Raw genomic sequence first — 57,671 nt, 5'->3', positions numbered from 1 at the left:
CTCCAGTTCAGGCCTTCGAAAGAGTTATCGAAGTTCTTAAAAATACATGAAAGAAATAATTGCTATGCATGGCTGGGCTGGTGATAGTCGACAATGGTCAAATTGGGAAAAGATATTTAAAAATTGTGATTGGGAATGGCAAGCTTCTGAACGCGGATATAAAGATATAAGTCCTCATGCACAACAATGGAATCACAACTCAACGCAAGTCGAACCTAAAAGAGTTGCCATATGTCACTCTCTTGGTTCACATTTGATAGCTAAAGAAGTTTTATACTCAGCTACTCATGTTGTATTAATCAATAGTTTTAGTCGTTTTATTCCAAGTGACAAAGAGAATCGCCCTATAAGGCTGGCCCTCAATAGGATGATGAATTCACTTAATACGCCTAATGAAGCAAATATGTTAAGAAAGTTTCATACAAAAGCTTATAAGCCTAATCACATTGATGTTAAGTCATCCGAATCAAATTTACTTCACATATCAGGCTCAGGAAGGTTGAGACTAAAAAATGATTTAAAACTTCTCATGAATTCTGATTCTCTACCAATTGGCTTAAACAATTCTGCCAAAGTACTTATTATTCACAGTGAACAAGACTATATTTTAGCTAATCAAACGAAAGAAAAACTAATAGAAGATTTAACAAACCACTTAGAGGCCTTACCCAAAATAATCAACCTTCAAGACGAGGGGCATTACATCACAAAAATTAAAAATATCAAAAAAGTTAAACACTGGCTAGAATTTGATCATGCAAAAAACATGGTCTAGCCAAGTTAATAAAAACTTTAATGAAGCTGCATTAAGTTATAACGAATCAGCATCAATTCAAAAAAGTACTGCTTTAAAACTTGCAAAAATATGTTCTCATCATTCAATTAAACATGGACTATGGGTTGACCTTGGTTCTGGCACTGGACTACTCGCTAAATCATTAGAAGATCTACATCCAAACCAATATGTAGTGAGATTGGATAATTCTAAAAAGATGATTGATCAACATTCAGAAAAGAGTGTCAAACAACTTTGGGATTTAAATAATGGGTTACCTAAGTGGTCTAAAAAACCAAATTTATTAGCTTCAAGTTTTGTTTTACATTGGCTTGATCATCCACAAAAGAAACTTAAGGACTGGTTCAATTCTCTAAGTTTAGATGGATGGATTGCTTTAGCAATCCCAATCAAGGGAAGTTTTCCAGAATGGTATGAAGCTGCAGAAAAGGCAAATTTAACATGTACAGCTCTTGATTTACCATTATACGACTCACTAATTAAAGTCGTTCCGAAACAAAGTATTTTATATAATAAAATTGAAGTTATTAAACAAACAGCGAAGAAGGCGACTTCTTTATTAAAGCCGATGATCAAGGTCGGAGCACAAAGTACTCAGAAAGAACAATTAAGTGTTTCAGATTGGCGACATCTATTGTCTTTTTGGCCAATTTCCAATAAGGATAAACAAGTAAGTCTTAGTTGGTCAATTCAGTTTTTATTAATAAAGCGATGAGTGCTTTCTCAAAAAGAATTATTATTTGTGGTACAGATACAGATGTAGGTAAAACGATAGTTAGTAGTTTTTTCGTCCAAGGTCTTAAAGGTACGTACTGGAAACCCATTCAAAGTGGGACAGAGGAAGGTACAGATACCAAAACTGTTTGCAATCTCTTAAGTCTTGAACCTAGCCGCTATCTTTCTGAAATATATAAATTCAAGGCTCCTGTCTCTCCACATTGGGCTGCCGAAAAAGAGTCTAGTTTTATTGAAGCAAGCAATTTAAAATTACCTGACTTAGATAAATTAATAATCATCGAGACTGCAGGTGGTTTAATGGTTCCTTTAAATCGGAATTGGCTACAAATAGACCAATTAAAGGCTTGGGGAGCTCCAATAATTCTTGTAGCCAGGACCGGGCTTGGTACTCTCAATCACACCTTATTAAGTCTAGAAGCCTTGAAACATAGAAATTTAGATGTATTAGGAATAGTATTAAATGGCCCTCCACATAAAGATAATCCGAAGACTCTAGAGCAATTTGGAGATACTAAAATTATTGCAAGTCTTCCTATCTTTGACGAAGTCAACGCAAAAGTACTTTCACAAGAATGGAATAAACAGCAATTAGATCAAAAGCTTAAAGAATACATTCAAAATTAAAATTTTATTTTTTTCTTAATCAAAAGATTTTTTCGACTTCAATCAAGTTAAATGAAACAAGAGGGAAAACTAAATTTGATGAATGAGAAAGAAAATTCAAATCAAACTATTCAGAATCCTCATATATGGCCACCATTCACACAACTTACATCCTCTAAGCCTCAATTATTAGTTGAAAAAGCCAAAGGTGCCCTTTTACTTCCTAAAGACAGAGCTCCAATAATCGATGGCATAAGTAGTTGGTGGGTCACTCTTCATGGGCATGCAAATGAATATATAGCCAAGGCTATCGCAACTCAAGCAGAACAATTAGAACAAATTATCTTTGCAGATTTCACTCATCCTCAAGCTGAACTATTAGCTGATCGACTAAGTAAATTAACAGGTTTAGAAAAGTTATTCTTTTCAGATAATGGCTCTACAGCAGTAGAAGTAGCTTTAAAAATGGCTCGTCAATGGTGGAAAAATAAAGGTGATAATAGATCTCAAATCATTGCATTCGAAGGGGCCTATCATGGAGATACGTTTGGAGCAATGGCAGTAGGCGAACGAAATATATTTAGCGAGCCTTTTGATCAAATGCTATTTCCTGTTAGTAGAGTCCCTTGGCCCGAGACATGGTGGGGCGATGAAGATTTTGAAAGACGAGAAAAGGAAATTTTAGAAAGTCTTGATCACCTACTAAAGAAACCAACCATTGCGGTAATTCTTGAGCCATTAGTGCAAGGGGCTGGTGGGATGAGAATGGTTCGTTCAGAATTTTTAGTAGAAGTCGAAAAAAGAATTCGCCATGCTAATTCTTTACTGATTACAGATGAAGTCTTAACTGGCTTTGGAAGATGTGGAGAGCTATTCGCTTTTCAAAGAGCAGGATTAAAGCCAGACCTTATATCACTCTCAAAAGGGTTAACCGGTGGATTCCTTCCGATGGGAGTTACTCTGTCCAGTAAAAGAATTTCCGAAGGCTTCCTTGGGGAAGATCCTAAGCAAACTTTCTGGCACGGTCATAGTTTCACCGCTAACCCCTTAGGCTGCGCAGCTGCCAATGCCAGCTTAGATCTTTTAGAAAACTCTCCTCAAAAATATTTGGATTTTGAGTCACGTCACCTTCCTCATCTACAAAAAATAGTTAAAGATCCAAGAATTGATTGCCCAAGAATCACAGGAACTATTGCTGCTTTTAATATTAAAGTGAAAGGTAAAAAAGGTTATTTAAATTCGGTTGGAAAAATCATGAAAGCAAGTGCATTGAGAGTTGGTGTTTTCATCAGGCCATTAGGAGATGTAGTTTATCTAATGCCACCACTATGTATCACAGATGAGGAACTAGAAAAATGCTATTTTGGAATCCAAGAGGGCTTAAATTCTTTATCCTAGAATTTTTTCTTACTAACATTCTTACCATTTAGCTATATAATGATTTCTGAAATTAAACTTACATCAACCAACTTGGAGTAAAGTTCAAGTTTCCGCCTCTTGAAAAAGCAATAAACACTCCTAAAGCCAGACTCAAGAAAATAGAGACAATTAAAAGAAGAAGTGAAAATAGTTCTCCTCCTGATAATGGTCGCCTTACTCCTATCGATTTAGAAAATTGTACAGGTTGTATATTCTTTAAATAAGGTTCTTTTTTCTGACTTATAAGATTATTCTCTTTTTCTATAAATAAGTCGTAGTTTGCCCTTAAGACAGGATCACTTAATAAATCATAAGCCTCACAAACATTTTGAAATTGCCTTGTCGCTTCATCACTTGGCAAAGATGTCGTATCCGGATGAAGTTGCTTACTTAATTGACGAAAAGCTTTTCTAAGTTCTGCGTTATTGGCAGAGGTAGACACACCAAGCAGTTCGTAACAATTAGAGGAAGGAGTCAACGAGAGAAAATATGATCTAATAATGTATAGATTTTATCTAAATATCTCAGAACTGACTATTTCAAAAAACAATTACAAATGTCTACTGATAAAAACAACAAAAAAGCAAATCAACTCATGATATGGAATGAGCTTAAATGGACGCCAAGTGAAAAACAATTAGCTCAATTTATCCATTTGCAAGATTTACTTAAAGAATGGAATAAGAAAACCAACCTTACTCGTTTAGTTGATGGAGATGATTTCTGGACTGCACAAGTATGTGACAGCTTGTTGCCACTGTATGAAGAGCTTCAATACCCTGAACTTTCTCATAACTACATAGATATTGGTTCTGGCTGTGGATTTCCTGGTATAGCCATAGCTATAGCAATGCCAAATTCAAATATTACTCTTTTAGATTCTTCAAGTAAAAAAACGATTTTTTTAAAAGAAGTTTCTAAAGAAATTGGATTAAATTCTCGTATAACAGTCGTAAATGAAAGAGCAGAGACAGCAGGAAGGGATCCAATCCTTCGAAGTAATTTTGACTATGCCATTGCAAGAGCAGTTGCTTCTGCAAATGTGGTAGCAGAATATCTCGTGCCTTTTTTAAATTCGAAAGGTCAAGCGCTCATATTTAAGGGAGGATGGAGTGAAACGGAGCATCAAATACTAAAAAAAGCCTTAACTGAACTAAATGCAGAGATCGAACGAACAGATAAATTCGTACTCCCGAATAATCGCGGTATTAGGAATATTATTAGGATTAATTCTATTAATAAATGTCCTAATCAATATCCAAGATCAATTGGTAAACCCAAAAAACAGCCTTTAGGTTACTAAATCCCCCATAATCTATCTCTTCTTTCTCCCCCTAATCTGTCTTTCAAATTCCTAAGTATAAAAGGTATTTCAGAGCTCCACGGGCTATTAATCAAAACTTTTTTCAAGTCATCCTCGCTCACTTCACAATCCAAGCAATCTGCGTTTGAGCCTGGGAACCAATGTCCTCCTCTGCCTAAAAGACCATAACGATCTTTAGCAAAGCTTTCCATATCCCAAGCCTCTAATAAATTATTTAACCATAGCAGAATAGGTATATTAATCTCTCCTGGAGTTTGTTCCCAACCAGGTAAACCTATCTTCCAAGTAGTCAACCATGACTCTCCAAGAGATTCATTTAAGGCATGCATTAGACGCTTATCTATAGTATCAATTAACTCATGCATGTTATCCATTTTAGAAATTGCACTTAAATGAATATCCAGATCTTCAGGTTTTGAAGCTCCGACACTTAATGTATGAATTCTTTTATCACTCAAACAAAACAAATCATTAAATTCTATTGGATGCAAGGGACTACATAAATTTAAAAGTGTCAATGATGGTGTATGTAAATGACCTCCCTTATCAGTAGGACTAATAATAAAAACCCCCATATCCTTGGCATTCGCTGCTTGTAAAGCTCTTTCATTTTCCTGACGAATAAAATACCAATGCAAATTCACATAATCAAAAAGTCCTGTTTCAATTGTTTTAATTATCAGGTCAACATTTGCATGAGTTGAGAATCCAACATGACCAACGAGACCATCTTTTTGCCAACGACGAACAATCTCTAGACATCCATTAGGACGAATAGTCATATCTAAGTGTTCAGGAAGATTGATACCATGAATAGCTAATAAATCAATTTTCTTGGAACCTAATCTACTCATACTTAACTCAAGTTCTTGCTCAAAAATCGAAGGATCATTATTTGGTGGAATTTTCGTTTGCAATATTCTTTTTGGATCATCAATTTGGTCGAAGGCCCAGCCTATCTGGCGTTCTGAAGTTCCGTAATGACGAGCAGTTTCAATATGATGCATACCTTGTTGAGACGCATGCTTGATAGTTTTTCGCAAGATGTCTTGTTGTTGATTATTAATCTCTCTAGGATCTAAATCCTTCCAGCTTTGTTGAAAGCGCATCCCTCCAAGAGATAAGACTGGCATCTGAATCTCTGTTCGCCCGAATCTTCTGGTAGGAATTGAATTGTTTTTACTATCTTTAATTCTTTCCACTTCAAAATTTAAAAATCAAGTAACTGGTGGTAAACCTAAATTCCTAAAATGATGATTTTTTATAACTTCTTCTAATTTAACCAAGTCTTCGAAAGAAACCCAATCTATGCAATCAACAGGGCAGGTATCTATAGCCTCTTGAATTAATTCCTCACTATCTCCATCTTGTCTAAATGCCCTAGCTCTGCCTTGCTCAGGCTCCATTGCAAAAGTGTTCGTAGCAACTGAGCTGCAATAAGTACAGCCAATACATTTCCTCTCATCAACCCATACAGCTTTTTCTTTTAATTTCCCTCCTAAAACTGGATCTCTACCATTTAGCTTGAAATCTTCATTATTAGCTGCTTCATATGCAACATTTGGATCATAAATATCATTTGAGGGCTGATATTCAATAGACCTAGTTTCAAAAGCAGCTCTAGGATCGAATGTCAATTGTAGTTAGTAGAGTTAGTAAATTTAAGAATCCCAACGAGTAACAACTAATTCTATTGATCCATCTAGATTTTCCTTTTGTTCAGAAATTTGAAATCCTTCTTGAGCAGTTGAATCAAGAACAGTATTTAAGGCATAACGTTGAGTGACTTGAGCTAAAAACCTCTCAATTGGTATTGATTGCTTCCAGAGATCAAGGTCAGTTACAAGTTCATATGATTTTGAGCCTTCATTCCAACGAAATCCTATATCTGCTCCCTTACTCATCTCTACAGTCATTTGAGCTTTTACAGTTTGACCTCTATAACCTCTAACTAGATTTTCACCTTCGTTGGGGGTATAGCCTAAGTCTATTAGAGCCTGTTTAAGGAACTCCTTCTTGCGAAGTTGAGTTTTAACTGTGCTGAAATGTGACATCAGTGGATTTCTGCAGGAATAGTCTGTTTTTGAATGTTTTCGCGAAGAAAGGTATCAGAGGTTGGTTCTCTCCTTTCAACGGTGCCTAGGGCATCCTCAAGCTTCTCAGTTAAATCAATACATGCCTCACCAACAAGACCTTCAACGGTTTCTTCAACACGTCCATCTTGTCGGATTTTAAAGCGCAATGTGCGTTGTGGCATGAAATTGAAGCCCCTAAGTCACGCATGATATAGAAAAAAACTCTAGAAACGCGAATTATTAATTACAACGAATTGTTTTTGTACCAAAAATTAAACCAATTGACCATCATCAATTAATGATTTTAATTTTTTTTGTGCCTCTGGATTATCCAATTGCTCCAAAGCTGTCCTTGCTTCATACCTGACAGAAGGCTCTCTATCGTTTAATAAAACAGAAATAAAAGTCTCTACTATTTGAATTTGGATTTCAGCACTCAAAAGTCCATAAAGGCGGCCGAGGGACCAAATACAGTTACTTCGAACTAATGATTCACCATCTACTTGCAAACTTTCAAGTAATTGATTCGCAGCTGAGGGAGAGCTCTCTGCTGAATTAAGTCCAACCTCTGCTAGAGAACTTGATGCCCACAATCTCACAGCAGCGACATCTTGTTTTAATGCATTAATCAGAGGCTCTAGAACTGGGGCTTCAGGGTAATTTCCGAGACTCCATGCAGTAGCTTTTCGCACATAAGCGTTACTATCAAACTTCAACAAATGCAATAGAAGATCTATCGCTTTTGGACAAGGATTTCTACCTAAAGCATAAACAGCACTCATCCTGACTACGGGAGAAGGTTCGTCAAGCAAAGGCAATAAGAATGGAAGAGCTCTAGGGTCTCTATGTTCGCAAAAGACTCTTAATCCCTGAAGTCTCTCATTATTTCCTGATTGAAGCCACTTCAACGCAAGATCACATTCTTTTGATGAATTCCCTCGATCTACATCAATTTTATCTAATTCAATTTCATCTAAAGGATCTCCTGCTAATTGAGCAGCTAATTCTCTAGCTAAAAGATCAGGGTCAATGGCTAAATCAGCCAACCCTTTTTCACTTAATTTTTGATTTTCATCATTCATAGCTCTGACAGAAGAAGAGCAAACTAATTAATTGGTGCTGGTGCAAGCATATCCCCGGGAAGCCATATCCGAGCGCTGACAGCGAACAAAGCAACAGCAAAAAGAGCAACAATTAAAATAGGGAAAAGAGTTGTTCGTAAAAAACCCAAAGTTACAAACTAATTATGATTCTATTTTGCTCTAAATTTTGACCATTTGGCTATCGAGGGTCAACTTTTTAAGTTATTAGTTTTGTTTTCTTCATTAAAAACACACAACTAACAGCAATTGAAAGCGCAATCCAAGCGCTCCTCTCTTGATGTAATAAGAAAGCCCCAATACTTAGCAAACCACCATAGAGAATTCCTGATCCTAATAAAAAGCGAGATCCAAGCACTAAAGAACTGTCAACTGGAGTGATATTCAGACTTTTCCTTATTTTTTTCCAACCAGGGCCTGGAGGTTTGACCTGCATCACAAATTTATTGAGTGTCTCCTCAGACTCTGGCTGAGTAAAAAATAAAGTAAGCAACCAAATCACAGCTGTAAATGAAGTATTAAATAGGAGTCGTTTACCAAAATCTTCAATTGTAAAATAGGGAGAAACTGATGTGATTAAACCTATAAAAAAACCACTCAACATTGCGGAAAGTTCCGCTAGAGCATTAACTCGCCACCAAAACCACCGAAGCACAAGGACAGCACCTGGTCCTGTACCTATTGCAATAACAAGTCTAAACATTGAACCAATACTGTGACTAAATAGAGCCGTGACGACTCCAATTAGCAGTAACAAAATACTTGCAACCTGGCCCATAAAAATCATTTCTCTAGGGCCAGCTGATGGCCTCACAAATCTTTTATAGAGATCATGGGCAAGATAACTTGCCCCCCAATTAATTGAGGTACTTACGGTACTCATAAATGCAGCAACCAATGAAACCACGACCAATCCAAGTCCAACAGGTGGCAAATATTTGACAGCGAGATTTGGATAACTTAATTCCCAGTCAGTTTGTTGGGGCAAGAGAACTAAACCAGCCAAACCAACTAAAATCCAAAGCCAACTGCGAATAAGATAATTAACAATTAAAAAAACTATTCCTGCCAAAGTTGCTTGTTGTTCATCTTTAGTAGCCAATAAACGCTGAATAAATTCCCCACCACCATCACTACGTCTAAAACTCCACCATTGCAAAGATATAAAAGCGAAAAAAGTAGTAATACTTATTCCTGAACTATCCAACCAATTGAAACCATCTTTATTTAATGTCCATGGGAATAAAGAAAGGAGCTCAGGTCGATCTAATGCCTCTAAGTTTGTTAACAAATCCGTCATACCACCTGAAGCATCAAGTGCTACAAAGCAAACAGCAAACGCACCTAAAAGAGCTAATAAAAGTTGTACAAAATCATTAACCACTACTGCCCAAAGGCCACCTAGTACAGTGTAAATAAGCAAAAACAAAGCAACCAAAACCATTAAAAGTATCGTGTCAGTAAAAGGTCCAAACACAATATGTCCATCCACGACACCTAATGATTCAGCCACTTTACGCATTGCCAAGAATGCATAACCAATTCCAATACAATTGATTGGGACAGAAAGCAAGAAAGCCTTGATACCTCTTAAATAAGCTGCTGGTTTACCCCCATAACGTAATTCAGTAAAAGCCGCATCAGTCAATACTCCACTACGCCTCCAAAGCGGAGCGAATACAACTGTCATAGCAACATGTGCAAGTCCAAAACTCCACCACTCCCAATTCCCTGCTAAACCTCTCACCCCAATAATGCCAGCCACATATAGAGGTGTATCAATCGAGAACGTTGTTGCCGCCATGGACATACCTGCAAGCAAACCACTTAGGCTTCTCCCAGCGACAAAATAGTCTGATTCATTATGATTTTTTAGTGAAATATAAATTCCTAAGACCAAGGAAAATAATAAATAAAGAAATAAAATAAACCAATCAATAAATGCCATAGAAGCTTAAAAGTAATTGATTTTTACTTGCTATTTGATTTTTATTTTATTAATTGTTTGCCTTCTTAATTGTCCACATGCCGCATCTTTATCTCTACCTCTACTTGCACGAACACTTACAGCAACTCCTTTTTTTTCTAATAGCTCTCTAAAACTATTAACTCTAGATTGGCTTGGTCGTTTAAAATTTTCTTCAGCGATGGGATTATAAGCTATCAAATTAATATGGCTTTGAAAGCCTCTCATCAGATCAGCTAACTGCTCTGCATGAATATCTTTATCATTCAATCCTCCAAGAAGAATATACTCAAAGCTTACTCTTCGACCAGTGAGTTCTATATATGTTCTACAGTCTTTGAGTAATGAATTGATGGGATAAGAACTCGCCGAAGGAATAATTAATTCACGCAACGTCTGATTAGGCGCATGTAGACTGACTGCAAGGGTAAACTTAACTCTTCCCAATCGCTCATGGGCTATTTTTGCTAAATATGGAAGAGTATCCGGTATTCCAACAGTGCTAACAGTTATTTTCCTTTGACCAATACCAATATCATTCGTAAGACATTCAATAGAGTCTAAAACATTGCTTATATTTAGAAGTGGCTCGCCCATCCCCATAAAGACGACATGAGTAGGCCTCCTATTCATTGTTTCTCTAACACTAATTACCTGATCAACTATTTCATTCACATTAAGAGATCTATTGAGTCCCCCCTTACCAGTCGCACAAAACTTACACCCCATAGGACATCCAATTTGACTTGAAACGCAAACAGTCAGTCTTTTTTCTGTTGGTATTCCTACTGTTTCTATAATTTCACCATCAAAAGTACCCATTAATAGTTTTAACGTCTCATCCTCTGCTACAACTTTACTAATTTCATCAAGTCTTCCAACCTTTATTCCTTTGTTTTCCAATAAATCTCGCCATTTCTTTGGAAGAACAGTTATTGAATCTAGCTTTTTTGCACCTCTTTGATAAATCCATTCATGAATTTGCCTACCACGAAAAGCTTTTTCACCTTCCTGACGAGCAAATTCTTCAAGATCTTCCGAACTTAAGCCAAGCAAGGATGAATTACTTGATGGTTGAGGAAGTTTTGTCACCAATTCATTAATCCATGTCCTAATTTAAATTCCAAAAGCACTAAAGCAATAAAACCAATCATTGCCCATCTACCATTAACACGCTCTGTATGTGTGTGAAAGCCATAGCGGGGTAATTTACGCTTGGGAACTACAGGAGGATCAATCATCGATGGAATTTATTAGTTGAAGAATTAAATACTAGAAAATTTAAAAGAGTATTGCAGATAAATCGATTTATTCATCTGAGAGTAAACCTTCTTCTTGCAAGCCCTCCAAGGCAGCAGGATCTGGCATTTGGTCTTCTGGCAATTCATCGTCACCTGTTGGGCGAGCAAAAGCTGCAAAATTACTCGTTGTAGGATCAATTCCATGTCTACTTCTCGTTGCCTCTAAATCCTCTTCGCTAGGATCATCTAAAACAGACGTGTTCTTAGCTACTGGGGCAGAGGGCATATCAACAGTGTAGTCAGGTCTAAGATTTTGGATCCTTCGATAACCTGCTGGATCTTCTGCCAGAATATCTGGGTGAGGACCTGCTTCCGCATTTAACTCCTCCACAAAGCCACTAAAACCTGTTCCGGCAGGTATCAGGCGACCTATAATTACATTTTCTTTAAGCCCTCGAAGCCAATCAGACTTGCCTTCAATAGCCGCTTCGGTAAGGACTCGAGTTGTTTCTTGGAATGAAGCAGCTGATATGAAGCTATCAGTATTAAGTGATGCCTTTGTAATACCAAGTAAAACTGGAGTGAATTCTGAGGGGGCGCCTCCCGTGATTGAGATAGCCTGATTAGTATCTTCAACCTGCCTAAGTTCAATCAATTCTCCAGGTAAGAATGTTGTATCTCCTGCATCTTCTATTCTTACTTTACTCGTCATCTGACGAACAATCACCTCAATATGTTTATCGTCTATAGCTACTCCCTGAGATTTATAAACATTTTGCACTTCACTTACCATTCTATGCTGGAGTTTAGCGATTGCCTCCTGGGCTGCATCCATTAAAGGTTTCTTATCACGCAAGTCTGCAAAGAAACACTCCAAAAGCTCATGAGGATTCACTGGACCATCAGTTAAGAATTCACCAGCTACAACTTGTTGGCTATTTCTAACCATTACATTACGTCCTAAAAGAATTGGATATTCAGAAATTACATCATTATCTTCAATGACAGTTACAACTACAGACTCCTCGTCATCTCCATCCTTAATATCTACTGTTCCAGACTTTTTACACAAAATAGCTGAATCCCTAGGCCTACGAGCTTCAAGTAATTCTTCAATTCTTGGCAAACCCTGAACAATATCTCCTGTTTTTTGTCTTTCAAAAACCAACAAAGCCAAGCCATCACCTCTTTGAACTAAATCCCCATCACGAACATGAAGGACTGAATCCGGTGAAACCATATAAGGTCTACCAAGACGCAATTTAACTTTCTTTCCATCAATATTTTCTATTTCTCCACAAGCACCTATTGCCTGATCTTTTGAGACGAAATCTCCATCTACTACTCTTTGTCCGACTTTCACAAGAGTAGTTCCTTTGGAATCAATATTTATTGTGTCTTCTTCCCTTTCAACGATAAGACGACGAACCGGATCACCATCAAGGGCATCAGGGAGTTGAACAATTCCTTCTTGCTTACATAAAATCTGAGTTGTCGCTACAACATCTCCGGCTGAAACAATTTGAGCATTTTCTATCTGTAATTCAGTATGTGTTGATCCATGACTTGAATCAGATGTGGTATCTCTTCTTACTAAAATACTTTCAAGGATAACCAATTTAAGTCTATCAATACTCTTTGAATTCAAGTCTTGTACAACTTCTACGTCTACTGTCATCTGTGGAGTCGTCTCATATGTCTCAAGAATCAGTTGTGTTTTAAGTAACTCAATGCCTTCAACAGATTTAATGAGCTCACCATCCTTAAAGGCAAGACGCTGAGAGGCTTTTATACCTAGTGATGGGCCTTTGGGTTGCTTAACATGCTCTAATTCAGGTAGTTGTGCTTGGTCAGGAATAGTAAATTCCTCAACGGGTCTCAATAGAAGACCTTTACCTTCCGGAGTTTCAACTGACTGAACCATTACCATCGAATCAGTCTTAATACCTTTTGCGATAGTTTCACCGGGATTAACTATTTGCCCATCACCTTCAAACCTATCAAGTGCTTTACTCTCTTTGCATAGTTTAAAAGTACCACTCCTAACTATAATTTCTCGAAGAATATCATTTTTCTGAGTAACAGTAACTATTCCAGCAGTTTGACTGAAAATATCTTTGACGACTTCTGTCCCTGCCTCTATCCATTGACGATCTTTAATCATCAACAATGAAATATCCTTATTAATTTCATGAGTTTCTTGAGGGATCCACAAAAGAGTTCCACCTTTACTAACTTCAAAACCATTTTTGGCAGAACGAGCTTTCTTAATTGTCAAGCCAGGGGCATATTTAACAAGTCCTCCTGTTTCAGTTTTAAACCGATCATCTGACAACTCAGCTATTACCTCGTTATTTCCAATTTTACTTCCGGGAACAGTATTCAATCTATAACGAGTACCATCTTTTGCTTCAAGATGCCATATTTCACCTGAATGAGTCGACTCTTCTAGTAATTTAAAATCCTTTAAAGTCATCGACGTTGTTACTATTTGAACTTCTCTAGAATCACCAATTGAGTCTCTAAGTCTTACTTCACCTCCATACTCACTTGCCTGGCTCGCTTCAGCTAAAACTTGTCCCTCTTTTACTGAAACATTTCCAGAGACAACTGGCTTAGCATTTGGAGGTAAATTATAAACATCTCCTGCTAACACCCAAAGCCGACCAAGCCGTTGGGCTTTAAGAGTTATATTTCCTTGTCTATCAGTAACCTCTCTGGGTTGGATAATTGTTTCATACCTAACTTGTCCCGCTAAATCACATACAACATCTTTAGTAGCCTTCTCAACACTTTTTTGTACAGCTCCACTAGCAATCTGAGCAACAGTCACATCTGTATCGATATTTTGATCATTGTCTACAAAAAGTAGCGAACCAATAGGTATATCAATTGCTTGAGGTTTACCACCATCAGTAGGAATGATACTAAGGTTAAAGTCAACTTCTGCTTGCTGAGCCTCAACGCCATGTGGTGTCCTGTAGCCTCTCACTCGTGCTTTTGAACCAAATTCTACTTTTCCTGAAATGGTTGAGCGGACAACACCAGTCTCCGCTGTTGAAACTCCACCAGTATGAAAAGTCCTCATTGTTAATTGTGTGCCTGGCTCGCCAATTGATTGAGCAGCAACAATACCTACTGCTTCGCCTAAGTCAACTAGTTGATTATGCGCTAGCGCCCAACCATAACATTTACGACAAACTGATCTGGTCGCCTCACATGTAAGAGGAGATCGAACCCTTACCCCTTCAATATGTGATTGTTCAAATTTCTTAGATAGTTGAGGATCAATTGGAATATCTCTTTCAGCTAAGATTTCCTGATCTGAGTTAACTAATTGTTCTGATGTCAAGCGACCAACAAGCCTATTCCCAAATTTTCCATCCTCTGCACTTATTAAAATTGACCTTGTCGTACCACAATCCTCTTCTCTAACAATTACATCTTGAGCGACATCAACCAAGCGTCTAGTTAAATAACCAGAGTCAGCAGTTCTTAGAGCTGTATCAACAAGACCTTTACGAGCTCCATAAGAGGAGATGACATATTCAGTTACTGTTAGACCCTCTCTAAAATTGGTTCGTATTGGTAAGTCAATAATTTCACCTTGAGGATTAGCCATTAATCCTCTCATCCCAACAAGCTGACGAACCTGAGACATGTTTCCTCTGGCTCCAGAGTTGGCCATCATCCATACTGAATTCAGTGGATCATTTTGATTGAAATTCTTTTTAACTGCATCCACTAATCTTTCATTAGTTTCTGTCCAAGTGTCTATAACTTTTGTATGCCTCTCAACCTCAGTAATTTCGCCTAATCTATAGCATTCCTCTGTAGCAGTTATCTGTTCTTCAGCCTGCCCAAGTAAATCTTGTTTGGCCTCTGGGACCTTTAAATCATCAACAGAAATTGACACTGCTGCCTGGGTAGCATATCTGAAACCAAGGTCTTTAAGGTTGTCTGCCATAGCAGCAGTTGCCGCTGTTCCATGATGCTTAAATGCCCATGCAACTAAATTTTTCAAACCTTTTTTATCAACTACTTTATTTCTAAAAGGTGGAGGAGTTTTAGAAAGTTTCGGAACAGCTTTTATCGCTGCTGCTTTCTTTGCTTTAGAACCTCTTTTTGCTTTTGATTTAGTAGAGGATTTGCGAGTTTTAGGAGAGGAAGAAGTCATGAAAAAATCTATTCAAAAAAGGTTGGATTTGTTATTAGGGTTATGAGGAGGTGGCTGCCACAGCATCAATAATTGTATGGTTCATTATGACTCGACCGACAGTAGTCAAGATATAACGGCTAATTAAACTTCCCTCTTCATCTAATCGATCTCGTCGATATGTCCATTCCTCAATACGTGTGCCATCTTTTAAAGTCTCCGACTTACGCGGTTTCTGCAGCTCATCGTCATCCTCGATTTCACCAGAGAATCGAACCCAAACCCAATCATGTAAATCTATCCTTTTGTCTTCGAGAGCTTGTAAAACATCTTCAAGTGATGCGTATGTATGTGAATGATCTCCGAACTTAGGCTGATTTGCTTGAGGCTGAATTGCGGTTAAGTAATAAGAACCCAAAACCATATCTTGAGATGGGGTAACTATTGGATCCCCAGTTGCTGGAGAAAGAATGTTATTACTTGCGAGCATTAACATTCTTGCTTCTGTTTGAGCCTCAATCGCTAAAGGCACATGAACAGCCATTTGATCTCCATCAAAATCAGCGTTAAAAGCTGGACAGACCAATGGATGTAGCTGTATAGCTCGTCCAGCAACTAATTTAGGCTCAAAAGCTTGAATACCCAATCGGTGCAAAGTAGGGGCACGATTGAGAAGTATAGGATGACCATCTATGACTTCCTGCAATACCTGCATTACTTCATCATCAGCTTTCTGTATCAATTTCTTTGCCGCCTTGATGTTATTAACAATGTTCTGACGAATCAATCTGTGAATTACAAAAGGTTGGAAAAGCTCTATTGCCATTTCCTTTGGCAGTCCACATTGATGCATTTTCAATTTTGGACCAACAACTATGACTGAACGACCTGAATAATCAACTCTTTTTCCAAGCAAATTCTGTCTAAATCTACCTTGTTTACCCTCAATAATATCGCTTAATGATTTCAAGGCACGATTATTTGCACCAACAACAGTTCTTCCTCTTCTACCGTTATCAATAAGTGCATCTACAGCCTCTTGAAGCATCCTTTTTTCATTTCTAACTATTATCTCTGGGGCTAATATTTCCTGAAGACGAGCAAGACGGTTGTTCCTATTGATTACTCTTCTATATAAGTCATTTAAATCTGAAGTAGCGAATCTACCCCCATCTAATTGGACCATAGGTCTCAAATCAGGAGGTATAACAGGTATCGCATCTAAAACCATCCACTCTGGGCTTGCACTAGTAGCAATAAAATTATCTATTACCCTTAGTCTTTTGATAAGCTTAGCCCTTTTTTGACCTTTGCTTGTTGCAATTTCTTCTCTCAATTGCTCGGCAACTTCTTTTAAATTTAAATCTTCAAGTAATTGCTTCAAGGCCTCTGCACCTATTCCAACAATTGGTTCATTCTCTATAGTTGAATCCTCAGCATAAATTTCGTCTTCAATCTCAAGCCATTCATCTTCTGTTAATAGCTGCTTGTACTTAAGATCTTTACTATCACCAATATCTAAAACAACATAACAGTTAAAATAAACAATTTGCTCAACATCTCTCAGCGGCATGTCTAATAGGATCGCGACATAGCTAGGAATACCTTTTAGATACCAAACATGGGATACGGGAGCTGCCAATTTAATAAATCCCATTCTATGCCTTCTTACCCGACTTTCTGTTACTTCAACTCCGCATCTTTCGCAAACGATTCCACGATGTCTAACTCTCTTATATTTCCCGCAGTGACATTCCCAATCCTTAGATGGACCAAAAATCTTTTCACAAAATAATCCATCCATCTCCGGCTTTAGTGTTCGATAATTTATTGTTTCTGGCTTGGTCACTTCCCCTACTACCTGGCCATTGGGCAAAGTCCTTTGCCCCCATTCCATTACTCTTTCAGGAGAAGCTAATTTAATTTTGACGTAATCAAAATGATTTTCCGTACGTAGATTGCTATTAGTCATGGGAATTTAGGATGTTGAGATGATTTGTTTCGATTGAGTTAATTACTCCTCATATTCTTTACCTAATGATTCATAGGTAGGTCTACTTGGCGTGCTTCTACGAGGATTTACATCTTGCATAAGATCTACCTCTTTCCCATCATCTGTATAAACTCCAATGTCTAATCCCAATGACTGAAGTTCTCTCATTAAAACTTTGAAAGATTCTGGAGTCCCAGGGCGAGGTATGGGCTTACCTTTTACGATAGAGTTAAGAGCTTCATTACGGCCTTGCATATCATCAGACTTGACAGTTAACAGTTCTTGCAAAGTATATGCAGCTCCATATGCCTCGAGTGCCCATACTTCCATTTCTCCTAATCTCTGTCCACCTTGCTGTGCCTTTCCACCAAGAGGTTGTTGAGTAACCAAAGAATATGGACCTGTAGATCGAGCATGAATCTTATCGTCTACTAAATGAACAAGTTTAAGGAAATGGGCGTAGCCAACAGCGACCGGTTGATCAAAAGGTTCACCAGTTCGACCATCTGTAAGAAGTAACTTACCAGGGTCCTTAGGGTTGTATACCCATGATTTACCTGGCTGCTTTGCTGCCTTTTCCAAGTAAGCTTGAACAGTCTGGTTAGACATCTCTGGTCCATACATCTCATCAAAAGGGACAATCTTAACTCGACAATCCAAGTGAGAGGCGGCCCAACCCATAAGGAGCTCAAAGACTTGTCCTACATTCATTCGACTTGGTACGCCTAGCGGGTTAAGGCATATATCTACAGGCGTGCCATCAGGAAGATAAGGCATATCTTCTCTTGGCATTATTCTGCTAATAATCCCTTTGTTACCATGCCTACCTGCCATTTTATCTCCAACTTGAATCTTTCTACGTTGCGCGACATAAACCCTGACAACCATATTTGCTCCAGGTGGTAGTTCATCTCCTTGTTCTCGTGTATAGATTCTGACATCAACAACTCGTCCTCTCTCAGTCGAAGGGACTCGAAGAGAGTTATCTCTTACATCTCTTGCTTTTTCACCGAAAATAGCTCTTAAAAGTTTTTCCTCAGGCGGTTGATCTGATTCTCCTTTAGGGGTCACCTTCCCAACAAGGATGTCTCCACTCTCAACGAAAGCTCCTATTCGAATAATCCCCATTTCATCCAAATTCCCAAGACTTTCTTCTGATACATTTGGGATTTCTCTTGTTATTTCTTCAGGACCTAACTTAGTTTGACGAGCTTCTATTTCATATTTTTCTATATGGACGGAAGTATAAAGATCATCTTTAACTAACCTTTCGCTCACTAGAATTGCATCTTCATAGTTGTAACCCTCCCATGGCATATATGCAATTAATACATTTTGACCAAGAGCTATTTCGCCTCCCTCACAGGCTGAACCATCAGCCAAGACTTGCCCCACAATTACTGGGTCACCATTGAAAACTACAGGCCTATGATTTAAACAAGTATCCTGATTAGATCTCTGATATTTTTGCAAGTAATGTGTATGGTCATTACCTTCCTCATCAGTAACAACAATTGCATTAGCATCAACATAAGTAACTGTTCCATTTACTTTTGAAATTGGAACCATCCCAGAGTCTCTAGCAACTTGAGTCTCTAAACCAGTTCCAACCAATGGTCTTTCTGGACGCAAAAGAGGAACTGCTTGTCTTTGCATATTTGAACCCATCAAAGCTCTGTTAGCATCATCGTGTTCCAAAAATGGAATTAAAGATGCAGCCACAGAAATAACCTGAACTGGTGATAGCTGGACATAATCAACTTGTTCAGGAGAAACCGTTTCAAAATCTTGTCGATATCTAACTGGGACAAGTTCCGCCAATATTTTTCCTTCTTCGTCCGTTGCTACATCACCAGGGGCAACCCTACACTCATCTTCTAAATCTGCAGACAGATAAATAGGATCTCCTTCTTTAATTAATCTTCCATTATCCACCTTCCAAAATGGTGTCTCAATAAAACCATATTCATTAACTCTAGCGTGAGTTGCTAATGAATTAATTAGACCTGCATTAGGCCCTTCAGGAGTTTCGATAGGACAAAGTCTTCCATAATGAGAAGGATGAATATCCCTCACAGCGAAACCAGCTCTTTCACGAGTTAAACCTCCTGGTCCCAAAGCAGATATACGTCTTTTATGAGTTAATTCAGCCAATGGATTGGTTTGATCCATGAATTGACTTAATTGACTTGAACCAAAAAATTCTTTTATTGCTGCAACTAGAGGCTTTGGATTTACGAGTTGTGCTGGAGTAAGTGAGTCTGTTTCCCCTACTGTCATTCTCTCCTTAATTATCCTTTCAAGTCTATTCAAGCCAACTCGAACTTGGTTTTGTAAAAGTTCACCGACTGACCTTACTCTCCTATTTCCTAAATGATCAATATCATCAAGAGTTGCTCCGCCAACATCTAATTCTAAATTAATTAAATAATCTAAAGTAGAAAGAACATCTTCATTCGTAAGTGTTCTTACATTATCAGGAATAGTTAGACGTAATTTCTTATTTATTTTATATCTACCAACTCTTCCTAAGTCGTATCGCTTTGGATCAAAAAATCGAGTTTGAAGAAGCTGCTGCCCACCACTAACTGATGGAGGCTCACCTGGTCTTAACTTTTTATAAAGCTCCAGTAATGCTTGATCTTCTGAACTTATACCCTCTTCATTTGCTGCATCAATTGACTTTTTATAAAACTCTGGATGTCGTAATTTATCTATTACATCATTATCTGACAAACCCATTGCCCTCATAAGGACATGAGCATTAATTTTTCTTGTTTTATCTACACGAACATGTAACAAATCATTTTTATCAGTTTCAAACTTTAACCATGCACCACGATTAGGAATGACGCTTGCATTATAAGTTCTTCTACCATTTTTATCTTGCTCATCTTTGAAATAAACTCCTGGGCTGCGAACAATTTGATTGACTATTACTCTTTCAGCACCATTTATTATAAAAGTTCCACGCTCAGTCATTAAAGGGAGTTCACCTATAAAAACTTCTTGTTCTTTTATCTCTCCAGTTTCTTTATTAACCAAGCGACAAGTGACATACATTTGAGAAGCGAAAGTTGCATCTCTTCTTTTTGCTTCTTCTACATCATGCCTGGGACGTTTAAGCTTATATTCTGCACCTATAAAATGCAGCTCAAGCTTACCGGTATAGTCAGTTATAGGAGAAAAATTATCTAATTCTTCTATCAAGCCTTTATCCAAAAACCACTTAAAACTTGATCTTTGCACCTCAACCAAATCAGGCAGATATGTAGCTGCTTTGGCTACCTGAATTGCGCTTCTGCTCATTCGAGAACCTGCGTTTATATTTAGAGGACGGGGTTTGATGTCTTGTCCTTTGGTCAGAAAATGATCTTTACTAAGAAAAACAAAAAAACAATCTAGTTGAAGACTGAGATCTGAAAATGAATTTACTTAATCAACGAACAAACTGACTCAAAAGTTAGAACCCTCAATGGGGTTGAGCGCAGATACCACGCTATGCAAGACAATAAATAACTCTACACTTAAATAAGATAATTAACTAGGGTAAATGAGCATATTTAAGGCAACGCAAACAATTCACGTGCATTTTGAGTAGTTTTTTCTGCGATTTCAGAAAAGCTTTCATCTCTAAGCTCTGATATTTTTTCAACCACATACTTTACGAAAGATGGTTCATTCCTTTTCCCTCTATTAGGAACAGGCGACAGGAAAGGGCTATCAGTTTCAACTATGAATCTACTTGGCGGAACTTCTTTCGCACATTCATGGATATCAATAGCATTTTTAAACGTTACATTTCCGCTAAAGCTTATGTAAAAGCCAAGAGCAAGGAACTCTCTCATCTCTTGAACTTTTCCACTCCAGCAATGCATAACACCTTTTGGGCAGCAACCATCTTTGGAGAGCTTCGAAAAAACTTCTAACATTTCTTTTGCGGCATCTCTGCAATGAACGATCACAGGTAAATTCAATTCAAAAGCTAATTTCAATTGCGGCATTAAGATTGATAACTGCTCACTCAAGTTCTCTGCCTTAAATAGATCAAGTCCTAATTCTCCTATCGCGACAACTCTACTGTCATCAAGAGCTGCGTTTTTTAAAACATTTAGAGTCTTATCATCCCAATGATGTGCATCCAACGGATGAACTCCAACCGAATATCTTATTTCTTCAAACTGATCAGCCATTGACTTAATAGCTGGGATTTCAGAAGGTTCTACACAAGCGTGTATTAAAGCTTTAACCCCTTGGGATCTCCATCTTTGTGCAACTTGTTTTCTATCTTCATTAAAGTTAGAAAATACAATATGGCAGTGGCTATCAATGATTGAACTTTTGGACTCGTTCAAGATGAAAAATAGAATGTACTTTTATTAAAGTCTAGATTATTAATTCTCAAACAACTTCCTTCATAACCTTCTTGAGAGCCACGCTTAGTCTAGATTTCTGATTAGCACCAGTATTTCGATGCATAACACCTTTTTTAACGGCTTTATCAATTTTGCTAAATGCTAGATTAAATGTTTTTTGAAGATCTGATTTAGATTCTTCGCTTGGTTCTTTTTCAAATATTCCACAAGCTACAAAGCATCGCTTCATTAAAGTGCGAACTGTAGATTTGTAATTTTTGTTTTCAAGGCGGTTGCGTTCCGCAATTTGAATTCGCTTTTTAGCTGAGTTGTTATTTGCCACGGAGGCTTAGTGTTTTAGTCTTATGTTAATCCACACTACCTCAAGACCATGAAGAAGATCTACATAAATCAAAATTAAGGCATAAGATAATCAAATTGAACCAATAGCCAAAAGTTCATGACGCAAATAATTAATAAAGATGAGGTTCAAGAAACCCCGTCAAAAAAATTGACCATAAAAACGACTCATAATATTGATCAGGCTCAGATTGAGCTCAAGAGAATCACTAATAGAACATCTGGAACCGTTCAAGATAAAGCTATAAAGGTAGTTGAAGATATTCTTGAAAACGTAAGCAAAAGGGGCGACGATGCGCTTAAAGAATACACTTCTCGCTTTGATGGATTTCTAGCGGAAAATTTTCAAGTTCCATCAGATTCAATACTGAAAGCTTGGGCAGAGACTTCAAAAGAGCTACAAGATTCACTTTTATTGGCAAAAAAAAGAATTGAACAATTTCACAGTCTTCAAGTACCAAAAAATATCACTTATACCGGACCGCATGGTGAATCACTAGGACGAAGATGGAGCCCTGTTGAGAAAGCAGGTATCTATGTTCCTGGTGGAAGAGCCGCATATCCAAGCACCGTATTAATGAATGCTATTCCTGCTTATGTTGCTGGAGTCAATCAAACTATTATGGTTTCTCCGGCCAACGCTCAAGGGGAGTTAAACAAAACTGTACTAGCTGCAGCACACATTACAGGTATCAATAAAGTTTTTCGTATTGGAGGCGCTCAAGCCATTGGCGCGCTTGCTACTGGAACCCAATCAATTCCAAAAGTAGATGTAATTACTGGCCCAGGAAATATTTATGTAACTTTGGCAAAGAAGAAAGTCTATGGGAAGGTAGGAATTGATTCTTTGGCTGGTCCAAGCGAGATCCTTATAATCGCTGATGAATCAGCAAAGTTGAGACATGTTGCTTCAGATATGTTGGCCCAAGCGGAACATGATCCTTTAGCTTCAGCAATACTAATAACTACTAATAGAAAATTAGCGGAAAAATTACAGTCAGAAATTGAACGTCAATTAAGTGATCATCCAAGATTAGAAATATGCCGAGAATCAATCACTAAATGGGGCTTAATAGTCCTATGTGATGATTTAGAAACTTGTGCAAAATTAAGTGATTCTTTTGCCCCAGAACATCTTGAATTACTTGTAGAGAACCCAAAAGAACTATCAAAAAACATCAAGAATGCTGGGGCGATATTTATGGGACCATGGAGCCCAGAGGCTATTGGAGATTATCTTGGGGGGCCTAATCACACTCTCCCAACTTCAGGTACTGCAAGATTTGCTGGCGCTCTTGGAGTTGAAACTTTTATGAAAAATACTTCACTTATAGATTTCTCAAAAGAAGCCTTTAATGAGAATAAAAATGCAGTTGTGCATTTAGCAAATAGTGAGGGGTTACACAGTCACGCAGAATCAATACGAATGAGAGATTCTAAATCTTTTTAAGTGATTCAACGCCCACTTCGTCATTTTCTACTTTTCCAACTAAAACTTCATCTGTCAGGTTTACAAAAAGTCCATTTTCAAGCACACCTGGAATGTTGTTGATTTGACTCTCCAAGAGTTCGGGTTGTTCAATACCATTACTAAAAGTTAAATCAAGTATCAAGTTCCCCTGATCAGTAACTATGGGTCCAGCTTTTTTCTGAGCCATTCTTAGATTCCCTTCTCCTCCAAGATTTTTTAAAGTTTTTTGTACTTGTTTCCAAGCAGAAGGAAGAACCTCTACTGGCAGTTTGAAATCAAGATTCAATTTCGTAACAAGTTTTGTTGAGTCAACAACAACTACGAATTTTTTAGCCAAAGCTGCTACAAGTTTTTCTTGCACATGACAAGCCCCTCCCCCTTTAATGAGTTGAAATTTGGGATCAACTTCATCTGCACCATCAATTGCAAGATCAATTTCTGAAACTGAGGAAAGAGATTTAAGTGGTATTCCCAATTCAGTAGCAAGAACTTCACCTTGAAAAGATGTAGTTACTCCAACAACATCTTTAATTTCTCCTGATTTCAGTTTCAGAGCAAGAGCTTCAATCATCAAAGCTGCCGTAGAACCAGAGCCAAGGCCAAGAATCATCCCATTTTGAATTTGATCTACAGCAGCTTGCGCAACTGCTTGTTTCATTTGATTTTGAAGATCCATTTAGTCGTACCTTTTCGAGTGACAGTAGCAAGATTTTTAGCTTATTCCTGGCAAAGCAGCTGGCTTAATAGAAAGATTAATCTCTTTATTATTTCTAAGTACTTCCAATTCAAATGGCTTACCTATTTGAGCATTCTCAACTTGAATAAGTAAAGACTTAGGATCTTTAATTGCATTCCCCTCTGCATTAATCACAAGATCACCACGTCTTAAACCTCCCTCCTCGGCTGGGCTTTGAGGGATAACAGATTGAACAAGGGCTCCTGATCGTTCAGGCAAAAAAATCAATGAATTTGGATCTTGATTATGCTCTTTGGCTATTCTTTCGTTCAGTAAAACCAACTGAGCCCCTAGGTAAGGGTGAACGACCTCACCATTAGTAAGCAATTGATTTGTAACTTTTGAAGCAAGATTGATTGGGATTGCAAATCCAAGACCAGCACCTGGGCCTGATCTAACCAAAGTATTTATCCCTATAATTTCTCCATTTGCATTTATCAATGGTCCTCCAGAATTCCCAGGATTAATTGCTGCATCAGTTTGAATTAAATCCAATCTCTTATCAGAAAAGCCAAGAGTGTTAATGTCTCTATGAAGACTACTTACTATGCCTAGCGTGACAGTGCTTTCAAGGCCATAAGGAGTTCCAAGAGCAATTGCCCAATCCCCGACTTGAATATCCTCTGAATCACCCAATTTTGCACTTTCTAGACCAGGAAATTCTTGAATTTTCACCAAAGCTAAGTCAGTAATTTGATCAGTTCCTAATACTTTTCCATCAATTTGATTTCCATTTTGAAGAGTGATTATTACACTATCAACTTTTTCAACTACATGAGCGTTGGTGAGGACTAATCCAGAACTATCGATTATCACCCCAGAACCTTGTCCCCTCTCTTTCTTTGGGGAAGCACCCAAATCGCCTAGAAGATCTTTTAGTAAAGGATCTATCAAATCTGATTCAAATTCGTCCGTTTGAATTTTCCTTTCAATATCAATTCTCACTACCGATGGTGAAACCTTACTGGCTACGTTAGCAACAAAACTATGTGCTTCTTTTACTTTAGAATCTTCTAAAGCAAATAGAGATACTGGCCTAAACAAAAAGCAAAAAAGAATTAAGGAAAGAAAAAATATGTTGCTAAGTCTCCTTATAATTTCTAATTTTTTAAGTCCCAGCATAATTAGTCAAAACTTACTCAAATAATAAATTAGATCAATGCAAAATAAGAAGAACTTGATTTTAGAGGTAACCGAAACCTTGATCTAGTAATATTTAATTGCCTGACGGTACCTCTTTAAATAGAGGCGGGTCAAAACTTAAACCGCTCGGGCTTCCCAGCCCGACTTCGACACTGCCTTTTGTCTAATCAAACCGTTACAGAATTGAAAGTTCTTGCAACAAAGTCAGCAACTATTTATGGCTTTGATGTAACCGATCTTAGAATGTTCACACATCTAAATCCCTTGTCAATTCAAGTAAATATCCGACACAAAAATCCTGAAAAGAAAGTCACAATTGATGACTGTTCCAGTCTTAATCAATATATTGATGAAGCTATTCAAGGCTCTTCAATCCTTGATCAGCCTTTCACTCTAGAAATCAGTAGCGAGGGAATTGGTGAAATCTTAACTGAGGAAAAAGATTTTCAAGTTTTTAAAGGCTTTCCAATTGAAGTTACTTATCAGGATTTAAAAAAAATTGAACAACAAACAAATGGTTTGCTTCTAAAAAGGACAAATAATGATCTACAAATAAATCAAAAAGGGAAAACTCACCGAATCCCAGTCGAAGACATTATTCAAGTCCGACTTACAACACCTTCTGGTTAAAATCTAGATATCAACTATCTAACCCAATCATTCTCATCTTTATATCCCATCATCGATGGCTCTTGTTCTACTCCCAGGTTTAAATAACTTAATTGAAGACATTAGTGAGGAAAAAAAACTTCCATCACAAGTTGTCGAAGCTGCTTTAAGAGAAGCACTTCTAAAAGGTTATGAAAGATATCGAAGAACTCTATACTTGGGTATCAGTGAAGATCCTTTTGAAGAAGAATATTTCAGCAACTTTGATGTTGGGTTGGATTTAGAAGAAGAAGGCTATAGGGTTTTAGCAAGTAAAATAATAGTTGAAGAGGTTGAGAGTGACGATCATCAAATAGCAATATCTGAGGTTATGCAAGTTGCTGATGATGCTCAAGTTGGAGATACCGTTGTCCTAGATGTCACTCCAGAGAAAGAAGATTTTGGAAGAATGGCTGCAGCCACAACCAAGCAAGTATTAGCTCAAAAATTAAGAGATCAGCAAAGAAGAATGATTCAAGAGGAATTTGCTGACTTAGAAGATCCTGTGCTAACGGCCCGAGTCATAAGATTTGAAAGGCAATCAGTAATTATGGCAGTAAGTTCAGGTTTAGGAAGGCCAGAGGTGGAAGCAGAGCTACCAAGAAGAGATCAATTGCCAAATGATAATTATCGAGCAAATGCAACATTTAAAGTATTCCTAAAAGAAGTTAGTGAAATCCCGAGGAGAGGGCCACAACTTTTTGTAAGCAGGTCAAATGCTGGCCTGGTTGTCTATTTATTTGAGAATGAAGTTCCTGAAATTCAAGAAGGCTCAGTACGAATTGTCGCTGTTGCTCGTGAAGCGAATCCACCTTCAAGAGCAGTAGGTCCTAGAACAAAAGTGGCTGTTGACAGTATTGAAAGAGAGGTGGACCCAGTTGGAGCATGTATTGGGGCCAGAGGGGCCAGAATTCAACAAGTAGTGAATGAACTTCGAGGAGAGAAAATAGATGTAATTCGTTGGTCTTCCGACCCTGTTCAATACATCTGTAATTCATTAAGTCCTGCGAGAGTTGAAGTGGTAAGACTTGTAGATCCAGAAGGTCAGCACGCCCATGTTCTAGTTCCTCCAGATCAACTTAGCCTGGCCATTGGTAGAGAAGGACAAAATGTAAGGCTTGCGGCAAGGCTTACAGGATGGAAAATAGATATCAAAAATTCACAGGAATATGATCAGGCCACTGAAGATTCTGAGGTTGCAGAACTAATATCTCAAAGAGAAGAAGAAGAGTCTTTACAGAGAGAAGCTGAGCAGAGATTAGAGGCAGAACAGGCAGCTAGAGCTGAAGAAGATGCACGATTAAGAGAGCTTTACCCCCTTCCTGAAGACGAAGAAGACTTTCCAGATGATGAATTATCAGAAATCCATACTGATAACACTGAAACTGTAACCGAAGAAAGTGATATTGAAGAAACAATCGAAGAGGCGATGACTGATGAAGATAAAATAATTACACAAGAGGAAGGAACCCGGTGAGTCAAAGCCCCATTCTGCGTAGGTGTGTAGCTTGCAAAAAAGTTCTTGATCGCAAGTGTTTTTTAAAAGTTACAAGAGATTTTCAGAATGGAGTAGTTCTCTCAGGCGGAATGGGAAGATCAGCCTATCTCTGTCCTACTGAGTCATGTTTTGAAGAAGCTTTGAAGCGTAAAAGATTACAAAAAGCTTTGAGATGTGATATTCACTCAAGCGTTTTCAATATGCTCCAAAAGCAACTTAATACCAGCATTGATTCAAATACTGAGGCATGATGTTCATAAAGAGAACTCAGGCAACTCAAAACCCAAATCTAAAGTTCAAGCACAACATTAATGACCAGCAGCGGCAAAATCAGAATTTATGAATTGTCCAAGGACTTAAACCTTGACAATAAAGATGTGCTAGACGCGGCTCGAAAACTTGCCATAGCAGCAAAGAGCCACAGCAGCTCGATAAGCAGTCTTGAGGCAAATCAAATCAAAGATTTTCTTAAAAAAAGCAATAGTGTAAAAACGACCAGTAAACCCAGCAAAAAATTAGATAAACAAATTCTTTCCGTTAAAAAAAATCCTGTCAAAACTCAAAAGGATCAGAAGACTGAACTTAAGCAAAATTCCCCCGATCAATCAGAGTTTTCACCAGCAAAGCTAAATATACCTTTAAAGCCAAGTAAAACATTGGTTGAAAACAAAGGATCCTCTCAAGCTAACAACCAAAAAACTTTAAAAAATAAACTTCCTGCACAGCAACAAATAGCTGCACCCTCTAAACCAAACAAGCCATCACCTCCAAAGCCAAGAGAAGAAGTAAAACCAACTATTTCTAAGTCCTTAACGCCAACGGATCGAGCGATTCCAGGTTCCGAGCAAAAAAAAGGTAACACATTCATTCATCAACCAAAGAGTTCTGAATCAGCTAAAAAGCCAATTATTCAACCACCACAAACTAATCGTCAGGAACCAAATAGACCATTAGCACCACCAAGCAGACCCAAAATAAATATTGAAGCTAAAAAACAGCTACAACCTAATAATCAAAAGCCAAAAACAAGAATTAATCCAGGTGATATTTCTCCTCAGAAAGTTGGACCAGGGAATATCCAAAGAATTAAAAGTCAAAACAAACAGAATTCACCTGCGAGATCCCCTCAGCCTCCAACCAAAGGAAATACTCTTGAACTTGTAGGAGCCCCAATACGAAGAGAAAAACCTACAAATAGACCTCGGACGAACGAAGCAAGCAAGAAACCATTAATGCCATCCAAACCTGGTGCACCAAAACCGCCAGTCTCTGCAAATCGTCAAGGATTATCAAATCGACCTGAACCTATTAACAGAATGGGAGGACCAAGTCGCCCTAGTCCTCAAAACAGGCAAGGACCTAATCGAGGTGGAGTAGCTAATCGACCTCCTCAAGGTCAAAAGCGTCCAGGGGGTAATAATCGATCTGGAGCTCCAGTTCGTGCTGGATCTTCAAATCGAGATCGAGCTGGAGCCCCAGTTCGTGCTGGATCTTCAAATCGAGGCGGAATACAAAATAGGCCTGGAGTTCCTATCAGGTCTATCAGTGGGCCAAACCGTTCTAATAATCGTCCAGGGGTTCCATCTGGCATGAGAAAACCAGTTGCACCTAGTGAATTGATGCAACTGCAAAAACCACAAGCCAGACCAAATACTCCACAAAGAAAAACTGATTCCGCAACTAGTCCTAGGCCAAAAAGAGAAAACTCAACTGGCGCAAGGCCACCAATAAACAGGCCAACACCAGCAGCTCCTAAAAAGCCAGCTCATAGGCCTGGTGGCTCCGCTGCAGCTCCAAGAAGAACAGGCAGACCTGACTGGGATGACAGTGCGAAGCTTGATGCTTTAAGAAATAAATCTCCTCAAAAGCAGCGTCAAAAAGTCCACATCATTGGAGAAAATGATGACGCACTAACTGCAGAAAGAGGTGGATTTGCAGGGGAACAACAAGCAGTTGTTCTCTCAGCAAGCTTGGCTAGGCCATCAAAGCCTAAATCAGGTAAGAGAAACAATGGGAAGCCTTTAACTGCTCTGAAAAAACGTAAAAAAGAAACAACTCGCCAAAGACAAAGAAGACGTGCGATGGAATTAAGAGCCGCTAGAGAAGCAAAACTTGTAAGACCTGAAATGATTGTTGTTCCAGAAGACAATCTCACAGTTCAAGAGCTTGCTGACATGTTGAGCGTTGAAAGTTCCGAAATCATTAAATCATTATTTTTCAAAGGAATTACTGCAACTGTCACTCAATCATTAGATCTAGCGACAATCGAAACAGTTGCGGAGGAATTCGGCGTACCTGTTCTTCAAGATGATGTTGAAGAGGCTGCGAAAAAGACAGTTGAAATGATTGAGGAGGGAGATTTAAAACACTTAATCAGAAGGCCTCCTGTCGTTACGGTGATGGGGCATGTGGACCATGGGAAAACCTCCTTACTTGACGCGATAAGAAAAGCGAGAGTTGCAGCAGGAGAGGCTGGAGGCATAACACAACATATTGGTGCTTATCAAATTGAGACTGAACATGATGGATCAACTAAGAAACTAACTTTTCTTGACACTCCTGGACATGAAGCCTTCACAGCGATGAGAGCTAGAGGCACAAGGGTTACAGATGTAGCGATTTTAGTTGTAGCTGCAGATGACGGCGTTAGGCCTCAAACCCTTGAAGCTATAAGTCATGCAAGAGCAGCAAAAGTTCCCATTGTCGTAGCAATTAATAAAATCGATAAAGAAGGATCTTCTCCCGACCGCGTAAAACAAGAGTTATCAGAACAGGATTTATTATCAGAAGAGTGGGGAGGAGACGTAGTGATGGTTCCCGTTAGCGCCATTAAAGGGGAAAACATAGATAAACTTTTAGAAATGGTTTTACTAGTAACTGAAGTAGAAGATTTACAGGCAAACCCAGATAGATTGGCAAAAGGTACAGTTATTGAGGCACACCTAGATAAAGCGAAAGGCCCAGTTGCAACTTTACTAGTTCAAAACGGCACCCTTAAGTCAGGAGATGTAGTCGCAGCTGGTCCAGTGCTTGGGAAAGTAAGGGCAATGGTAGATGAAAATGGATCAAGAATTAAAGAGGCAGGTCCATCTTGTCCAGTAGAAGCACTTGGATTCAGTGAAGTACCAACAGCTGGTGATGAGTTTGAAGTTTACCCAGACGAAAAGGCCGCAAGAGCAGTGGTTGGAGAACGTGCCACAGATGCTAGGGCAGCAAGACTTGCTCAGCAAATGGCTTCCAGACGAGTATCACTTTCTTCTATGTCTGGACAAGCAAGTGAGGGTGAACTTAAAGAATTAAATATAATTCTTAAAGCTGATGTTCAAGGAAGCTTAGAAGCGATACTTGGTTCTTTAGAACAGCTCCCTAAAGACGAAGTCCAAGTAAGAGTATTGCTATCAGCTCCAGGTGAAATTACTGAAACTGATGTTGACTTAGCAGCAGCCTCTGGCGCGGTCATAGTTGGATTCAATACTTCAATGGCATCGGGTGCCAAACGCGCAGCTGATGCGAATGGTGTTGACGTAAGAGATTACGAGGTTATTTATAAGCTTTTAGAAGATATCCAATTAGCCATGGAGGGTCTTCTAGAACCAGAAATGATAGAAGAAGCCTTAGGGGTTGCTGAGGTAAGAGCAATATTCTCTATTGGCAAAAGTGCCGTTGCTGGTTGCTATGTAACAACTGGAAAAATACAACGGAATTGCCGGGCTAGAGTCAAACGAGGAAAGCAAATCGTTTTTGAAGGCGATCTAGATTCACTAAAGAGAAATAAAGATGACGTAAAAGACGTATCAACTGGATTTGAATGCGGAATAGGTTGTGATCGCTTTGCAAACTGGGAAGAAGGAGATCAAATAGAAGCCTTCAAGCTTGTAACTCAAAGGAGAAAGCTGACTAATTAGTTAACCTTATTAGTCAGAGCTAATACCTGAATAAATATAATTAATAAAAGCTAGAAAACTAATTTGCTTCCTCTTTACTCCTGTCCTTAAACAACAAAAATCCTAGAATAATTAATGCTGAGAGTTGGATTGCAAGATCATTGATAGATACGGTATCTCCCGCAATGATATTTGTAAGCATAATAAACAAACCTAGGGCCGCTGATCCAAAGAGTGCGATCCAAACAGCTCTTCTCAAGCCCCGATAAGGATTTTTAGTCTCCTTCAATAGTCGAGCCCTTAAATTAGGGTCCAGATTGGATTCAGGCTTATTAGAGTTACTCAAAAAAAAATTAAATTAAAGATGATAAATTTATTCTAATGCCGGTGTAGCTCAGGGGTAGAGCAACTGATTCGTAACCAGTAGGTCGGTGGTTCAATTCCACTCATCGGCATAAGCCAAAATTAGATCTAGATTTATTTTTTGAAGTGTTCTTTAAGTTAAGGAAAAATATAAACAAATAAACTTAAGAATTCATTTACAGGTTAGAAAATATCTAAGAATTACTTAACTTAATAGAAGAAAAATTAAAGTCAGGACTGATGATCTAGATAGTGGAACAACAATAATTACTATTGCTCACTAATTACAAGACAAGGCACTGGGTTGCTGTTTAACAAGCTCAAAGAATTCTTGTTTCAGACTAGGATCATGTCTAAAATCGCCTCTTACTACTGAATTAATCATGCTTGTATTGGGCTCTTTAACTCCTCGCCAACACATACAAAAATGTTTAGCTTTAACAAGAATTGCTAAACCTTTTGGTTCGCATAAGCTTTCGATTTCATCAGCAAGAATCATGACAGCTTCTTCTTGGATATGAGGCCTAGAAAATACCCAATCAGCTACACGAGCAAACTTTGATATTCCAATAACTTTATCTCCAGGCTTAATTCCAATCCAGCAGTCACCGATAATTGGGACTAGATGATGCGAACAAGCAGAGCGAACACTTATTGGCCCAAGAGTATATATTTCATCTAGATTCTTAGCATTTGGGAAATCTGTAACTTTAGGTTGTTTCTTATATCTACCTTTGAAAACTTCGTTTATGTACATTCTTGAAACTCTTGCTGCAGTGTCTTGAGAGTTATGATCATTATCTACATCAATTAATAATGACTTAAGTAATTCTTTTACTCTCATAGCGACTTCTTTTTCAAGACTTTCAAGTTCGCCTGGAAAAATATATTCGGAAATATTATCGTTTGCGTGAAATCTTGCACCCTCAGATTGCAAACGATGACGAATAATTTCTGAAGTTAGTTGAAAAGATATTTTTTCTTTAACACCTTGCTCTGTCGTATTAGAAGTCATAATTTGTATATGAAAAATTAAAAAGCAGTCTTCACTTAAAACAATAACCAAAAGACCCTAACACAATGGGTGCTCATAAGGTGGAAACAAAGAGTGGGTCACCACTGAAAAAATAAGCAAGTTAATCTCTCAGACTCTTTGATGATATTAACTTCTAACAAGAAAGAACTATAAACAATTGCTAGCTATGAATTGTTCCTTTTATAAAAGTTTTCTCGATTAATGTATTGAGTATTTCCTAGATCACATATCCAAGAAGAAGCTGTCATGACTCTTGCAAATAAAATTGATATCAAAACTTGAAAGAAGTTTTTACTAAAGCTCCATTAATGTCCTCTTTGTCATCTTTCTCGATAACAAAGATAGCTGGAGTAACTGTGACACTATCGTTCACTTTAAGATCGTAAAAAGCTTCCCAAGCTAAAGGATCGTCATAACCACTGTCATCTCTGTGTGTTTCAGCTGTTCCAATACCGAATCCAAGCTTATTTCCGTCAATAAACGCATCATTCCATAAGAATCCAACAGACCAAGTATTTCCTTCCTCAACTTTATTCATAGAAGTATCAGGACTATCATCGTTTTCAGGATTCTTCCATCCTATTCCTCCACTCAAGCTGTAATCGTCTCCAAATTTATAGCTACCACTAACCCCGAAAGAGGAGTAGTCGTTAATATCAGGGGAATTGTCAGTCCTCCCGTTGTCAGACTGTGTGAATGCAGCTGCAAGAGTAAATTTCTCATCAACCCAGGCCAACTGAGTTGTTATGTGGTCTTTTCCTTCATCAGTTAAAAACCCAATAGAAGAATTTGATGCGTCTTCTGAAACGAAAAGTGCAGAAGCAACTAATTTGTCATGGAACCAAGTAATTCCAGCACCAGCCCCCATTTTTTTGGAATAAGTATCATTCGCTCCCGCCTGGTTTAGTACAAATAGAACTCCATCTCCTGGATAAGCACTTGGCCACGCTCCAAGCAAATCATCTTGACGAAGCTTGAGGCCAAAAGTTACTTGAATATCATCTCCAACAGGGAACTGATAATAAGCCTTATGAAGTTCTAACGAATCACTACTACTGAAAGCAGTATCTAATCTTGCCTCACCCATCATTCCGAAGGGTTCCATCATGCCAAAATTGCCAATGCGAACAGCAGTTTTAAGCATGTCTTGACCTGTGAAACTGGTCATAAACATTAACTTTGTATCGTAATGAAAAACTGTTCCATCCTTTTCGTCAGCAGTAGACATTCCACCCATTCCGCCCATTCCAGAATCGCTCACGCCATCTACTCCACCCAAAACAAAAGTCGTTTTACCCATAAACATAGTTGAGGGGTATGAATCTCCCATATTCATATGACTACCATGGTGATCATGATGACCTTTGTGCTTTTCACCTCCTGCTTGAACAACCATTGGAGTCATGAAACCTAAGGCAGCGGGGATTGAGAGTAATTGAGTAAAGAGTCTCATATGTCTTGGTGTGCTAGCAAAACTAGTAAAACTATTCATGCTTCACGAAGCTAGCTTCTCAGGCTTGATAAAGGAATGAAACGTGTGCCTTTAGATACAAAAGATTATTTTTTAGTCTTTGCCAGGAAAAAACCGAAAACTAAATTTCCATCAAAATCTTGTTTCAACAAAGAAGCAATAAAGAATAGTTGGATTATTATTTTACTTATCTGTTCTAGATTTCCTAAAATACTCAATGACAAAACTCTAGGAATAATTAGTCTAGAGACTAGTTTTACTAGCCATGACTAGACGAATGAACAAACTCAAGCCTATTCTCTCTATAATTATTCTCTCTATATCATTTTCACTAGTAGGATGTTTAGATAATTCTCAAAAAAATGGTACTCCCTCTCTTTTTGAGACAAAAATAGAAGCCGAAAAAGCAGCAAAGGATTTCAATTGCACTGGAGCTCATAGAATGGGTGATAAATGGATGCCTTGTAAAAGTCATGCTGCTCATGAAGAGAAAGAAAATAACAAGTCAAATAATGGACATCACCATCATCACTAAATTCTTGAACAATAAATGACATCCCAAAATAGCACTAATCAAAATGAGACCGAAGGGCCTTCTCATTGTGGAAGTAAACCAAAAAAAATTGCATTTGGAATAGCACCACTTGGATTTATTTCCATTGGAATTGTTCCTATGGGGATTATTAGCATTGGAATTGTTCCAATGGGTGTCGTTTCTATTGGCGCAGTAGCCATGGGAGTATTAAATGCCTCAATAGTCGGAATGGGAATATTTTCTGCAGGAATAACAACCATGGGTCTAAAGGTATGGAGTCCAGAAAATAATGCTATTCAGGAGTCAATCAATCGTTCTAATTCTCCATCTTCAAAAAATATTTATGCCTATCCAACTAAAGCTCAGGCAGAGATCGAAGCAAAGAAGATCGGATGTGTTGGCGTTCACAAGATGGGTAAATTATGGATGCCTTGTGCAACCCATATCAACCCTAACTAATCTTGAAATTATTAAGAATTTAAAGTTGCTGTAAAAGCTTCTGGGCAATATATCTACAAATAAGTGAAATTCATTACTATTTTCATAAAAACTTAGAGTTTAATTAACTTTAGAAAAGTGATCTTAATTGATCTAAGAATATATATCTTCGACTAGTATTGAACCCTTTTCACAGATTTGTTGCTGTGAAGGAAACTCTTGATCGGAACAACAACATTCTCCTCTATCAGAATTGTTTATCCAATTAATTATCCCTGTTCGAATTGGTTGAGGACATACGTCTCCTTCTTTGAGATGATTAATTTCTTCGCTTGTTAAAGGATCAGCATGTTCAATAAAAAGAGACTCTTTAAGTCTAAAAGAACATGTCTCATCCCATTGTTCAAAACAATTTATATGATTTATAAAATCATTCCATGCCTCTTTGATTGATCTATATCCCTTTCTTTTTAATTCTTTTCTAAAAACAGCTTTGATGAATTCATTAAAATTTACTAATTCTTGAGATGTAAAAGGTTGGGTTCTTTGAGCTTTAAGTGCTGACAATTGAAGATTATTTTCAATTAATTGAAGCCTTTGTTCAATTGTTTGAAATCTAGAATCTATCGATTCAACAGGAAGGTTCTCTATTTGATTAACAAAACAATCAGATACAAAACTAACCAATGATTTGCCAGAAATCCTGGCACTCTCTTTAATCTTTTCTAAGAGTTTTGGATCAATACTTACATTAAGTTGCGTTCTCTTCATGATTCAATCAATAAAAGGACGAATTAGAAATCAACTTGTTCTATTTTATTCAAACTAAAATCAAATCGTTGTTATTTTCAGATTTCTTGATCTAATCCTATCTTCTTAGAGTCTCATTAAATAGAGCCAATAAAATTAAGGAGATTTTGAATTCAATTCTAATTACTCCTTGGAAGCAAGATCAATGAAATTACACAAAGAACACTAATAAGTGGGCCTGGAGGCAAATTCATAAACATAGCAAACGAAAAACCAATGATCGATAAAACTAATCCAAATATGGAAGCTCGAACCATCGCAACCCATAGAGAGCTAGCTTTCTGTAAACCCAACAAAGTTGGAGTTGAGAGTAATGCAATCACAAGGATGACCCCGACTGCTGACATTGAGCTCACAATGACAAGTGCAGTGGTAAATCCCAGAGCTAAATTCAAAAAAGACACATTAACGCCACTTGCAGCAGCTCCTTCTGGGTCTAAACCAATATGAACAAGCTTGTCGTACCCAAAAAGCATTAGGCAAATGAATGCCGAGAAAGCAATCAAAGTTCTTAATAAATCGCTCAAATTTGCAGTTAATAAATCTCCAAACAAAACAGCCTCTAAATCAATCCTGATTCCAAGTAAAGGTATAAGCAAAACACCAAGTCCCATCGAACCAGAAAGAATTGTATTCATTACAGCTTCATAATTTTGATTTTTCTTATTTGTCAAACTTTCTGCTGCAATAGCTCCCACTAATCCGCTTAAGACACCTCCAATAGATGGGTCAATCCCAAGCGCCATAGCCAAGGCAAGTCCTGGCAAAACACAGTGTGAAATCAAATTGACTTGAAGAAGCCTTTTATGAGTTATCAATACAGTCCCCATGGCAGGGCAAAGCACTCCTGAAAAGAAAGTTATCAGAAGAGGAATTATCCACCAATTTGTATTGATAAAAGACATTACGCAAATGATTCAGTATGTTCAGTAAAGAGATCAAATTAAGATCTTGCTAATGAATACAAGCAAGCCTGACATCACTAAAAGACAGCAACAGCTTCTTAATGAACTCAAGAGATGTAGTGATGAGTTGAGTGGACAAGAACTGCATAGAAAACTTCATAATGGTGAAAAGACAATGGGTCTAACGACTGTATACAGGAACTTGCAAGCGTTAGTAAAGCAAGGATTGATCCGCTCGAGGCACCTCCCGAACGGCGAAGTCCTTTATGCCCCAGTTGAAAGAGATATTCATCATTTAACTTGCGTAAGCTGCGGAGAAACTACTCAATTGAAGGGATGTCCCGTCAAAACAATGCACGTACCCCAAAAAGCCTCTAAAAAATTTGAGCTGTTGTTTCATACTCTTGAATACTTTGGTCTCTGTCAAAATTGTTCCCAAGAATTGAATGCTTGATGGAATTGCATAAATATCAATCACAACTATATTTTCCATCTTAAATAATTAATTGAACTAAGTTTTTCCTGCACCTCTTCTGGGTTACCAGAAGCCAGAATAATCTTATCTAAAACAACAACCTTGTCATAAGCATTTAATGATGTTCCCCAATCGTGACTACTAACGAACACTGTCAATCCAGAATCAGCTAACTGACGGATAATTAATAGGAAATCTTCCTTTGCGGGGGGATCAAATGCGGAACAAGGTTCATCAAGTAAAAATATTTTGGCAGGATTCATCAAGGTTTTTGCGAGTAACGCTCGTTGTTGCTGACCACCGGATAAAGCATCAAGTCGCCTTTTGGCTAAATGAGATATTCCAACACGTTGAAGAGCCGCTTCTAATTCACAACAAGTCGATTTCGAATAATTGACTCGACCTAAAGAAACTAATCCTTCAACAGTAATTGGAAAACTCCAATTCAGCTTCCCCCTCTGAGGCATTAAAGCCACTTGAGATCGATTATTTCTCAATGGTTTTCCGTCAACAGTAATTTCTCCTTGATCCGGTTTGCTACTCCCTTGCAGCAAGCTTAATAATGTGGACTTACCAGCACCATTCGGACCAACAAGAGCAGTCAAAGTACCTTTTTCAAGCTTTAGAGAAACCTTGCTTAAAGCAGGCTTATTTTTACTTGAATAAGAATATGTCAAATTTTCAGCAATCAAGCTAGGCATCAATTAGAGGATTTGCTGACAAGAAACATAATATACTTGCCAAGATCAAATGAAAATGATTATCGTTTTAGATACACTTTATATTTTTAATGTCGAATTTTTCAAATCAGTCAAAAAAGGCTAAACCCATAATCAATAAAACAGTTCTCAAAAGTTCTATTGTTGCTGGAGCATTTTTATTTTCTGGAATTCATCAGAGCGCACAGGCAAATTCAAAATCAATTGTTGCTGTAGAGCCATTAGTCTGCGATGTCGTTTCTGCAATTGCACCACCCTCTACTCCCGTAACCTGCTTAATTGAAAGAAAACAAGATGTTCATGATGTCAAGATCACCCCAAGGCAAGCTCAAACACTAAAAAGTGCGAATCAAGTATTTACGCTTGGTTCAGAGATGACCCCTGCAATTAAAAAATGGTTAGATAATCCCTTAACTGTTGTCGTTGGTGTAAGTGCAATAGAAATAGACGCTTATCATGACGACCACGATGATCATTCAGCTGCTAAGGATGATGACCACGATGATCATGGTGATAGCCATGGAGAAGGAGCTTTTGAATGGGCTGGTGTTTTTGATCTTTCAGCAGGAACATACAAATGGTCTTTTGCCAAAGTCGATGGAGACTATGCTGATCCTGCAATGAAAATGGTTATTCTCAATTCTGGTGATATTGAAGCATCAGAGGAGCTTGCTAAAGAATTATTAGGATCCAAGGATTCAGAAACCAAACGCAATAATGACAAACTTGTTGCGCAGGAAAAAGCATATTTTCTTTCATTCAATGAGAAGAAAGACATCACAACATTTACTGTAGAAATCAAAAAAGCTGGTAAATATGCATTCTTTACTGAGCATATGCCTTTTGAGTTTGAAGCCGACGAACATTTCTTTAAGGATGTTTCAGGCGACGATGTTGAACCTATAGCTCAAGTCCCAGATGAAGGCGATCATCATCATCACCATGACCATGGTGGGCTAGATCCTCATATCTGGCATGACCCTCATAACATCATCAAGATGGGAAATGTCATTTCTAAAAATATCAATAAGAAAATTTCCTTCTTTGACAGAGAAACAAAAAAAGTTTTAAAAGAAAGAACTCAAGCCGTTAATTCTATTTTGGAAGATCTCGACTTATGGACTCAAAAACAAGTTGCTACAATTCCTACTGATCGAAGGACAATCGTTTCTAAGCACAAAGCGATGGAATATTACGGAGATGCATTTGGCTTGAAGACTTTGAGTCTATTAGATTTCCTTGGTGGTTCTTCCAGCCTTAGACCAGAGACTATTTCTACGGTAATAGCTGAGCTCAAAGAAGAAAACGTGAACGTCTTATTCGCTGAGCAAAAGCCTCCTTCCAAGCTATTAAAAAACTTGAGCAGACAAACTTCCTCCCCTATCGCAAGAAATCAAATCTTTGTTGATGGTCTAATGCTAGAAGGGAATACTGTTTCAGTAGCAGTACACAACACATGTACAATTGTTGATTCGCTTGGTGGAGAATGTGATGAAAAAGAGGGTGAGAAACTAGAGAATAAATGGAATTCCTTAACTAACCCTTAACTTTTAAGGTTGAAATAATGTCTAGCTTTATCAAAGGTAGACATTATTTCAACTCAATGTTTCAACCAAAAGGATATAAAGCTTACAAACAACATTGGGAAGACCAAGCAGGTTTCATAGATAAGCCACCATGGAATAAAGACAAGATCTTAAAACTTACTATCTCAACTGATTTCGTAGAAAATCTAAAAGAACTTCAATTTTCAAACCATTCGCTAAAAAAAGAGAAGGGAAAACATACATTAAGAGTAAAGGTTCCATACAACTATTTTGATCTTGATGACTTTTTAATGAAATCACTAGAATTATTGGATATCAAAGAGAATTGGTTAACTGATATTTCTCTTGATAATTCTCATTGTTCACATTATTAAGTAAAAAAAATGAGCAACAAGCAAAAAGTACCGGTGACAATACTGACTGGTTTTCTAGGATCTGGAAAAACAACTCTACTTAATCGAATCCTGAGTGAAGAGCATGGTAAAAAAATAGCTGTTATTGAAAATGAATACGGTGAAGTTGGCATTGATCAAGGATTAGTAATCAATGCTGACGAAGAGGTCTTCGAGATGTCCAATGGTTGCATTTGCTGCACCATTCGGGGTGATCTTATTCGTGTACTTGGAAACCTCATGAAGAGGCGAGACAAATTTGACTATGTATTAGTTGAAACTACTGGCCTTGCTGATCCTGGTCCTGTCGCTCAGACATTCTTTATGGACGATGAAATCCGTGAGGAGTTTTCACTTGATGGAATAGTCACACTTGTTGATGCAGCCCATATAGAGCAACAACTTGGTCGAAGTGATGAGAGTTCGGAGCAAGTTGCCTTTGCTGACGTCCTTGTCCTAAATAAAACCGATCTAGTTTCAGATGAATCACTTGACAACTTAGAATCACGGCTACGCGATATGAATCGTATGGCTCGTGTCATACGCAGTAAACAAGCAGACGTCTCAATTGATACTGTGCTAAATCTAAGTGCTTTTGATCTAGATCAAGTACTTCAGCGTCGTCCAACTTTTCTTGAACCAGAATACCCATTTGAGTGGACAGGTGTTTTTTCACTTGAAAAAGGTCGCTATGAACTTACGCTCGAAGAAGGTCCAGACCCCACAATGTCTCTCGTCCAGTTATTAGACCAAGGTAAAGACGAGACAGCTCTTAACACAGGTGCTGAATCATGCGTGAGACTCTACGCAGAACAAGAACAACTTATGAATCCAGGGGATTTGGTTCCAGTCGGCAAGCATGTGAGCCTTCAACTTCAATCCGAAGGGACTAAGTCCTTTTTCATAGATGTTGATAAGGCAAGGGATATAGGTCTATTCACGCAACATACAGCCGAAGAATTTAATATGAAATTAAAGAAAGTAAATACTCCTTCTAAAGACGATATAAAAAATGATCAGAGCATCTCTATAATTTCCCCAATAGCTGAGAGGGGTTGGGTGGCCGAGCACGAACACGACGATGAAGTTGGTTCATTCGCTATCGAGAGAGTAGGCGATGTAGATCCAGAAAAACTCAATAAATGGTTAAGTCGACTCCTATCAGAAAAAGGTGTGGATATATTTCGTACGAAGGGATTCATTAGTTATGCGGGCGAGTCTAAGAGAATAGTTTTTCAAGGAGTACATATGCTCTTCACCGCCCAACCTGATAAAGAGTGGGGCAATGAACCTCGCCGCAACCAACTCGTCTTTATCGGTAGAAACCTTGATCAAGCAGAAATGAGTAGAGAGTTTGACAAATGTCTGGTATAGAAGCATTTAGTCCAAAAGGAATGCTTCATGAAGGTTGGTCTGCTCAAGTTGACGACTATGCGATTGTCTGCGGCTGGGCATTACAAGGTAAAACCTTTTTAGTAGGTGATGTTGCTGGAGGGCTTTACGCATTTGAGGGGAAATCTGGAAAGCTTATTTGGCAATCAAAAGACATACATAAAGGTGGCTTACTAGCAATGTCTATTCATCCAGATGGAAATACTTTTGCAACTGCTGGCCAGGATGGACATGTGTGTATATGGGAAAGCAAAGAGGGTAAGTCAACTAAAAATTTGGAACTAGGGAAAGGATGGGTTGAACACATCAAGTGGTCCCCAGACGGAAAATTTTTAGCAGTAGTTTTTACTAAATACGTCTATGTCTTTGATGAAAATGGTCAAGAACAATGGCGATCAGAGGAGCATCCCTGCACTGTCAGCGCGATTTCTTGGTCTAATTCCAATGAATTAGCCACAGCATGCTACGGCCAAGTAACTTTTTATGATGTAGTAGGCGACAAGATCAATCAAAAGTTGGAGTGGCGAGGCTCACTGGTATCTATGGTGCTTAGTCCAGATGGAGACATAGTGGCATGCGGCAGTCAGGATAATTCTGTTCATTTCTGGCGTCGTTCCACTGATCAAGATTCAGAGATGACAGGCTACCCAGGTAAACCAAGCCATCTAGCTTTTGATCAAACCGGTACAGTCCTTGCTACCGGGGGTAGTGATCGAGTGACGGTTTGGAGTTTTCAAGGCGATGGCCCTGAGGGCACTGTGCCAGGAGAGTTAATGCTTCATACCGAACCCATCTCATGCCTTGCTTTCTCACATAGCGGGATGCTTTTAGCTTCTGGCGCGCGCGATGGTTCAGTTTTTTCTTGGTTTCTCCAAAAAGATGGTCAGGGTGATCCAGTTGGTGGTGCATTTGCAGGTGACCTTGTAAGCCAAATCGCTTGGCATCCTGATGACACTGCCTTGGGTGCAATAAATGCAAATGGAGGAATTACGGTTTGGGAGTTTAAGGTTCGGACAAAAACAGCACCTCAAGGATTCGGATAAGGTCAAAATTTCTTATTTCCAATAGATACTCGAGAGCTGCTCGATTGCTATTGCTTAGAAAATTAAAAATTCAACAAGAGTAGTTTTTACTGATGTATAAATATTCCACATAACTTATATATGGTTATAACCCACTAGAGGACTCAATGAAAAAAACAATTCTTTGGCTTCAAGAATTACTCATTTCAATGGGAAATGCTCTATTTCATCCTTATAAAGAGAACTCACCTCCAAGTTTTGAGGCGCAGCCTTTCAAAGATGACCCTTATAAGAACAGAGGGATTGCATAAGTTAAGGTCAAAATTTTTTTAAATTTCAAAGAGGGGTTCAAGTGGGCCTCTTTTTTATTATCTATTTACGAGAAGAAAAAGTAACGACCGAACCATAAAGAATTAAAGAATGTGCTTTAATAGTCCAATGAATACACAGATTAAGAAGAAGTTAAGCACTAGCAATTCTGGCGTTAACTTAAAAAAAACCGACAACAAAAAACCTACTTGGCGTTTTGAAGTAGAAGGTAGCGGTCAAAGAAAGAGATACTTAAGGTCTCTTAAAGACAAAGCTGTAGCTTGATTTATAGCCTTTTAATTAAAACAACTTCATCTAAATCAAACATAAAAGCTAGCCAACCAAGAGAGGGGAAAAGTCCCTGTGAGATTTTCATTAAAATGGTACTTTCAAGCGATTTAGAGTTTCCAGAGATCAAAAAACCTTGAAAAAATTCTATGAATTTAATTGCTAGTTATAGAAATAAAGGTTTTGAATCTGTTGCAGATGGCGTGATGTCATTTTTTGATCGTCGTACAGACTTGCATCGCAATGGAATCGCCTTTAGTAATGGGGCAAATAATGATTCAGATCCTGCAAAAATTTCTACAGATATCAGCCTTGTAGCAATAGATCGAACTGATCCAGAATCATTTGCTTTGTCTGAAGTAATAATAAGAGGAGTCAATGCTGGTCTTCAAAAATACCTTGAAGAACGCCCACTTTTTAGCGAATGCGCTCCTGAACAATCTCTCTTTGTTAATCCCATTTTCAATTTACAACGTTATGCTCCTGGGGAGGGGTTTAAGAAATGGCACTGTGATTGGACTATTAGCGAAGAAGTGACCGAACCAGTTCACAGAGTCTTAGCTTGGATTCTGTATTGCAATGATGTCGATTCAGGAGGAACAGAATTTCACTGGCAGGAATTTCATGAGACAGCGGAACGAGGAAAACTAGTTATTTTTCCCGCTGGTCTTACACATATTCATAGAGGTCGAGTTAATAAGACTCATCCAAAAACGATCGCGACCGGATGGATCAATGCCGGTTCAAGAGATTCATATATTTCTAGACTAGCTCGATAGTTAATTACTAATTTCATTCATTTAATAAGACCTCTCATTAGGAATATTCAATCTTATTGCCACTAATTCTTTAATGAATCACGAGTTCACATCTAGATTGATAATAATTTTTGAATAAACTTCAACAGATTGGGAATGTATTGTGTATCATCAAACGACGTTCAGCTCAATTTGAGTCGCAGTTAGATTCAAGCCATGGAACGGGGACTTGAACATTGAAAATCATTCCAATGGCTGAGCTAACTTACAGAGGACTTAAGTACACTCAAAACAAATCCGCCAAAAGGTCACAAGAAGTGCACTTGCAATATTGTGGTCATGAAATCATGAGTAAAAGAATCCATGAAGCAATGAAAGCAGAGATGGGTTAATAAATAAAGTCCAAAAAACTTAATTTCCAACACATATTAGAATTTTTAATTATATATCATTAATTTATAATTTTTTAGAAATAAATAACCAAATAGATTTGATTATTTGAATCAACATATACAGATTTAATTATTTGATTCCTTTATTTATATACTCTTTAGTTTCAAACATGCAATACGAACCAGGAACAATAGATTGTCATATTTTCTTAGAATGCAAAGAGCAAATAGAGAAAATGCTACTCAGATTAAACAAAGTAGAAAATACTGAACATATTTGCGATCAACTACAGTCTGTTTACCAACAAATAGAAGGTATGCACGAGTTGAAAAAAGTCAAACGAAAAAAAATACTATCTAATAAAGAATTGATTAAATAAATTCATAAGATATACAAATTATTCATAGATTTTTGATTTTGTATCAATTAAGTCTTAACTTATTCAACTAAATTCCTATAACTATTTTATCAGAAAACCCGTTCCTAAGTTTTCTGTAGGGAGGTCACCACTACTGGGAAGGGTTTTGACCTCCCTCCCCAATCTTAAAGAAAACACAAGTTTATCTAATGAATTTACTAATTAAATCCTAGTTTCAAAGTTCCCCAAAGATCAAATGCGCCAAATAAAAAAGCTATAAAAACCAAGTCCCATGCTTTCTGCTTAATAGCCCATGGGGCAAAAAAGACCTCACCAATCCCATGAAGAGCTGCTCCTATTCCTAGATGATCTAAAACCAAAAGTCCATGTGATAATAAAAATAATCCGCTAGCGAAGTATCTCAAAAATATATCGTAAGTTATGAGTTTAATTTTTTTTTATGTTCGAAAAAGTTATCGCTGTTGCGGGGATAGATTTAAAGGTTTTAATCATTTCATCAACCAAAAGTTTTTTATTTTTAATAGTTGATTTAGCCATGACTTAATAATATTTTATGTGATCTAACTTATTAATATTTTTCATAATCTTATGTATCAATAATTGCTTTGTGAGCTAACTAGAACAAATAATATTTGATGCCTTTTAGTAAAATCAAATACTCTTCTTCTTTCCCAAAAGATAATTAATTCGCTAAAAGTGAATTAATTAATACAGTTAGATATATTTATTCCAGTAATGTTTGGAACAAATAATTTTTTTAATGAAACTCAATTTTGTACCGGTTAATATTTTTCGAGAGACTCCTGAAGTAACTTTTTTAGATGCCAGTGTTGAAGGTTCAAATGGTAGTGATGTCGTTATTCATAGAGGAGGAGCAACTTCACCTCCTGATTTAAATGGCTTTGAGCAATATTATGTACACCATCATCAAACAGATAATAATCTTGTACTTGAGGGAGATAGAACCTTCACACTATTAAATCCTCTTTGGGATGAACCCCATCACATAATTTATCTCCATAGATTCATGGGTGCACTTCAAATACCTATCGGTACATTTCATAGATCAATATCTGGGAAGGATGGAAGTATTGTTATCAATCAGGCAATTAGAGATAAACAATTTGAAGCTAATAAAGAATTTAATCCTATAAGTATTGAAAACAGAATTGATCTACAACGAGCAAAATCTACAGAGCCTATTATCTGGTTATGGAAAGATGAAAAAATTAAGAGAATAAAAGATTCTCTATTTCTAAAAGTAGCTTAACTAAAGCAGCTCCAAATAAACCTAAATTAATTACATATATGTAGTATCTAAGAAATATTTATTTTAGATACTATTTCCATCAATAAAATAAATAGTAAGCCTGACATGGCAATTCTACCATGGAATATCTCAGTTTTACTTAGTCTTTCAAAAGACATGTACTAAAAACAAGTTGTTCAATTTATAACCAACTAAATAAATAAAACAAGTATTTAAAAATGCATTTTAATATTAATTAAATGAATTAGTATTATTCCAAAGAATCAAAGACGACGGTCCAAAAGATCTTGTATCTTTTATAACAGACTGAAAATAGTATGATAAATGATCATATAAAAAAGATTTAGTAATAAATGAGTCCACTCTTCAAATGCCTGGGCTGTGGACAAAATATCGAAAGGTCAACAAAGACTTTTTGGAAAAAAAAAAGGTCATATTCTTTGCTCTACTTGCCAAGACAAAATAGAGCAAGAAACTGCTTTTACTCAAACAAAATAGACTTAAACACTAAGGAACTTCTCTACCACAGCTTTACTTAATTCACTAGTTGGTCCATTTGCAACTATGCCTCCGCGTTGCATTGCATAATAACGATCTGCTTGCCTCACAAAATGCAGATGTTGCTCTACCAATAAAACCCCAACACCAGTCTCACTAATGATCCTTTTAACTGCAGACTCAATATCTTGAACGATATTCGGTTGTATTCCTTCAGTTGGTTCATCAAGTAAAAGCAACTTTGGTTTCCCAAGTAATGCTCGAGCAATTGCAAGTTGTTGCTGCTGCCCACCGCTTAAGTCACCTCCCTTACGAGCTAGAAATTGTTTTAAGACAGGGAAAAGTTCATATACCAATTCATCAATCTGTTTATGCTTTGCCAGACCTCCTGGTAAAGCTTCCAATCCAAGTTGAAGATTTTCCTCGACAGTCAAATAAGGTATTATTTCTCGTCCTTGGGGAACATATGCAATTCCGGAACGAGCCCTTTGATGAGGTGGCTTTCTATTAACAAAATCTCCATTATAAACAATCTCTCCACGCCGTGGAGTTAATAACCCTATTAAAGATTTAAGCAAAGTTGTTTTACCTACTCCATTTCGACCTATAAGACAAATCATCTCACCTTGATTGATATTCATATCAACATCTCGAAGAATATGACTTTCGCCATAGTAGGTATTCAAGCCTTTTATCTGAAGCATAGTCATTATTCTTCCTCCTCCGATTTACCTAAATAAACCTCTATCACTAATGGATCTTTTTGTATGTCACTCATGGAACCCTCTTTCAATACATGACCTTGATGTAAAACACTAACAGGGCAATCAAGTCTACGAATAAATTCCATATCATGATCAATGACTAAAACTGTATGATCACCCGCTAAAGATTTAAGAAGATCAGCAGTTAAATCTGTTTCTTCATCAGTCAAACCAGCAACAGGTTCATCAACAAGTAAAAGATCAGGGTCTTGTCCCACTAGCATCGCAATCTCAAGCCATTGTTTTTGACCATGAGAAAGCGCTCCGGCCCTTATATTGGCTTTTGATTGAAGGTTGACAATACTCATCAAATGTTGAATTTGATCTAAATGCTTAACCTTTAAACTATTCATCAACAACGACAAAGGAGTTTTAGGTCTACTCACTGCTAGAGCTAGGTTTTCTTGCACAGATAAATTCTCAAATATCCTAGGACTTTGAAATTTTCTTCCAATCCCTTTACGCGCTATACGAAACTCTTTTTGACCAATCAACGATTTTTCTTTAAAAATCACGTCACCCTTTGTAGGTGCTACTTTCCCTGTAATCACATCTAAGAATGTAGTTTTACCTGCACCGTTGGGACCAATCACTGCTCTAAGATCACCCTGATTCAAAACCAGATTAAGATCTCTGAGAGCAAGGAATCCTTCAAAACTAACTGAAATTTGTTTTAGCTCTAGTAATGGAGAAGTCATGATTTCACCTCACCTTGTTCATTGACTTCAAGACTTGGATATGTTTCTAATTTTTTATTAATCCCAAGTAAAAACAATAATTTCTTTGGACCGTCTTTCCTAATCCATCCTAGTACCCCCTCTGGAAGAGCTGTTACAACAAGAATAAATAATCCACCTTGAATAAACATCCAGCTTGCTGGTAATGCTTCACTTACCAAACTTTTTGCATAATTAATTAAAACAGCTCCAAGTATTGCACCTAGCAAAGTTCCTCTACCACCCACGGCAACCCAAACAACCATTTCTATAGAGAAAGGGACAGTCATAAACTGTGGAGAAACTATTCCAGATTGAACTGTATACAAAGCCCCTGAAATACCAGCTAAGCCTCCTGCTATTGAAAATATTATTGTTTTAAAAATTACCGGATTATAACCAGTGAAACGAACTCGAGCTTCATCGTCTCTAATTCCAATAAGGATATTTCCAAATCTATCTCGAACAATCCACCGGGCAAAAAACCAGGCAAGTATTACTAAAACAGCTGATATCCAAAAGAACCATCTTTGCATTATTTCTGAACCTACCATTTGTCCAAAAAGTTGAGTCACATCTGTTTTCAAACCATTTGTTCCATTAATCAATTTCTGCTGTCCATTAAAGAAATTGAAAAAAACCAAAAGAGCCGCTTGTGTAAGGATTGAAAAATAAACACCTTTTATTCTATTTCTAAACACTAAATACCCAAGAAAACCTGCAATAATAGCCGGTATCAGCCAAATGGAAATAAGAGTAAAAATTGAACTTTTAAAAGGTTCCCAGAAAAATGGAAGCTTTTCGACTCCATATAAACCAAAAAACTCAGGGATACCATTTGGGAATTCTCCTGCACTATTCAATTGGAGGAACATCGCAGCACAATATCCACCAAGTGCAAAGAAAATTCCTTGACCTAAACTCAACATTCCTGTGAATCCCCAAATCAAATCCACTCCTAATGCCACTATTGCAAGCGATAAATATCTTCCTAATAGATTTAATCTAAAAACAGGAAGCACTGAGGGTGCAGCAATAATTAGGGCAATAAGTAATACCCAAATAGTTAAGTTAATCCAACTTTTTTTTGTAGAAAAAATACTCATCAATCAAGACTCCACCATTCTTCCTTTTTGTGGGAACATCCCAGTTGGTTTAAATTGAAGGAATATTACTATCAGAGCAAATATCATTACTCTAGCCATGCTTGTTGTCGCAAAAAAATCTATTGTTGAATAAAGAGGGGAAGGCATATCTGGCCAAATGGTAAGTAGTCTTCCTGCTCCTATCAAATCAGTCATTATTCCAATAGAGAAGGAAGCAAGGATTGTTCCTAATAAATTGCCCACTCCACCAAGAACAACAACCATAAAACATCCCACAATGTAATTTCCACCAACATTTGGTCCGACTGAGCCAAGGAGTGAAACTGCAACTCCTGCAACACCAGCGAGACCAGAACCTATTCCAAAAGTAATAATATCTACTGTTTCAGTGGATATACCTAAACAATCACTCATTGGTCTATTTTGAGTTACTGCTCTAATTCTCATTCCCCAAGCTGTTTTATCAAGAAAGAAAATTACTACTAAAACAGATATTAAGGTAATGAGGATTATTAAAAGACGCGTTTTAGGAAAAGTAATTCCAACAAAATCAATTCCACCTCTCATCCAAGAGGGAGCTGTAACATCAACATTCCTTGCACTAGCGCGACTAAGTTTACTTACTAAAGACGATAAAACACCTCCTGTTGCTACACCTAATAAAGCTGAGAACCCCCAAGTACATGCTCTTATTAATTTACCTTTTGCACCATGAAGTAAGTCATCAGAAATAAATAGCGGTGTAAACAGGCCAAAGAAAAGTGCTATTACCAAACCACTGGCATAGGCCAGCGGAACACTTCTAACAAATTGTTGAAGGATTAGGCTCACTCCCCATGTGGCTAAAAGTGTTTCAAGAGGACTTCCATAGAGACGTCTAATAACTGTTCGCTCTAAAAGAATTCCAACTGTTCCACTAACTAAAAAAGCAATACCAATTGCAACTATGACATACGAATCATAAAAAGGTTTTAAGAAAGAAACTTGTTTGAAAATTAATTGGGTTATGTATGTTGAATAAGCACCAAGCATCATCAATTCCCCATGAGCAAGATTGATGACACCCATTAAACCGAAGACAATTGCTAGTCCCAGTGCTGCGACGAGCAAAACTGAGCCAATAGCAACGCCATTAAAAAGGCTTTCAAGAATAAGTTGCACTAGCTTGGTTGATTTTTTTAAAGAAATAAGGAGCCCGAAGGCTCCTTATTAGAATCTATTTATAAGTCAAAAATTGAATCACATCCTATATTTTTCACCTTTCTTAGGATCAGTCCAATCACAAGCATAACCTTTTGAACTTGGATGTTTTTGGTTCCATGCTTGTGGTTCAACTACTCCAGTTTCTTCAAGGATAGTAAATCCACCCTCTGCGTTGATTTCACCGATTCTCACTGTTTGAGATAGGTGATGATTTGCCATGACTTCTACTGGCCCTTGGGGAGCATCGAATGTCTGACCAACCAATGCTTCTCTAACAGCATTGTCATCAAATGTTCCTGCATCTTCAACTGCCTGCTTCCAAAGATAAACCATGTTATAAGCAGATTCTTGAGGATCAGCTACGACACGATCACTACCCCATCTCTTCTTAAAACTCTTAGCAAATTTCTTAGAAGCTGGAGTATCAATAGACATCATGTAGTTCCACGCACCATAGTGGCCTTCAAGGAACTCAGGTCCAATCGTACTAATCTCTTCTTCCGCAATGGAGTAGTTCATTACGTAATAACCATTGGAAGGAGTAATTCCTGCGTCCTGGATTTGTTTAAAGAAAGCAACGTTTTGATCACCGTTCAAAGTGTTAACGATGATTCCACCATCAGGAAGAGCAACTTTAATCTTGGAGATAATAGGAGCTACCTCTGTATTACCTAAAGGTAGATAGTCTTCTCCAACAACTTTACCGCCAAGTTGTTTAACTTGAGCTTTAGTAATTGTGTTAGAAGTTCTTGGGAAAACATAATCAGAACCAACTAAGAAGAAATCTCCTCCAGCCGCTGGTGAGCGCTTGTACATGAAATCAGTAGCAGGCTCAGATTGCTGATTAGGAGTCGCTCCTGTATAGAAGATGTTATTGGAGCACTCTTGTGCTTCATATTGAATAGGGTAATAAAGGAATGCATCTTTAGATTCATAAACCGGAAGCATTGCCTTACGACTAGCAGAAGTCCAGCCGCCAAAGACAACTGGTACTCCATCCTGATCAATTAACTTCTTGGATTTCTCAGCGAAGGTAGGCCAATCCGATGCACCATCTTCAACGATGTACTCAATTTTATAGCTTTTACCGTCGACTGTTACACCGCCAGCTGCATTAATTTCCTCAATAGCCATTTTCTCTGTATCAACAAGAGTTGATTCGGAGATTGCCATTGTCCCCGATAAGGAGTGGAGAATTCCAACAGTTACGGTGTCATCAAAGTTGCTTGAGGAATCTGATCCACCACAAGCAGTAACAGTTACTGCCAATGAGGCAGTAGCTAAACCTGCAAAAATGCGCTTTGAAAGCTTCATGAATTACTAACTAAATTCGTTGTTTGCCCAACTTGGGGGTTTACGAAAAGTATCCAACTGAACACCCATCTTTTTGTAGCAAATGAAACTGTTTTAGCTATTTCAGTAAACGAAGATGCATTTCAGTATTCGTTCATACCTTTTGACGATCAGAAGGTATCTGATTACACAAAAACTCTTCAATTATTTCTATCCCTTCCCCTGTTTTTGTATTGGTAAAGCACCAGGGAAGATTCTCCCGCATTAATAAAGTATCCCTCTCCATTATTTTCAAGCTTGCGCCAACCATTTCAGCGAGGTCAATCTTATTGATCACTAATAAATCCGAACGTGTTATGCCTGGTCCACCTTTCCTGGGTATCTTATCCCCTGCCGCGACATCAATAATATATATACATATGTCAACTAACTCAGGGCTAAAACTTGCAGCAAGATTATCTCCACCACTTTCAACAAATACTAAATCTAAAGTTGTAAATTTATGCTCTAGCTCTTCAACCGCAATACGGTTTATAGAGCAATCTTCCCTTATCGCTGTATGTGGGCATCCTCCAGTTTCCACTCCTTTGATTCGTTCTGGTGCTAAAGCCTTTGAATTAGTCAAAAATTTCGCATCTTCTTGAGTATAGATATCATTTGTTACTACGGCGATCTCTAATTGATCTTTAAGGTTTTCACATAGTCTCTGAATGATAGCCGTTTTACCAGATCCAACTGGACCAGCTATTCCAACTCTTAATTTACTTTCCATTAGCTTCTAAATAATCTTGAATAAAGTTCTACATGCGACTGTTGTGCCATAATAGCTCCTACATCGCTAACCCAAATTTCTTTAGGATTCTGTTCCAATAAGTAACTTGCTTGAGACTTAATAAGTACTAGAGATTTCTTTTGAAGCTTTTGAGCTTTTGTTGGCCCTAATGACAATAGCCTTAATGCCGCACTTAATTGATTGGCTACCCAGCTATATAAATAACCCTCCACCATATCAATTTGAGTTATGTCCAAGCATACTCCAGCCCAAGCCCAAGCTATAGGCCATATCAATTTCTTTTCATGATCAGGAAGAGGATGATCCAGATCAATTAACAGCTGTAGTAAAGATTCGCCCATTTGTTTTTGTTGAGATCTAACCTCCGGAGAATCTCTTAATGAACCAAGCCAAGAATTCCACTCTTCAATAATTAACTTATATTGAACATCTGTATGATCACTCCAATTCGCTAAATCTCTCATTAAGTGCGAAATTGAGCTGGCCTCAATTGTTATTTGACCTCGAGAAAGTTCACTTTCAATCCAATTGAAAAGTGTCGTCTCGTCATACACTTTTTTATTTTGAACAAGCCATTCTAACCCTTCTGAGTAACTAAAGGCGCCAATTGGTAATGATGGGCTCATTAATTGTAAAAGCTCAAGTTTCATAAACTGAATTAATCAATCCTCATACTCGTAAGCACCTATCTCAGGAGAAAAAGGTCTTTGAAAAGTTTCTATTGAAAAGCCTTGGCCTTCTAACATCTTTTTCATAACTACATCATTGAGTAAATATAACTCTTTATCGTGCAACTCAATCTCAACATGTCTATTGCCTAAATGATAAGCAGCTTTTAACAATTTCAATCTATTTTCTGAGCTAATTCTTATTACATCTTCATGAGCAGCCTCTATGCTTACAAAAATTTGTGAATTCTCACTTTTCAATACCTCTCCAGGGATCAAGCGGCCTCCTCCTCTAGGCAAATTTAACATCACATCAGTTCCATCTAAAGTTGATCGTTTGCCCCTAAGCTGAGTCCTCTCTTTTGCAGACAAAGGAAGTAAGAGGCATTGTCCAATGACTTGAGCACTAATTCTCTTAGTGAGATAGATTAATTCGTGAGACAAGCTTCAATTCTTTATAGATTTCAATTTTATAGATCATGTCTACCAGATCAGAAATTTATTATTTTCTCAAAACCAATTAAACAAAAACGATAAATCTATTTAATGACCTCTCAATGGCATGGAACTTGTGATCTAAGGCTTTACAAGAAGCCAAAGTCTAACAATAGAGATATTGTCAAAACAATTCATCAAGCAAAATGCACTGCTCCATTAAAATTAATGAAGGTTTTCAATGATAAAAAAGATGGGAGATGCGAAATACCAATTCTCCATAGTGCTGGTGGAATTGTTGGAGGTGACCAACTCACAATAAATATAAATGCTGAAGAAAATAGCAGTGCTATTTGTTCTTCGGTAGCAGCTCAAAAAGTTTATGGAAGCAGAGGTAGATCAAAACTAAATCCGCAAGGAAGATGGGCAAATCAAAAATGTTTTTTTCAAATTGAAAGAAATTCTGACTTTGAATGGATCCCTCAAGAATTAATTGTCTATCAGGGAGGTCTTTTCGAACAAAATATGACTGTTAATCTTGATCCTTCATCGAGCTTTTTATGTGTTGATTTGGTTCGCTTGGGAAGGACTGCTGCGGGAGAAGAACTTGGTAGTGGAGTATGGAGATCATCTTTGGAAATCTTTAGGGAGAATACTGAAGGAAAGCATTATGAATTTAGTGATCGCTTAGAACTAGCCGGAGACGCTCTAAAGTCCATTCATGGCTTAGAAAAGCAACCAGTATTTGGATCTTTAACTTGGATAACACCTAAAGAAATCAAACAAAAAGATTTGTCTGATTTATTAGTCAACTGCCGACAACAAAGAGATGCACTTGAGGGATTTATGACTTGTAGCCTTCTTAAAAATGGCATATCAGCAAGATACACAGGCTCATCAACACAATCAGCTCGATTTTGGTTTTATAGAATTTGGAGACTTACTAGAAGTTTAAGAAAATTAAGCATGCCTCAATACATGAGGATTTGGCCAATGCAAGAAAATCCATCAACAGACATAAAATGTCCATCATGAACTTTTAAGCATTTCTTTGCTAGTAAAATGAACTTCTAACTATTAAAAAATGTACCTAAGCCCTCAAGAAAAAGACAAATTACTTGTAGTTACCGCTGCTCTTTTAGCAGAGCGAAGATTAAAAAGAGGTTTGAAATTAAATCATCCTGAAGCTGTTGCTTGGCTTAGCTTTCAAGTACTTGAAGGTGCTAGAGATGGCAAGAGTGTCTCAACCTTAATGAACGAAGGAACTACATGGCTAACCAAAGAACAAGTCATGGAAGGCGTGCCCGAACTCATCCATGAAGTTCAAATAGAGGCTGTTTTCCCCGATGGAACGAAGCTTGTAACACTTCACAATCCAATTAGCTAACTACAATTATGTCTTATTTAATTCCTGGAGAACTTATTCCAGAAGATGGTTTTATTGAACTCAACAAAGGAAGAGAAATCACAACTCTACTAGTCGCTAACACCTCCGATAGGCCAATACAAATTGGCTCTCATTATCATTTCTTCGAGTCAAATCAAGGTCTAGAATTTGAGCGTCAAAAAGCTCTCGGCAAAAGATTAGACATCCCAGCTGGTACTGCTATCAGATTTGAGCCAGGTGATCAAAGAAAAGTTAATCTTGTTCCTTATGCAGGAGATCGTAAAATTTTTGGGTTCAACGGACTTATAAACGATTCACTTCAACAATAAAATGCCTTTCAAAATTTCTCGCCAAGCCTATGCAGAGACTTATGGTCCTACTAAAGGCGATCGCATTAGACTTGCAGATACAGACTTAATACTCGAAGTTGAACAAGATCATACTCACTATGGAGACGAAGTTAAATTTGGTGGTGGTAAAGTTATTCGTGATGGAATGGGACAATCACAACAAAGCAGAGACAATGGAGTAGTAGATACTGTTATTACAAATGCACTTATCCTGGATTGGTGGGGAATTGTTAAAGCAGATATTGGTATTAAAGACGGGAAGATCTCAGGTATCGGAAAAGCTGGCAATCCTGATACTCAAGAAGGTGTCAACATTATTGTAGGAGCTAGTACAGAAGCAATCGCTGGAGAAGGAACTATTATCACTGCAGGAGCTATTGATAGTCATATTCATTTTATCTGTCCACAACAAATAGAAACGGCTTTAGCTAGTGGGGTTACCACAATGCTTGGAGGAGGGACAGGTCCAGCAACTGGTACTAATGCAACTACATGTACGCCAGGAGCATTTCACATCTCAAGGATGCTGCAATCCGCGGAGGGTTTTCCTGTTAATTTGGGATTCTTTGGGAAAGGCAATGCGACTAATAAAGCAGCGCTAGAAGAACAAGTAAGAGCAGGAGCTTGTGGATTAAAACTTCATGAAGACTGGGGAACGACTCCAGCTTGTATTGATTCTTGCCTCAGTGTCGCAGACCAACTAGACGTACAAGTTTGTATTCATACAGATACCCTAAATGAAGCTGGTTTTGTTGAAGATACAATTCGGGCAATAAAAGGAAGAACAATTCATACCTTCCATACAGAAGGAGCTGGCGGTGGTCATGCTCCTGACATTATAAAAATTTGCGGGGAATCTAATGTGATCCCTAGCAGTACAAATCCGACCAGACCCTTCACTCTAAATACTCTTGAAGAGCATTTAGACATGCTGATGGTTTGCCATCATTTGGATCCTAAAATTCCTGAGGATGTTGCATTTGCTGAATCAAGAATACGTCGTGAAACTATTGCTGCTGAAGACATCCTGCATGATTTAGGAGCCTTTTCTATTATTGCGAGTGACTCTCAAGCCATGGGAAGAGTTGGAGAAGTTATTAGTCGAACTTTTCAAACTGCCCATAAAATGAAAGTTCAAAGAGGATCATTACCAGAAGATAATAAAAGGAATGATAATCATCGCCTGAAAAGGTATATATCAAAGGTAACTATTAATCCAGCGATCGCTCATGGAATCAGCGGTCATGTTGGGTCGATAGAAGTTGGAAAACTAGCCGACTTAGTACTATGGAAGCCAGGGTTTTTTGGAATCAAACCTGACTTAGTAATCAAGGGAGGCTCTATCGCATGGGCTCAAATGGGAGATGCAAATGCCTCTATTCCTACCCCTCAACCAGTGCATGGTCGCCCGATGTTTTCTACCTTTGGAAAGGCAATAAATCCTACTTGCCTTACTTTCTTAAGTGAGGCCGCGATAGACAATGGTGTACCAGAACGACTCAAATTAGAACGTTCTTATGCTGCAGTTAAAGACACAAGAAAGATATCTAAACAATCAATGAAACTAAATAATGCAAGACCGAAAATAGAAGTTGACCCTCAAACATATGAAGTGTTTGCGAACGGAGAGCTTTTGACTTGTGAACCAGCGGAATCATTACCACTTGCACAAAGATATCTATTGCTTTGAATAAATAATTAAATAACTAATGGACTAAGCCGCAATTGGATCTTCTTTCATAGAAGCAGAAACTCTGAGACGTTGTTCTAAATTTGGCCCATAAGACTCTATCCCCCAAATTTCCAGCTGCGAGCCTTCTGGTGCCACTGATGAAAAAACTTCTTGGGGGAAAATAGCTCTTTCTAAAAAAAATCTATCTGGTCCAATACATTTCAATATGACCATGCTTGAGGTGATGTTTCTATAAGAGAAATCGACCATGACGAACAATTATTTGACGAAATTAAAACAAAATAATAAAAAAGTATTTGTAATTTTTTATACCAAAGATAAAGTTTAAAGTATAAAATAATTCCAAAATAGTTCAGCATGAACGACTTCTTCTTGAGCATTTAGTTAAAAAAAATAAAAAGATTATGTTTTCTACTACAACAAGAATTAAAATAAAAGAAATACTTAACCGAATAGAAAACAATCAGTCAGTTACCTTAGAAGAGAGGATTTATCTTAATAAATTGTCAAATGTTTCTTCAGTTGTATCAGGATGGGTTAATTCTTCTTTAGGGCCTGAAGCAAGCTCAATAGATAATGATTAGAAATTAAAATTTAATTTCAAGTATTAATTAACAAAACTGCAAAAGACATGATTTTCAATTCTCATCAAAATAAAAGATAGTTAATGATTCAAAAACCATAAGCCACTATTTTTTGCCAAGTTCGACAATAAAAAATCTTGATGAAGTTTAGAAATGTATTCGCCGATACGCGA

At 37.7% G+C, this 57,671-nt stretch carries 63 protein-coding genes and 1 tRNA gene (1 of these 64 running past the window's edge); 30 read left to right on the top strand and 34 right to left on the bottom strand.

Annotated features, from left to right (window positions below; translation table 11 throughout):
* The 5 genes from SIB75_RS01510 to bioA all read left to right on the top strand — a co-directional run.
* On the top strand, positions 1-50 hold the 3' end of the coding sequence (locus SIB75_RS01510; protein ID WP_413683681.1) for an aminotransferase class I/II-fold pyridoxal phosphate-dependent enzyme. Its footprint begins 1,093 nt before the window's first position; the window shows 50 of its 1,143 coding nt (coding positions 1,094-1,143); its start codon lies off the left edge, out of view; its stop codon occupies positions 48-50.
* Positions 47-775: an alpha/beta hydrolase gene (locus SIB75_RS01505; RefSeq protein ID WP_413683680.1), complete on the top strand. Its 729-nt coding sequence runs from the start codon at positions 47-49 to the stop codon at positions 773-775. Before SIB75_RS01510 ends, SIB75_RS01505 begins: the two co-directional genes overlap by 4 nt.
* Positions 756-1,511 (top strand): methyltransferase domain-containing protein, encoded by a 756-nt coding sequence (locus SIB75_RS01500; protein ID WP_413683679.1) that lies wholly within the window; start codon positions 756-758, stop codon positions 1,509-1,511. Before SIB75_RS01505 ends, SIB75_RS01500 begins: the two co-directional genes overlap by 20 nt.
* Complete coding sequence (bioD, locus tag SIB75_RS01495) at positions 1,508-2,158, top strand: dethiobiotin synthase (RefSeq protein ID WP_413683678.1); 651 nt, start codon at positions 1,508-1,510, stop codon at positions 2,156-2,158. Before SIB75_RS01500 ends, bioD begins: the two co-directional genes overlap by 4 nt.
* 78 nt (positions 2,159-2,236) lie before the next feature.
* The gene (gene bioA, locus SIB75_RS01490; RefSeq protein WP_413683677.1) at positions 2,237-3,535 is read left to right on the top strand and encodes an adenosylmethionine--8-amino-7-oxononanoate transaminase; all 1,299 of its coding nucleotides are present in this window, start codon (positions 2,237-2,239) and stop codon (positions 3,533-3,535) included.
* Between the two features lie 58 nt (positions 3,536-3,593).
* Here the strand turns inward: bioA and SIB75_RS01485 are convergent, their stop codons facing one another.
* The gene (locus SIB75_RS01485) at positions 3,594-3,998 is read right to left on the bottom strand and encodes a J domain-containing protein (protein ID WP_413683676.1); all 405 of its coding nucleotides are present in this window, start codon (positions 3,996-3,998) and stop codon (positions 3,594-3,596) included.
* Positions 3,999-4,112: 114 nt separating this feature from the next.
* Between SIB75_RS01485 and rsmG the strand changes: the two genes are divergently transcribed.
* Complete coding sequence (gene rsmG / locus SIB75_RS01480; RefSeq protein ID WP_413683675.1) at positions 4,113-4,859, top strand: 16S rRNA (guanine(527)-N(7))-methyltransferase RsmG; 747 nt, start codon at positions 4,113-4,115, stop codon at positions 4,857-4,859.
* On the opposite strand, the gene SIB75_RS01475 is transcribed toward rsmG, so the two are convergent.
* The 14 genes from SIB75_RS01475 to rpsT form a co-directional block, all read right to left on the bottom strand.
* Positions 4,856-6,082 (bottom strand): aldo/keto reductase, encoded by a 1,227-nt coding sequence (locus SIB75_RS01475; RefSeq protein WP_413683674.1) that lies wholly within the window; start codon positions 6,080-6,082, stop codon positions 4,856-4,858. The genes rsmG and SIB75_RS01475 overlap by 4 nt on opposite strands.
* Before the next feature lie 15 nt (positions 6,083-6,097).
* On the bottom strand, positions 6,098-6,517 hold the full coding sequence (locus tag SIB75_RS01470) for a ferredoxin (RefSeq protein ID WP_413683673.1): 420 nt from the start codon (positions 6,515-6,517) through the stop codon (positions 6,098-6,100).
* A gap of 24 nt (positions 6,518-6,541) precedes the next feature.
* The gene (locus SIB75_RS01465) at positions 6,542-6,934 is read right to left on the bottom strand and encodes a DUF1257 domain-containing protein (RefSeq protein ID WP_413683672.1); all 393 of its coding nucleotides are present in this window, start codon (positions 6,932-6,934) and stop codon (positions 6,542-6,544) included.
* The gene (locus tag SIB75_RS01460; protein WP_413683671.1) at positions 6,934-7,137 is read right to left on the bottom strand and encodes a DUF2997 domain-containing protein; all 204 of its coding nucleotides are present in this window, start codon (positions 7,135-7,137) and stop codon (positions 6,934-6,936) included. Before SIB75_RS01460 ends, SIB75_RS01465 begins: the two co-directional genes overlap by 1 nt.
* A 90-nt stretch (positions 7,138-7,227) precedes the next feature.
* Complete coding sequence (locus SIB75_RS01455; RefSeq protein WP_413683670.1) at positions 7,228-8,037, bottom strand: HEAT repeat domain-containing protein; 810 nt, start codon at positions 8,035-8,037, stop codon at positions 7,228-7,230.
* A gap of 23 nt (positions 8,038-8,060) precedes the next feature.
* Positions 8,061-8,186, bottom strand: a complete 126-nt coding sequence (locus SIB75_RS01450; RefSeq protein ID WP_269603327.1) for a hypothetical protein — start codon at positions 8,184-8,186, stop codon at positions 8,061-8,063.
* 68 nt (positions 8,187-8,254) lie between these two features.
* Complete coding sequence (locus SIB75_RS01445) at positions 8,255-10,003, bottom strand: sodium:solute symporter family protein (RefSeq protein WP_413683669.1); 1,749 nt, start codon at positions 10,001-10,003, stop codon at positions 8,255-8,257.
* A gap of 30 nt (positions 10,004-10,033) precedes the next feature.
* Entirely contained in the window at positions 10,034-11,113 is a 1,080-nt protein-coding gene (rlmN, locus tag SIB75_RS01440) for a 23S rRNA (adenine(2503)-C(2))-methyltransferase RlmN (RefSeq protein ID WP_413683668.1), read from the bottom strand.
* The gene (locus SIB75_RS01435) at positions 11,110-11,262 is read right to left on the bottom strand and encodes a high light inducible protein (RefSeq protein WP_038654151.1); all 153 of its coding nucleotides are present in this window, start codon (positions 11,260-11,262) and stop codon (positions 11,110-11,112) included. The genes rlmN and SIB75_RS01435 overlap by 4 nt, the downstream gene beginning before the upstream one ends.
* Before the next feature lie 67 nt (positions 11,263-11,329).
* Positions 11,330-15,439 carry a DNA-directed RNA polymerase subunit beta' gene (locus SIB75_RS01430; protein ID WP_413683667.1) on the bottom strand — a complete coding sequence of 1,370 codons (4,110 nt, stop codon included), beginning with the start codon at positions 15,437-15,439 and terminating at the stop codon, positions 11,330-11,332.
* Between the two features lie 40 nt (positions 15,440-15,479).
* Complete coding sequence (locus tag SIB75_RS01425; RefSeq protein ID WP_413683666.1) at positions 15,480-17,390, bottom strand: DNA-directed RNA polymerase subunit gamma; 1,911 nt, start codon at positions 17,388-17,390, stop codon at positions 15,480-15,482.
* Positions 17,391-17,432: 42 nt separating this feature from the next.
* Entirely contained in the window at positions 17,433-20,720 is a 3,288-nt protein-coding gene (gene rpoB / locus SIB75_RS01420; protein ID WP_413683665.1) for a DNA-directed RNA polymerase subunit beta, read from the bottom strand.
* Between the two features lie 254 nt (positions 20,721-20,974).
* Positions 20,975-21,766, bottom strand: a complete 792-nt coding sequence (locus tag SIB75_RS01415; protein ID WP_413683664.1) for a TatD family hydrolase — start codon at positions 21,764-21,766, stop codon at positions 20,975-20,977.
* A 46-nt stretch (positions 21,767-21,812) separates the two neighbouring features.
* On the bottom strand, positions 21,813-22,109 hold the full coding sequence (gene rpsT, locus SIB75_RS01410) for a 30S ribosomal protein S20 (RefSeq protein WP_413683663.1): 297 nt from the start codon (positions 22,107-22,109) through the stop codon (positions 21,813-21,815).
* A gap of 117 nt (positions 22,110-22,226) precedes the next feature.
* On the opposite strand from rpsT, the gene hisD reads away from it, so the two are divergent.
* Positions 22,227-23,576 (top strand): histidinol dehydrogenase, encoded by a 1,350-nt coding sequence (gene hisD / locus SIB75_RS01405; protein WP_413683662.1) that lies wholly within the window; start codon positions 22,227-22,229, stop codon positions 23,574-23,576.
* Here hisD and rpiA read toward each other — a convergent pair.
* Positions 23,563-24,273, bottom strand: a complete 711-nt coding sequence (gene rpiA, locus SIB75_RS01400) for a ribose-5-phosphate isomerase RpiA (protein ID WP_413683661.1) — start codon at positions 24,271-24,273, stop codon at positions 23,563-23,565. The genes hisD and rpiA overlap by 14 nt on opposite strands.
* A gap of 36 nt (positions 24,274-24,309) precedes the next feature.
* Positions 24,310-25,455, bottom strand: coding sequence for a trypsin-like peptidase domain-containing protein (locus SIB75_RS01395; RefSeq protein WP_413683660.1), 1,146 nt, complete (start codon positions 25,453-25,455; stop codon positions 24,310-24,312).
* Between the two features lie 180 nt (positions 25,456-25,635).
* Between SIB75_RS01395 and SIB75_RS01390 the strand changes: the two genes are divergently transcribed.
* From SIB75_RS01390 to infB, 4 genes are read left to right on the top strand one after another with little or no spacing between them, the layout of a single operon-like run.
* Positions 25,636-26,106: a ribosome maturation factor RimP gene (locus tag SIB75_RS01390; RefSeq protein ID WP_413683659.1), complete on the top strand. Its 471-nt coding sequence runs from the start codon at positions 25,636-25,638 to the stop codon at positions 26,104-26,106.
* 55 nt (positions 26,107-26,161) lie between these two features.
* Entirely contained in the window at positions 26,162-27,601 is a 1,440-nt protein-coding gene (gene nusA, locus SIB75_RS01385; protein WP_413683658.1) for a transcription termination factor NusA, read from the top strand.
* The gene (locus tag SIB75_RS01380; protein ID WP_413683657.1) at positions 27,598-27,873 is read left to right on the top strand and encodes a YlxR family protein; all 276 of its coding nucleotides are present in this window, start codon (positions 27,598-27,600) and stop codon (positions 27,871-27,873) included. Before nusA ends, SIB75_RS01380 begins: the two co-directional genes overlap by 4 nt.
* Positions 27,874-27,933: 60 nt before the next feature.
* Complete coding sequence (infB, locus tag SIB75_RS01375; RefSeq protein ID WP_413683656.1) at positions 27,934-31,527, top strand: translation initiation factor IF-2; 3,594 nt, start codon at positions 27,934-27,936, stop codon at positions 31,525-31,527.
* A gap of 58 nt (positions 31,528-31,585) precedes the next feature.
* Here the strand turns inward: infB and SIB75_RS01370 are convergent, their stop codons facing one another.
* The gene (locus SIB75_RS01370; protein ID WP_413683655.1) at positions 31,586-31,852 is read right to left on the bottom strand and encodes a DUF3493 domain-containing protein; all 267 of its coding nucleotides are present in this window, start codon (positions 31,850-31,852) and stop codon (positions 31,586-31,588) included.
* Between the two features lie 37 nt (positions 31,853-31,889).
* Here SIB75_RS01370 and SIB75_RS01365 point away from each other — a divergent pair.
* Positions 31,890-31,961: transfer RNA gene (locus SIB75_RS01365), tRNA-Thr, on the top strand.
* 188 nt (positions 31,962-32,149) lie between these two features.
* Here the strand turns inward: SIB75_RS01365 and folE are convergent.
* Positions 32,150-32,884 (bottom strand): GTP cyclohydrolase I, encoded by a 735-nt coding sequence (gene folE / locus SIB75_RS01360; protein WP_413683654.1) that lies wholly within the window; start codon positions 32,882-32,884, stop codon positions 32,150-32,152.
* A gap of 292 nt (positions 32,885-33,176) precedes the next feature.
* Positions 33,177-34,397 (bottom strand): hypothetical protein, encoded by a 1,221-nt coding sequence (locus tag SIB75_RS01355; protein ID WP_413683653.1) that lies wholly within the window; start codon positions 34,395-34,397, stop codon positions 33,177-33,179.
* Between the two features lie 244 nt (positions 34,398-34,641).
* Between SIB75_RS01355 and SIB75_RS01350 the strand changes: the two genes are divergently transcribed.
* Together SIB75_RS01350 and SIB75_RS01345 are read left to right on the top strand one after the other, a co-directional pair.
* Positions 34,642-34,911 carry a DUF3721 domain-containing protein gene (locus tag SIB75_RS01350; RefSeq protein ID WP_413683652.1) on the top strand — a complete coding sequence of 90 codons (270 nt, stop codon included), beginning with the start codon at positions 34,642-34,644 and terminating at the stop codon, positions 34,909-34,911.
* Positions 34,912-34,926: 15 nt separating this feature from the next.
* Positions 34,927-35,370: a hypothetical protein gene (locus tag SIB75_RS01345; protein WP_413683651.1), complete on the top strand. Its 444-nt coding sequence runs from the start codon at positions 34,927-34,929 to the stop codon at positions 35,368-35,370.
* 132 nt (positions 35,371-35,502) lie between these two features.
* On the opposite strand, the gene SIB75_RS01340 is transcribed toward SIB75_RS01345, so the two are convergent.
* Together SIB75_RS01340 and SIB75_RS01335 are read right to left on the bottom strand one after the other, a co-directional pair.
* A complete protein-coding gene (locus tag SIB75_RS01340; protein WP_413683650.1) occupies positions 35,503-36,120 on the bottom strand; it encodes a hypothetical protein in 618 nt (205 codons plus the stop codon).
* Positions 36,121-36,278: 158 nt separating this feature from the next.
* Positions 36,279-37,064 (bottom strand): metal ABC transporter permease, encoded by a 786-nt coding sequence (locus SIB75_RS01335; protein ID WP_413683649.1) that lies wholly within the window; start codon positions 37,062-37,064, stop codon positions 36,279-36,281.
* A 52-nt stretch (positions 37,065-37,116) separates the two neighbouring features.
* Between SIB75_RS01335 and SIB75_RS01330 the strand changes: the two genes are divergently transcribed.
* The gene (locus SIB75_RS01330) at positions 37,117-37,518 is read left to right on the top strand and encodes a Fur family transcriptional regulator (RefSeq protein WP_413683648.1); all 402 of its coding nucleotides are present in this window, start codon (positions 37,117-37,119) and stop codon (positions 37,516-37,518) included.
* A gap of 26 nt (positions 37,519-37,544) precedes the next feature.
* Here the strand turns inward: SIB75_RS01330 and SIB75_RS01325 are convergent, their stop codons facing one another.
* Positions 37,545-38,240: an ABC transporter ATP-binding protein gene (locus tag SIB75_RS01325; RefSeq protein WP_413683647.1), complete on the bottom strand. Its 696-nt coding sequence runs from the start codon at positions 38,238-38,240 to the stop codon at positions 37,545-37,547.
* A gap of 89 nt (positions 38,241-38,329) precedes the next feature.
* On the opposite strand from SIB75_RS01325, the gene SIB75_RS01320 reads away from it, so the two are divergent.
* The 9 genes from SIB75_RS01320 (at position 38,330) to SIB75_RS01280 (ending at position 44,738) form a co-directional block, all read left to right on the top strand.
* On the top strand, positions 38,330-39,805 hold the full coding sequence (locus SIB75_RS01320; RefSeq protein ID WP_413683646.1) for a metal ABC transporter solute-binding protein, Zn/Mn family: 1,476 nt from the start codon (positions 38,330-38,332) through the stop codon (positions 39,803-39,805).
* A gap of 17 nt (positions 39,806-39,822) precedes the next feature.
* Positions 39,823-40,179 (top strand): hypothetical protein, encoded by a 357-nt coding sequence (locus SIB75_RS01315; protein ID WP_413683645.1) that lies wholly within the window; start codon positions 39,823-39,825, stop codon positions 40,177-40,179.
* Positions 40,180-40,188: 9 nt separating this feature from the next.
* On the top strand, positions 40,189-41,571 hold the full coding sequence (locus SIB75_RS01310) for a CobW family GTP-binding protein (protein ID WP_413683644.1): 1,383 nt from the start codon (positions 40,189-40,191) through the stop codon (positions 41,569-41,571).
* Positions 41,559-42,632 (top strand): WD40 repeat domain-containing protein, encoded by a 1,074-nt coding sequence (locus tag SIB75_RS01305; RefSeq protein WP_413683643.1) that lies wholly within the window; start codon positions 41,559-41,561, stop codon positions 42,630-42,632. Before SIB75_RS01310 ends, SIB75_RS01305 begins: the two co-directional genes overlap by 13 nt.
* Before the next feature lie 146 nt (positions 42,633-42,778).
* On the top strand, positions 42,779-42,922 hold the full coding sequence (locus tag SIB75_RS01300) for a hypothetical protein (protein ID WP_269608881.1): 144 nt from the start codon (positions 42,779-42,781) through the stop codon (positions 42,920-42,922).
* A gap of 127 nt (positions 42,923-43,049) precedes the next feature.
* Positions 43,050-43,205, top strand: coding sequence for a hypothetical protein (locus tag SIB75_RS01295; RefSeq protein WP_413683642.1), 156 nt, complete (start codon positions 43,050-43,052; stop codon positions 43,203-43,205).
* 152 nt (positions 43,206-43,357) lie between these two features.
* Positions 43,358-43,987, top strand: coding sequence for a 2OG-Fe(II) oxygenase (locus tag SIB75_RS01290; protein ID WP_413683641.1), 630 nt, complete (start codon positions 43,358-43,360; stop codon positions 43,985-43,987).
* A 230-nt stretch (positions 43,988-44,217) separates the two neighbouring features.
* Positions 44,218-44,358 carry a hypothetical protein gene (locus SIB75_RS01285; RefSeq protein ID WP_413683640.1) on the top strand — a complete coding sequence of 47 codons (141 nt, stop codon included), beginning with the start codon at positions 44,218-44,220 and terminating at the stop codon, positions 44,356-44,358.
* 170 nt (positions 44,359-44,528) lie between these two features.
* Entirely contained in the window at positions 44,529-44,738 is a 210-nt protein-coding gene (locus SIB75_RS01280) for a hypothetical protein (RefSeq protein ID WP_413389196.1), read from the top strand.
* Positions 44,739-44,935: 197 nt separating this feature from the next.
* Here the strand turns inward: SIB75_RS01280 and SIB75_RS01275 are convergent, their stop codons facing one another.
* Positions 44,936-45,142 (bottom strand): hypothetical protein, encoded by a 207-nt coding sequence (locus tag SIB75_RS01275; protein WP_413683639.1) that lies wholly within the window; start codon positions 45,140-45,142, stop codon positions 44,936-44,938.
* Positions 45,143-45,498: 356 nt separating this feature from the next.
* On the opposite strand from SIB75_RS01275, the gene SIB75_RS01270 reads away from it, so the two are divergent.
* Complete coding sequence (locus SIB75_RS01270; protein ID WP_413683638.1) at positions 45,499-46,008, top strand: hemagglutinin; 510 nt, start codon at positions 45,499-45,501, stop codon at positions 46,006-46,008.
* A gap of 47 nt (positions 46,009-46,055) precedes the next feature.
* Here the strand turns inward: SIB75_RS01270 and SIB75_RS01265 are convergent, their stop codons facing one another.
* The 9 genes from SIB75_RS01265 to ureE form a co-directional block, all read right to left on the bottom strand.
* On the bottom strand, positions 46,056-46,166 hold the full coding sequence (locus tag SIB75_RS01265; RefSeq protein WP_413683637.1) for a chlorophyll a/b-binding protein: 111 nt from the start codon (positions 46,164-46,166) through the stop codon (positions 46,056-46,058).
* Between the two features lie 342 nt (positions 46,167-46,508).
* The gene (gene urtE / locus SIB75_RS01260) at positions 46,509-47,216 is read right to left on the bottom strand and encodes an urea ABC transporter ATP-binding subunit UrtE (protein ID WP_413683636.1); all 708 of its coding nucleotides are present in this window, start codon (positions 47,214-47,216) and stop codon (positions 46,509-46,511) included.
* Positions 47,216-47,968 carry an urea ABC transporter ATP-binding protein UrtD gene (urtD, locus tag SIB75_RS01255; RefSeq protein ID WP_413389200.1) on the bottom strand — a complete coding sequence of 251 codons (753 nt, stop codon included), beginning with the start codon at positions 47,966-47,968 and terminating at the stop codon, positions 47,216-47,218. The genes urtE and urtD overlap by 1 nt, the downstream gene beginning before the upstream one ends.
* On the bottom strand, positions 47,965-49,092 hold the full coding sequence (urtC, locus tag SIB75_RS01250) for an urea ABC transporter permease subunit UrtC (RefSeq protein WP_413683635.1): 1,128 nt from the start codon (positions 49,090-49,092) through the stop codon (positions 47,965-47,967). The genes urtD and urtC overlap by 4 nt, the downstream gene beginning before the upstream one ends.
* Positions 49,093-49,095: 3 nt before the next feature.
* Positions 49,096-50,253 carry an urea ABC transporter permease subunit UrtB gene (gene urtB, locus SIB75_RS01245; RefSeq protein WP_413678577.1) on the bottom strand — a complete coding sequence of 386 codons (1,158 nt, stop codon included), beginning with the start codon at positions 50,251-50,253 and terminating at the stop codon, positions 49,096-49,098.
* Positions 50,254-50,331: 78 nt separating this feature from the next.
* Positions 50,332-51,609 carry an urea ABC transporter substrate-binding protein gene (gene urtA / locus SIB75_RS01240; RefSeq protein WP_413683634.1) on the bottom strand — a complete coding sequence of 426 codons (1,278 nt, stop codon included), beginning with the start codon at positions 51,607-51,609 and terminating at the stop codon, positions 50,332-50,334.
* Between the two features lie 133 nt (positions 51,610-51,742).
* Entirely contained in the window at positions 51,743-52,360 is a 618-nt protein-coding gene (gene ureG / locus SIB75_RS01235; RefSeq protein ID WP_413683633.1) for an urease accessory protein UreG, read from the bottom strand.
* On the bottom strand, positions 52,360-53,031 hold the full coding sequence (locus tag SIB75_RS01230; RefSeq protein ID WP_413683632.1) for an urease accessory protein UreF: 672 nt from the start codon (positions 53,029-53,031) through the stop codon (positions 52,360-52,362). Before SIB75_RS01230 ends, ureG begins: the two co-directional genes overlap by 1 nt.
* 12 nt (positions 53,032-53,043) lie before the next feature.
* Entirely contained in the window at positions 53,044-53,493 is a 450-nt protein-coding gene (ureE, locus tag SIB75_RS01225) for an urease accessory protein UreE (RefSeq protein ID WP_413683631.1), read from the bottom strand.
* Positions 53,494-53,595: 102 nt separating this feature from the next.
* On the opposite strand from ureE, the gene SIB75_RS01220 reads away from it, so the two are divergent.
* The 4 genes from SIB75_RS01220 to ureC are packed head-to-tail and all read left to right on the top strand — an operon-like array spanning position 53,596 to position 56,911.
* Positions 53,596-54,519, top strand: coding sequence for an urease accessory protein UreD (locus SIB75_RS01220; protein WP_413683630.1), 924 nt, complete (start codon positions 53,596-53,598; stop codon positions 54,517-54,519).
* Between the two features lie 49 nt (positions 54,520-54,568).
* The gene (locus tag SIB75_RS01215; protein WP_413683629.1) at positions 54,569-54,871 is read left to right on the top strand and encodes an urease subunit gamma; all 303 of its coding nucleotides are present in this window, start codon (positions 54,569-54,571) and stop codon (positions 54,869-54,871) included.
* 8 nt (positions 54,872-54,879) lie between these two features.
* Positions 54,880-55,200 (top strand): urease subunit beta, encoded by a 321-nt coding sequence (locus tag SIB75_RS01210; RefSeq protein WP_413683628.1) that lies wholly within the window; start codon positions 54,880-54,882, stop codon positions 55,198-55,200.
* 1 nt (position 55,201) lies between these two features.
* On the top strand, positions 55,202-56,911 hold the full coding sequence (gene ureC, locus SIB75_RS01205) for an urease subunit alpha (RefSeq protein WP_413683627.1): 1,710 nt from the start codon (positions 55,202-55,204) through the stop codon (positions 56,909-56,911).
* A 24-nt stretch (positions 56,912-56,935) separates the two neighbouring features.
* Here the strand turns inward: ureC and SIB75_RS01200 are convergent, their stop codons facing one another.
* Complete coding sequence (locus SIB75_RS01200; RefSeq protein WP_413683626.1) at positions 56,936-57,163, bottom strand: DUF1830 domain-containing protein; 228 nt, start codon at positions 57,161-57,163, stop codon at positions 56,936-56,938.
* A 155-nt stretch (positions 57,164-57,318) separates the two neighbouring features.
* On the opposite strand from SIB75_RS01200, the gene SIB75_RS01195 reads away from it, so the two are divergent.
* Entirely contained in the window at positions 57,319-57,498 is a 180-nt protein-coding gene (locus SIB75_RS01195) for a hypothetical protein (protein WP_413683625.1), read from the top strand.
* Positions 57,499-57,671: the final 173 nt, after the last annotated feature.

Source organism: Prochlorococcus sp. MIT 1011, assembly GCF_047305235.1.
Taxonomy (GTDB): domain Bacteria; phylum Cyanobacteriota; class Cyanobacteriia; order PCC-6307; family Cyanobiaceae; genus Prochlorococcus_B.
This window is presented reverse-complemented; position numbering and strand designations above follow the sequence as displayed.

Excerpts from the sequence above, each read along its gene's own strand:
- urtC (WP_413683635.1), bottom strand. The coding sequence starts at position 49,092 with ATGAGTATTTTTTCTACAAAAAAAAGTTGGATTAACTTAACTATTTGG.
- SIB75_RS01300 (WP_269608881.1), top strand. The coding sequence starts at position 42,779 with ATGAAAAAAACAATTCTTTGGCTTCAAGAATTACTCATTTCAATGGGA.
- SIB75_RS01290 (WP_413683641.1), top strand. The coding sequence starts at position 43,358 with ATGAATTTAATTGCTAGTTATAGAAATAAAGGTTTTGAATCTGTTGCA.
- SIB75_RS01325 (WP_413683647.1), bottom strand. The coding sequence starts at position 38,240 with ATGCCTAGCTTGATTGCTGAAAATTTGACATATTCTTATTCAAGTAAA.
- SIB75_RS01425 (WP_413683666.1), bottom strand. The coding sequence starts at position 17,390 with ATGACTAATAGCAATCTACGTACGGAAAATCATTTTGATTACGTCAAA.
- SIB75_RS01210 (WP_413683628.1), top strand. The coding sequence starts at position 54,880 with ATGTCTTATTTAATTCCTGGAGAACTTATTCCAGAAGATGGTTTTATT.
- SIB75_RS01430 (WP_413683667.1), bottom strand. The coding sequence starts at position 15,439 with ATGACTTCTTCCTCTCCTAAAACTCGCAAATCCTCTACTAAATCAAAA.
- SIB75_RS01455 (WP_413683670.1), bottom strand. The coding sequence starts at position 8,037 with ATGAATGATGAAAATCAAAAATTAAGTGAAAAAGGGTTGGCTGATTTA.
- SIB75_RS01295 (WP_413683642.1), top strand. The coding sequence starts at position 43,050 with ATGAATACACAGATTAAGAAGAAGTTAAGCACTAGCAATTCTGGCGTT.
- SIB75_RS01465 (WP_413683672.1), bottom strand. The coding sequence starts at position 6,934 with ATGTCACATTTCAGCACAGTTAAAACTCAACTTCGCAAGAAGGAGTTC.
- SIB75_RS01195 (WP_413683625.1), top strand. The coding sequence starts at position 57,319 with ATGTTTTCTACTACAACAAGAATTAAAATAAAAGAAATACTTAACCGA.
- hisD (WP_413683662.1), top strand. The coding sequence starts at position 22,227 with ATGACGCAAATAATTAATAAAGATGAGGTTCAAGAAACCCCGTCAAAA.
- ureC (WP_413683627.1), top strand. The coding sequence starts at position 55,202 with ATGCCTTTCAAAATTTCTCGCCAAGCCTATGCAGAGACTTATGGTCCT.
- SIB75_RS01320 (WP_413683646.1), top strand. The coding sequence starts at position 38,330 with ATGTCGAATTTTTCAAATCAGTCAAAAAAGGCTAAACCCATAATCAAT.
- SIB75_RS01215 (WP_413683629.1), top strand. The coding sequence starts at position 54,569 with ATGTACCTAAGCCCTCAAGAAAAAGACAAATTACTTGTAGTTACCGCT.
- bioD (WP_413683678.1), top strand. The coding sequence starts at position 1,508 with ATGAGTGCTTTCTCAAAAAGAATTATTATTTGTGGTACAGATACAGAT.
- SIB75_RS01265 (WP_413683637.1), bottom strand. The coding sequence starts at position 46,166 with ATGTCTTTTGAAAGACTAAGTAAAACTGAGATATTCCATGGTAGAATT.
- SIB75_RS01335 (WP_413683649.1), bottom strand. The coding sequence starts at position 37,064 with ATGTCTTTTATCAATACAAATTGGTGGATAATTCCTCTTCTGATAACT.
- SIB75_RS01230 (WP_413683632.1), bottom strand. The coding sequence starts at position 53,031 with ATGAAACTTGAGCTTTTACAATTAATGAGCCCATCATTACCAATTGGC.
- SIB75_RS01315 (WP_413683645.1), top strand. The coding sequence starts at position 39,823 with ATGTCTAGCTTTATCAAAGGTAGACATTATTTCAACTCAATGTTTCAA.
- SIB75_RS01310 (WP_413683644.1), top strand. The coding sequence starts at position 40,189 with ATGAGCAACAAGCAAAAAGTACCGGTGACAATACTGACTGGTTTTCTA.
- SIB75_RS01395 (WP_413683660.1), bottom strand. The coding sequence starts at position 25,455 with ATGCTGGGACTTAAAAAATTAGAAATTATAAGGAGACTTAGCAACATA.
- SIB75_RS01305 (WP_413683643.1), top strand. The coding sequence starts at position 41,559 with ATGTCTGGTATAGAAGCATTTAGTCCAAAAGGAATGCTTCATGAAGGT.
- SIB75_RS01355 (WP_413683653.1), bottom strand. The coding sequence starts at position 34,397 with ATGAATAGTTTTACTAGTTTTGCTAGCACACCAAGACATATGAGACTC.
- SIB75_RS01500 (WP_413683679.1), top strand. The coding sequence starts at position 756 with ATGCAAAAAACATGGTCTAGCCAAGTTAATAAAAACTTTAATGAAGCT.
- infB (WP_413683656.1), top strand. The coding sequence starts at position 27,934 with ATGACCAGCAGCGGCAAAATCAGAATTTATGAATTGTCCAAGGACTTA.
- SIB75_RS01350 (WP_413683652.1), top strand. The coding sequence starts at position 34,642 with ATGACTAGACGAATGAACAAACTCAAGCCTATTCTCTCTATAATTATT.
- rpoB (WP_413683665.1), bottom strand. The coding sequence starts at position 20,720 with ATGAGCAGAAGCGCAATTCAGGTAGCCAAAGCAGCTACATATCTGCCT.
- urtE (WP_413683636.1), bottom strand. The coding sequence starts at position 47,216 with ATGACTATGCTTCAGATAAAAGGCTTGAATACCTACTATGGCGAAAGT.
- bioA (WP_413683677.1), top strand. The coding sequence starts at position 2,237 with ATGAATGAGAAAGAAAATTCAAATCAAACTATTCAGAATCCTCATATA.
- SIB75_RS01460 (WP_413683671.1), bottom strand. The coding sequence starts at position 7,137 with ATGCCACAACGCACATTGCGCTTTAAAATCCGACAAGATGGACGTGTT.
- ureG (WP_413683633.1), bottom strand. The coding sequence starts at position 52,360 with ATGGAAAGTAAATTAAGAGTTGGAATAGCTGGTCCAGTTGGATCTGGT.
- SIB75_RS01330 (WP_413683648.1), top strand. The coding sequence starts at position 37,117 with ATGAATACAAGCAAGCCTGACATCACTAAAAGACAGCAACAGCTTCTT.
- SIB75_RS01285 (WP_413683640.1), top strand. The coding sequence starts at position 44,218 with ATGGCTGAGCTAACTTACAGAGGACTTAAGTACACTCAAAACAAATCC.
- SIB75_RS01280 (WP_413389196.1), top strand. The coding sequence starts at position 44,529 with ATGCAATACGAACCAGGAACAATAGATTGTCATATTTTCTTAGAATGC.
- SIB75_RS01220 (WP_413683630.1), top strand. The coding sequence starts at position 53,596 with ATGACCTCTCAATGGCATGGAACTTGTGATCTAAGGCTTTACAAGAAG.
- SIB75_RS01435 (WP_038654151.1), bottom strand. The coding sequence starts at position 11,262 with ATGATTGATCCTCCTGTAGTTCCCAAGCGTAAATTACCCCGCTATGGC.
- SIB75_RS01345 (WP_413683651.1), top strand. The coding sequence starts at position 34,927 with ATGACATCCCAAAATAGCACTAATCAAAATGAGACCGAAGGGCCTTCT.
- urtA (WP_413683634.1), bottom strand. The coding sequence starts at position 51,609 with ATGAAGCTTTCAAAGCGCATTTTTGCAGGTTTAGCTACTGCCTCATTG.
- folE (WP_413683654.1), bottom strand. The coding sequence starts at position 32,884 with ATGACTTCTAATACGACAGAGCAAGGTGTTAAAGAAAAAATATCTTTT.
- SIB75_RS01340 (WP_413683650.1), bottom strand. The coding sequence starts at position 36,120 with ATGAAGAGAACGCAACTTAATGTAAGTATTGATCCAAAACTCTTAGAA.
- rsmG (WP_413683675.1), top strand. The coding sequence starts at position 4,113 with ATGTCTACTGATAAAAACAACAAAAAAGCAAATCAACTCATGATATGG.
- SIB75_RS01200 (WP_413683626.1), bottom strand. The coding sequence starts at position 57,163 with ATGGTCGATTTCTCTTATAGAAACATCACCTCAAGCATGGTCATATTG.
- rpiA (WP_413683661.1), bottom strand. The coding sequence starts at position 24,273 with ATGGATCTTCAAAATCAAATGAAACAAGCAGTTGCGCAAGCTGCTGTA.
- urtD (WP_413389200.1), bottom strand. The coding sequence starts at position 47,968 with ATGACTTCTCCATTACTAGAGCTAAAACAAATTTCAGTTAGTTTTGAA.
- SIB75_RS01505 (WP_413683680.1), top strand. The coding sequence starts at position 47 with ATGAAAGAAATAATTGCTATGCATGGCTGGGCTGGTGATAGTCGACAA.
- SIB75_RS01445 (WP_413683669.1), bottom strand. The coding sequence starts at position 10,003 with ATGGCATTTATTGATTGGTTTATTTTATTTCTTTATTTATTATTTTCC.
- SIB75_RS01270 (WP_413683638.1), top strand. The coding sequence starts at position 45,499 with ATGAAACTCAATTTTGTACCGGTTAATATTTTTCGAGAGACTCCTGAA.
- nusA (WP_413683658.1), top strand. The coding sequence starts at position 26,162 with ATGGCTCTTGTTCTACTCCCAGGTTTAAATAACTTAATTGAAGACATT.